Here is a 55990-nt window from a genome sequence, read left to right as displayed (position 1 = left end):
GCCGCCGGAAGGCCGACGGCACCGCCTGAGCCGCCCGAGCCGCCTCGGCGACTTCGGCCACAACGGCCACCTGATCACGCGGAAGGACCTGCGCTCGGAGGGGGGCGCAGGTCCTTACGTGTGTCCGGGAGCGGACGAGTGTCCCGGGGGGGGCTTACTTCTTCACGGGCACCGTCGGCATCCCCAAGAACGGCAGCTTCAGCGCGCCGAACGCGTCCGCCGGAACCGCCGGGGTCTTCGGTTCGACGGCCGCGAGCCGCACGTACCGCGCGCCCTGCGCCGGACGCGGGTCCTCCCCGCCCTTGTTGGGCCAGAAAGACATGGCGCGCTCGGCCTGCGCGGTGATCGTCAGGGACGGGTTCACGCCCAGGTTCGCGGAGACCGCGGCGCCGTCGACGACCGAGATGCCGGGGTGGCCGTAGAGCCGGTGGTACGGGTCGATGACGCCCGTCCGCGCGGAGTTGCCGATCGGGCAGCCGCCGAGGAAGTGCGCGGTCAGCGGGGTGCCCATGAGCTCGCCGACGTTCGATCCGGGGAAGCCGTTGATCTCCTCGGAGAGGAGCGACGCCGCACGGGTGGCCTCGGGGATCTGGTCGGGGTTGGGCGCTCCGTGGCCCTGCCGGGCGGTGAGCAGTCCCTTTCCGACGCCCTTCTCCTTGCGGTGCGTGGTCAGGGAGTTGTCGAGCGACTGCATGACCAGACCGATGATGGTCCGCTCCGACCAGTGCCGGTTGGAGAGTGAGCGGACCATCAGCCACGGGTGGCGTGCCACGTTGCCGAACCAGCCCGCGACGCGCGCCTTGCCGCCCCGCACGCTGTACGGGACCTGGAGCACCGTGAGGCTGCCCATGGCGTTGGACTTCTTGCCGTAGCGGACGGGTTCGATGTGGGTGGTGTCGTTGGGGTGGATCGACGAGGTGATCGCGACGCCCTTGGTGAAGTCGGCCTTCTCCGCTCCGTGCTTCTTGCGGTAGCGGCGGTCGGTGGTCTGAGCGCCCACGAGCGCCTCGGAGTTGGTGCGGGTGAGGCTGCCGAGCCGGGCGGAGATGTGGGGCAGCAGGCCGGTGTCCTTCATGCGGTGCAGGAGCGTCTGCGTACCGTACGTACCGGCGGCCACGACGACCTTGCGGGCCGTGAACGTACGCCCCTTGCCCTTGCGCTTCTTGTCGGTCGGCAGGGTCGCGACGGCGAAGCCGCCCCGGGAGTCCTCGGTGACGGCGACGACCGACGTCATGGGGTGGACGACCGCGCCGGCCTTCTCCGCCAGGTACAGGTAGTTCTCGTTCAGGGTGTTCTTCGCGCCGTGGCGGCAGCCGGTCATGCACTCGCCGCACTCGGTGCAGGCCCTGCGGGACGGGCCCGCGCCGCCGAAGTAGGGGTCGGGAACTTCCGCGCCGGGCTTGCACGTTGAAGAGCCATCCGCGTCCTTCTCGTCGCCGAAGAAGACGCCGACGGGTGCCATGTGGAAGCTGTCGCCGACCCCCAGCGCCTGGGCGGTGGCCTTCAGATGGACGTCCGACGGTGTCATCGTCGGGTTGAGCCGCACCCCGAGCATGCGTTTGGCCTGCTCGTAGTAGGGGCGCAGCTCGTCCTGCCAGTCAGTGATGTCCTTCCACTGCGCGTCCTTGAAGAACGGCTCGGGGGGTACGTAGAGGGTGTTGGCGTAGTTCAGCGAGCCGCCGCCGACCCCTGCGCCCGCGAGCACCATCACGTTGCCGAGCAGGTGGATGCGCTGGATGCCGAACAGGCCGAGCGTCGGCGCCCACAAGTAGTTCTTCAGGTCCCAGGAGTTCTTGGGCAGCGTCGCACGCGTGAAGCGGCGGCCCGCCTCCAGTACGCCGACGCGGTAGCCCTTCTCCGTCAGACGCAGCGCGGACACGGCCCCGCCGAAGCCGCTGCCTATGACGATGACGTCGTAGTCGTAGTCGTACTCCTGGGCGCTGCTCGGGTTTTGGGCAGAGCTCTCCTGTGACATTGACTCTCCTCGTTGAGAACTAGCGCATTTCCGACACAGGCTCTAACGCAGGCGAAGCGCCTTCATGACCTTCAGGCTGGTGCTCATGAACGCCGCGTACTTCTCGTCGTCCAGGCCGAACGACGGCGCCAGCGGCATGACCCGCTGGGTAGCGACGGTCTGCGCCTCGGTGTACTTGAGGATTCCCTCGGAGCCGTGCCGCCGGCCGAGGCCGGAGTCCTTCATGCCGCCCATCGGGGACTGCACGCTGCCGTAGGCGGGCGCGAAGCCCTCGTTGACGTTGACCGTGCCGGTGCGCAGCCGGGCGGCGACCTTGCGGCCGCGGCTGCCGTCCTTCGTCCAGACCGAGGAGTTCAGGCCGTACGGCGTGGCGTTGGCGAGCTCGACCGCCTCGTTCTCGTCCGTGAAGCGGTAGATGGAGACGACGGGGCCGAAGGTCTCCTCGTTGCAGACCGCCATCGGTGTCTCGACGCCGTCGAGGATGGTCGGCTCGTAGAAGTAGGGGCCGATGTCGGGGCGCGCGACGCCGCCCGCGACGAGCGTGGCGCCCTTGGCGACGGCCTCCTCGACATGCCGGGTCACGGTCTCCAGCTGCCGTTCGCCGACGAGGGAGCCCATGTCGGCGCCGTACGCGAGGGACTTGCCGAGCCGCATCGCCTTCGTGCGCTCCGCGAAGCGCGCCACGAACTCGTCCGCGATCGACTCGTGGACGTAGAGCCGCTCGATGGAGATGCAGAGCTGTCCCGCGGAGGAGAAGCAGGCGCGCACCGCGCCCGACGCGGCCTTGTCGACGTCGGCGTCGTGCAGCACGAGCATGGCGTTCTTGCCGCCGAGTTCGAGCGACACGCCGACCAGTCGGGCGGCGGCGCCCTGCGCGACCTCGCGGCCGGTGCGGGTGGAGCCGGTGAAGGAGACGTAGTCGGCGTGCTTGACGATCTCGGGGCCGACGACCGGGCCTTCGCCGAGGACGACCTGGAAGACCTCCGCGGGCAGACCCGCCTCGATGATCAGGTCGCGGGCCCAGAGCGCGGTCAGGCAGGTCTCCGTGTCGGGCTTCATGACCAGGGCGTTGCCCGCGACGAGGGCCGGCAGCGCGTCGCCGACGGAGAGTTCGAGCGGGTAGTTCCAGGGGGCTATCTGCCCGACGACGCCGCGCGGCTGACGGTTCTCGGTGACCTTGGTGAGGACGGGGACGACGCCGGTGTGCCGCTTCGACGCCAGATAGGAGGGGGCCTTGCGGCCGTAGTGCCGGGCGGCCACGACGACGGCCTGGACCTCCTCGTGCGCGTGCAGCCGGGACTTGCCGGTCTCCAGCTGGATCAGGTCGAGGACCTCGGCCTGGCGCTGCAGCACCAGGTCGTGGAAGCGCAGCAGGACGGCGGCGCGCTCCTTGGCGGGCGTCCTGGCCCAGGCGATCTGGGCGGTGCGGGCCCGCTGGAAGGCCGTGGTGACGTCCTCGGGGGTGGACTCGGGCAGGTCGGCCAGCTTCTCGCCGGTGAGCGGCGAGTGGTTGGCCGTCCGTCCCGACCCGATGACGTCACGGGTGAGCTGCGCGATCAGCTCGGGCGTGACCACGTCGGCGGCGGTGCGGGCGCCGTCGGGGGCCGGGGCGGTCGGGTTCGTTCCGAGGGGCGCTGCGGTGGCCTGCGAGTCCGTCATGCACGTGAGAGTAGGCCTACGCCAGGCTTTTGGGTACCCATCGGTAACGGGGGTTCACGGCCTCCGCACACGACGCCAGTGATTGCTGGCGACAAAGCCGCTGATCAGGCCGTTACCGCTGCGCGATACCGCCGCGCCGAGCGACTTCTCAGAGTTTGTGGAGCTCCAGGTCCGCGATGGCGGTCTCGGCGACCTCGCGGCCCCGCTCGGTGAAGTCGCCCTTGCCGGGATAGTCGATCCACAGCCGGTACATGTCCCCGGACTTGGTCCGGTAGTACAGGATCCTCGCCTCGTGCGGCAGCTCGGTGTCCGAGTCGGTGTACGTGACCGTGTTCTCGGCGGCGCCCCTGTCCTTGTGCTTCGTCTCCTTGGTCGTGGCGGCGGGAGCGGGATCGCTGGACATGTCGCTGATCGACGACTCGCCGCTCTCCTCGAACTTCTCCGCGTCGGCGTACGCCTGGGCCGCCGCGGTCCCCGCGATCTCCAGCGAGGTGTCCTTCTTCTCGGCGAGGTCGAGGGTGACGAAGACGGCGCCGCTGGGGTCGGTGTACCGGATCCAGGACTTGTCCGTGTCGGTGGCCTCCGGCTTGGCCTCCACGTACCCCTTCGGGACGGAGACGGTGGCGGAGACCGCCTTCGCCTCGTGCTTCTCCCAGCCCTCCGCGTCCGAGCCCTCGAAAGGATCCAGTGCCACGAGCACGCCCGCGGCCACCGCCGCGACGACCACTCCGGCGACGACGGCGAGCGCCTTGCGGCTCAGGAATATCCCCTTGCCGCGCCCCTGGTCGCCGCCGCCCGCGACGGTGACGTGCTGCGTCGGCACCGGCTGCGGAGGCTTCGCCGCCGCCTCCAGGAGGGCGCGGACCTGCGCGGCGTCCGGGCGCTGGGCGGGGTCCTTGGCCAGCAGGCGGTTGATCGCCTCGGCCAGCGGGCCCGATGCGGACGCGGGCGCGGCGGGCGTCGCGTTCAGGACGGACTGGAGCGTCGCGGGGATGTTGTTGCGGCGGAAGGGGGAGACGCCCTCGGTCGTCGCGTACAGGACGACGCCGAGCGACCAGAGGTCGGACGCCGGTCCCGGCCGCTGGCCGAGTACCCGCTCCGGGGCGATGAACTCCGGCGACCCGACGAAACCGCCGGTGTCCGTCAGGTTGGTCTCGCCCTCGATCCGGGCGATGCCGAAGTCGGTGAGGACGACGCGGTCGTGCCGGCCGAGCAGCACGTTGTCGGGCTTCACGTCGCGGTGCAGGATGCCCGCCTGGTGCGCGGCGTCCAGGGCGTTCAGGACGTCGAGACCGATCCGCGCGGCCTCGCGTGCGCCCAGCGTGCCCTCCTGGAGCGCGGCACCGAGGGAACGTCCCTGGACGAGCTCCATCACGATCCACGGCTGGCCGTCCTCGACCGCCACGTCATGGACGTTGACCACGGCCGGGTGGTCCAGGCGGGCGGCGGCGCGGGCCTCACGGCGCATCCGCTCGAAGGCGTTGGCCCGCTCGCGCTCCGGCAGGTGGTCGGGGAGGCGGGGCTCCTTCACGGCGACCTCGCGGTCCACCGTCTCGTCCTTGGCGCGCCACACGGTGCCCATGCCGCCGTGGCCGAGCTTGGCGAGCAGCCGGTAGCGGTGCGCGATCAGCCGACCCGTGCCGGGCTCGGGTTCCCCGGCGGGCGCGGGCGCCTGGTTCGGCACGACCTGGGTGGGCGGGGCGTACGGCTGCGCGTACGGGTTGTCGGGGTGAGCGGCACCGCCCTGGGCGGACTGTCCGGGTACGCCCGGCTGTTGTTGTGGTGGCCGCAGGCCGAAGCTGGTGGGTTTGTACGGCCCGTAGGAGGCTCCCCCGTCATTACTCATGGCTCATGACTACCGTGCGGGGCACCTCGGGTTCCAGCCGGGCCCCGCATTGTGACCGTGGTGATGCACGCATCAGGGCGTGACCAGCCCGCGTGAACGGCCACGGCCGGGCTCACCTGCGTACGAACGTATCGACCGCCGCGTCGAAGTACCGCCGTGCCTGCGCCGCCTCGCCGACCGGCGCCGACACCCACACGTCGAACCTCCGGCCGCCCTCCTCCCAGCACAGGTCGAGCGTGCGCCGACCGCCCTCCTCGTTGCGGAGCCCGTCCCAGGTGAACTCGAGCAGCGCGGCCGGCCTGCCGTTGCGCGTGGTCTCCGAGACCCTGCCGTCGCGGTAACCGGGGTTGTCCCGCGGGCCGTTCGCGGCGGCGCGGCGCTGCGCGCCGAACGGGCCGCCCCCGTCGGCCGCCGCTTCCTTGATGCCGATGCGGTACGTCCCGTCGGGCGACGCGTAGTAGACGCGGGACCCGTCCGCCTGGCGCCGGAAGCCCTCGGGGACGGCGAGCGCGAAGCCCCTGGGGTCCTTCGCGATGCGGTATCCCTGGGGCGCCTGCGGTGAGGACGGCCGCGCCGTGGGGGTCGTCACGGTCACCGTCGGCGTCGGCGAGCTCCGCGTCGCCGTGGCGGAGGGCGAGGGGCCCGGCGTGCCCCCGCCACCGTCGTCCCTGCTCAGCAGCAGCGCGGCGGAGACACCCGCGCCCGCGAGGGCCGCGACCAGCGCGGCGGCGATCATGAAGGTTCTGCCGTGCTTCTCCGGCTTCACGAGCCCCGCGGCGGCCTGCGCGGCGAGCAGCTCCCGCTCGGCCGGCGTGGAGGTGCCCCGGCCCGGCCACCCCGGAAGCCCCGGGAGTCCGGGCCACCCGGGAAGCCCCGGCAGCCCGGCCCCCGGTCTCTCCCGCGCCACCGCGGGCATCCGCCCCGTCTCGACGTACACCCGCAACAGCCCCTCCGCCTCCGCCGCGTCCATCCGCCGCTGCGGATCGCGGTCGAGGAGTCCGAGCACCACGGGCAGCAGCGGGTCGACGGCCGCGGATGGCCGGATCTCGTCGAAGACGACCGCGTGCAGGACACCGCCGATGGAGTCACGGCGGAACGGCGACTCACCGGCGAGCGCGGTGACCAGCAGCGCGCCGAGCGACCACAGGTCGGACTCGGGCCCCGTCCGCTCCCCCGCCATCCGCTCCGGCGCGGTGTACTCGGGCGAGCCCACGAACGACCCGACCTCCGTGAGCGTCGTCGCGCCCGAGAGCTGCGCGATGCCGAAGTCGGTGAGCACGACACGGTCGGTCGACCGCTCCAGGAGTACGTTGGCGGGCTTGAGGTCACGGTGCAGGATGCCCGCCTCGTGCGCGGTGCTCAGGGCGCCCAGCAGGTCGATGCCCATCCGCGCCACGGCGTGCGCGTCCAGCGGCCCGCCCCGCGCGATGCGCCCGGCCAGCGAACCGCCCTCGATCAACTCCATGACGATGTACGGCTGCTCGTCCTGCACCACGACGTCGTGGACGACGATGACGTGCGGATGCCGCAGCTGCGCCACGGCCCGCGCCTCGCGCAGGGTCCGCTCGCGCCGCTGCTCCGCCTCGGCGTCGGAGAGGGTCTCGTCGCGCGCGAGTTCCTTGACGGCGACCCGGCGGCCGAGCAGCAGATCGGTGGCGCGCCACACGACCCCCATGCCGCCCCGGCCGAGCGGCGCCTCCAGGCGGTAACGGCCCGCGATCACCCGGGCGTTGCCTCCACCTGCCGCGTCGGCGTGGTCTCCCAGGCTCCCCATGCGGCCATCATGCCCCACACGTGTGCGAACGGAATGGGTCTCGCCGTGCGGCGGCTGGTTCCGGCCGTCACCCCCGCGCGCCCCGCCCGTACGACGGGGCGCTCCAGGCCCGTATCAGCCCTCCCGCCAGCCCCGGAGCATCGAGTCGAACTGCTGTCGGGTCTTGTCCCAGCCCTCGGCGGGGGCCGAGAGATAGATGGCGTACTCGACGCCGTCTTTGCTCACGTAGGTCTGCTCGATGGCCCGGCGCGGCCCTCTGGTCCTGTCGTTCGTCCCGGACGTCCAGCTGAATTCCCAGAGCGCTCCGTGCTGGCCCCGGAACGTGTTCGAGTCCAGGTGCAGCCGCTTGTAGTCCTTGTAGTTCAGCAGGCCCTTCTCCAGCTGCAGCTGATGCGCGTACGGCGACTCGGCCTGCGGGGACTTGTCGACGCCGATCCGCAGGAAGCTCCGGCCGTCGTCCGGCGTGTAGTCCACCTGCGTGCCGTTCGCCCGGCGCTCCCAGCCCTTGGGCAGCATGAGGCTGAAGCCGTCGGGGTCGTACACGCGCTTCCAGTCGGCGGGGATGCCGCGCGGGGACTTCCCGTCGTCCTGACTCGTACTCTGCTCCTGACCGCCACTGTCACCGGTGAGGCGCAGGAAGCCGAAGACACCGGCGCCGCCGAGCAGGGCGGCCGCGACCACGAGGGCGGCGACGGCGAGCACGCGACGGCGCCGCCTGGTCGGGGCGGGTGCCGGTGTGTGGGCGTAGGTGTCGTGGCCCCCCTGAACCGCCGTGTTGGAGCCGCGGCCGTACGGGGTGGCGTGGTTGTACGGGGTGGCGTGGTTGTACGGGGCGGCCTGGTTGTACGGACCCGCCTGGTTGTGCGGGGTGCTCTGGTCGTACGGGGCGGGCGTCTGGTTGTACGGGGTGCCCTGGTCGTACTGGGCGGACGTCTGGTCGTACGCGGGCGTCCTGCCGTACGAGGTGGTCGGGCCCTGCTGTGCGCCGGAGCCCTGCGTCGTGTTCCCGTGGGTCGGCGCATGCGTCCGCGTCGTGCTCGGCCGACGCCCCTCCGCCGCCTCGGCCAGCATCGACTCGGCCTCCGCCGCGGTCGGCCGGGTCGCCGGGTCCTTCCGCAGGAGCGCCTCGATGATGGGGGCGAGGAGCCCCGCGTGCTGCGGCGGCTCGGGCTCCTCGGTCACCACGGCCTGCATCGTGCCGAGCGGCGATGTCCGGCGGAACGGCGAGTTCCCCTCGACCGCCGTGTACAGCGTCGCTCCGAGTGCCCACAGGTCGGAGGCGGGCCCGGGGTTGGCGCCGCTCACGCGCTCGGGCGCCAAATAGTCCACGGAGCCGACGACTTCCCCGGTCCGCGTGACCGTGGAGTCCCCCTCGATCGCGGCGATCCCGAAGTCTGTGAGCAGGATCCGCCGGTCGTCGGAGAGCAGGACGTTGCCGGGTTTCACGTCGCGGTGCAGCACCCCGGCGGCGTGCGCGGCGCGCAGCGCCTTCAGGGTCCACAGTCCGATGCGGGCGGCCTCGACGGGTTCGACACGGCCGTCGTCCTTGACCGCGTCCGCCAGCGAACGGCCCTCGACGAGCTCCATCACGATCCAGGGGCGGTCGTCGTACTCGAGGACGTCGTGGACGGTGACGACGGCGGGGTGGTTGATGCGAGCGGCGGCGCGCGCCTCCGTCTGGGTACGCGTGAAGAGGACCGCGCGGTCGGCCTCCTGCACGTACTGCACCGCCGTCAGTTCCTTGACGGCGACGGCACGGTGCAGCACCTCGTCCTGTGCGCGCCACACCCGTCCCATGCCACCGCGGCCGATGGACTCAACGAGTCGGTAGCGGCCCGCGAGGACCAGGCCCTGCATCTGATTCACGTTTCCCCACAATGGTCTTGACAGGCCCAGGTTAAGGAGCGGGAGCCGTGCAGGGAACCGCAGGGGGGCCTAGGAGACCGCACTGTGACGCATGCCGTGCATGTCCCGATGGCCGGATTCGGCTCAGTCGGTGACCCGATAGGTGGCCGACGCCTGCTCGTAGAGCCGCGTCACCTCGTCCCGTTCGGCCTCCGGTCCCCGCACCTGGACCACGTGGAACCTGCCGCCGACGACCATCGCGAGATTGCGTACGAAGACCTCGCGGCCCGCGTCGTCCTGCCAGGTGAACTGACCCTCCGCCATGGCCCGTCCACCGACGTCTATGCGGCGCATGCCACTGGACGTCGCCCAGGAGGAGTCACGGAAGGGCTGCAGCTCACGCTCGTGCTCGCGCTGGTACTTCATGGGGTCGTCGCCGTAGCTGTCCGTGGTGTCGCGGCCCGGCACCAGCAGCAGTTCGAAGCCGCCGTGGGTGTAACGGACCTGTCCCCTGCCGTTCTTGGGCTGCCGGTCCCAACCGCCCGCCACGGCGACGTGGAAACCTTCGGGGTCCTTGCGGACGACGAATCCCTGCGGCACGTCGGGGCCGGAGGTCTGCGGCTTCTGCGAACTCGGGCTCCTGCCCGGCTCCCCCTTCTCGCTGCCCTTGTTCCTGTCCTTATCTTCGTCCTTCTCTTCGTCCTTGTTCCTGTCCTCTTCGGCCTTGCTGTCGCTCGGCTCCGGGAGCGAACTGACCTCGCCCGCGGTCCCCGCCCGGTCGCCTGAGCGGTCGTCGGACTTGGGCATGAAGACCATGGCGTACGCGATCGCCGCGGCGAGCCCGAGCAGGATGGCGATCAGCAGCAGCCGGCCCAGCGAACGGGGACGGGCGGGGCCGCGCGGGTGCGCCTCGCGGGGCGGGCGAGGGCCGCTGTGGCCCTGGAGGGGGGAGACGTCGGGTATCTCGTGTCCCGGCCTGACCTGCGCCTTGCCGCCTCTTCCCCGGTCGCGCTTGTGCCGTCCGTGCCCCTCCACGTTCTTCGAGGGGTTCCTTCCGGTGTCCTTCCCTGCGCTCTTCCCGGCGTTCCTTCCGGCGACCGCGCCGCCCCGCCGCCTGCGTACGACCTCGCCCCGACGGCGTACGACCGGCAGCCGGCCCGCGTCGTACGGCGGCACCGGCACGACGTGCGCCCCGGCCTCCGGCTCCGGCGCGGACCGCACCAGGGAACGCAGCCAGCCGCTGAGCTCCTCGAAGTCGAGCCGCTCGGTCGGGTCCTGACGGAGCAGCGACTCGACGACGGGCCGCAACGGTCCGCACTCCTCGGCGAAGGCGGGCGGCTCGGAGCACACGAGCTCCACTAATTCGGCGGTGGTGTCCTCCGGGTACGGCGCGTGTCCCTGCACGGCGCGGTAGAGCAGCGCGCCGAGAGCCCACAGGTCCGTGGCGGGGGCGATGGGCGCGGCTAGCTGCCAGTTCTCGTGCACGGGGCCGGCCTGCTCGGGAGCCCACCGCTCGGTGACGGCTCCGACCACCACCATGCGGGCGAGCCGGGCGCGTTCGGCGGCGAGGGCGGTGGCGGGGCCGCGCGAGGGGGCGGCTTCACCGTCGCCGTCGTCCCACCGGCCGCGTGCCGCCGCGTCACCGTCGTCCCACCGGCCGCGTGCCGCCGCGTCACCGTCGTCCCGCCCGCCGCGTGCCGCCGCGTCACCGTCGTCCCGCCCGCCGCCTGCCGCCGCGTCACCGTCATGCCACCCGCCGCGTGCCGCCGGAACCTCGCCCCGCGGCTCCGCCCCGTGCCACGGCTTCTTGTCCGCTACTCCGTAGGGATCCGATATCCGCCCGCCGGATTCGCCCTCGGCGGCCGCCGCGGCCTCCGGTGCGGGGTCGAGCGCCACATCCCCGGCCCCGTCCGCGTCGCCCCCGTGCCCCGTGCCGTACTCCGCGACATTGCCGACCGACCCCGCCGAGCCCGTCGCCTCTCCCGCCTCGACGGGCCGCGGATCGTACCCGCAGAGTGCCTCCTCGGCCGCGCCCGCCGCGAGGCCCGTCAGCATCACGCGGCCGTCGTCGCAGATCAGGACGGTCCGCGTGGTGATGTTCCGGTGCACCCAGCCGTACGCGTGCAGCACCCGCAGCGCCGCGAGGACGTCCGCCGCGACCTCGGCCGCGCGGTACGGACTCAGCGGCCGGTCCGCGAGGAGCGCCGCCAGCGGCCGTGCGGCGACCAACTCGCTGACTATCCACAGCGAGCCGTCCTCCGCGAACACGTCGAAGACCTGGTCGAGCCGCGGGTGGTCGGGTATCTGGGCGGCGGTCTGCGCCGCCTCGATGGCGCGCCGCACCGCCGGTTCCGTGGGCCTGCGCGTCGTCCTGGTCCCGGACCTCCCGGTTCCGGACCGCCGCACCCCGGGGCCGCCCGCGCCCGCCCGCGGCAGGAACCCTTCGGGCAGGTCATCCGCGTAGCCCTCGTCGCCCTCGTCGAGGACCTCCGCCTCGACGATCTCGGGCAGCGGCACCTGACGGACGAGGACTTCCTGCCCGCTGTACGTGTCGAAGGCGCGCGACTCGGCGAACTCGTACACGTCGGAGGGGGGCAGTGGCAGGCGGTAGCGGTCGGCGAGCACCCGTCCCGCGTAGTCGTCCACGATGCCTTCCCCGTCCGCCCGGTGGTCAAATCCGTTCGTCTTGCGGCGCGTTGCGGCTGCTTACGGTCCGCAAGCACTCACGATACGTGCCGTAGGTGAACCGTATTGAGGGGATACGAGATCCCGGCTCAGGACTTCGGCTCGAAGGTCTTCGTGAAGGTCCGCCACGTGGCGCGACGCTTCTCGCTGCCCCAGTCGTCCGCCTTGGCCGTGTACATCATTCCGTAGCCGAGGCCCCCGTTGACGACGAAGCCGCGGTCTATCGACCGGTACTTGGTCCCGCCGTCCACGTAGGTGAACTCCCAGTCGGCCGTGTTCCAGCCGCGGAAGCCGACCTTCTCTATACGGATCCGGTCGTACTGCGACCGGACCATGTACTTCTCCTGGTTCTTCCAGTCGCCGACCGGATTGCTCTTGGGCGTCGTCGTCCAGCCGAGCAGCAGCTTCTGCCCGTCGGGGCCGGTGAACCGCGCGCCCGCCCGGCCCGTGGACTGGAACTTCCAGCCCTTCGGAAGCCCGATCTTGAAGCCCTGGGAGTGCTTGTACGTCGACTCGGCGCCGTCCTCCGGCTTCTTGGCGTCGTCGTCCTTGCCCGGGTCGTCGCCCTCGCCCTTGTCCGGGTCGGCACTCCCGTCCTTGCCCGGGTCCTTGCCGTCGTCGCCGGTACCGGCACCGGTGCCCTGGTCGGCCCCCTTGCCGGAGTCCTTGTCCGTCTCCTCGTCCTTGCCCGGGTTGCCGCCGCCTGTCGCCCCGGCGGACGCGGCCTTGTCGCCGCCCTTGTTGTCCTTGCTGTCCGCGTTGTCGTCGCCGAGGGCGAGGGCGAGCACCGTGCCGAGCACGGCGAGCACGACCACCATGGTCACTATGACCAGCGTCCGGCGCGGCACCACATCGGTGAGCGACGCCTTCGCGGGCGCCCGCGGCGGCACACCAGCGGACCCGTTGGCCGCGGCTCCGTTCGCAGTGCCCTTCGTGGTGCTCTTCGTAGTGCTCTTCGTAGTGCTCTTCGCGGTGGCGGACGCGGCCGCCTTGCGCACGGACTGCAGAGCGCCCTTCAGCCGGTCGGCCGTCTCCCCGGCCTTGCGCCCCTCGGGACGCGCTGTCCCGTACGTCGTCGCCGTCCCGGCACTCCCGGCACTCCCGGCGGGAGCGGACGCCCCGACCGACCCGTGAGCCGCACCGGCCGCACCAGCAACACCGGCCGCACCGGCAGCGGCACCCGCACCGCCCTTCGACGCCTTCGTCAGCCTGCTCGGCCTCGGCACCCGCGACGCCTTCGGCGTCCTCGGCAGCTTGGGCGGGGCCGGAGGCAGCGGCACCACTTTGGTCGCCTCGACCGGTTCGGGCTCCGGCTTGGTCTCCGGGGCGTGGATGACGTCCATGAGGAGTGCGCGCGCCCCGGCGTCGTCGAGCCGCTGCTCCGGGTCCTTGGCGAGCAGGCCGTAGATGACCTTCTCCAACGGTCCGGCGTTGACGGGCTGTTCGACGTCCTCGGTCATCACCGCGGTGAGGGTCGCGATGGCCGACCCCTTGTCGTACGGGGGCACGCCCTCCACGGCCGCGTACAGCAGGCCGCCCAGCGACCACAGGTCGGCCGCGGGACCCGGCTTGTGCCCACGGGCGCGCTCCGGCGAGATGTACGACGGAGCGCCCACGAGCATGCCGGTCGACGTGATCGACGGGTCGCCCTCGACCTGCGCGATGCCGAAGTCCGTGAGGACGACCCGGCCGTCCTCGGCGATCAGCACGTTCGACGGCTTCACGTCGCGGTGCAGGATGCCCTCGCGGTGGGCGGAGCGCAGCACGTCGAGCACGGCGAGCCCGACCTCGGCCGCGCGCCGCGGCGTGAGGGTTCCGTCCTCGCGGATCGCCTCGGCGAGCGACTTGCCCTCGACGAGTTCCATCACGATCCACGGCCGGTCGTCCTCGTCGACCACGTCGTAGACCGTCACGGCGCTGGTGTTCCGAATCCGCGCGATCGCCTTGGCCTCACGCAAGGTGCGCGTGATGAGCCGCCGCTTCTCCTCCTCGTCGATGCTCGAGGGGAACCGCAGCTCCTTCACCGCGACCGTACGTCCAAGGGTTTCGTCCTTGGCTCGCCAGACGGTGCCCATGCCTCCGCGGCCGAGCACCTCTCCCAGCCGGTACCGGCCGGCGAGGAGACGTTCGCTCTTGTCCCGACGGGCGTCACCCGTCTGCTCCGCGTCCGACATGCGTCCCCTCTGCTGCTACCGCTGCTACCCGAGCAACCCGCCCTGACAGAGCCTTCATTGTCCCTTACCCGGGGACCGGTCGGCGCCCAGGGTCCACCGGCCCCCATCCCGTGCCCCATGATGGACCGCGCACGAGGAGGGACCCGCCTTGCCGACACCGCGCTCGATACCGGCCATCCTGCTGGCGGCGGCGCTCATCGGCCTGACGGCAGGCCACCCGCAACCCGCGGCACCGGCCACGGACGCCACTCTTCCGCTGCTCACCACCCGGGGCAAGGCCCCGGCCGCGGCACTCCTGAGTCGTACTCAGCCCGAACCGCCCCCGGGTGCACGCACCCTACGCCACCAGGCATCTCCCGTCTCCGTGCAACGCTCCGCACAACAGTCCCCGCCGTCACGCCCCGCGCGGCCGAACATCTCCGCCCCCGGCCCGCACCCCTCTCTACACTTCGCCCGAACCGGCCCATCCCTGTCCCGCGCCGACCACTTCAGGGTGGGCAGCATCACCAAGACATTCATCGCGACGGTCGTCCTCCAACTCGCCGCCGAACACCGTCTGTCCCTGTCCGACCCGGTCGCGCACCATCTGCCCGGACTCGTCCGCGGACCGGGCGTCGACGGCCGCACCATCACCCTGCGTGCCCTGCTCACCCACACCAGCGGTCTCGCCGACTTCACCGCCGTCACCAAAGGCACCGCCCCCCTCACTCCCGCCCTGGCCGTCCGCACCGCCCTCGCCCACCGGGCGCCCCTCAAGAGCCGCTGGACGTACTCCAACACGAACTACGTCGTCCTCGGCATGGTCATCGAACGGGTCACCGGCAACGCGTACGCCACCGAAGCCGAACGCCGCATCCTCCACCCCCTCCGTCTCACCGGCACCTCGTTCCCCGGCGCCCGCACCACGCTCCCCTCCCCGCACGGCCGTGCCTTCACGAGCGGCGGCCGGGACGTCACCGCGCTCGACCCGCGCGTGGCCGGTGCGGCGGGTGAGCTGATCTCCACCCTCGCCGACCTGAACCGCTTCTACGCCGCTCTGCTCGCCGGCCGGCTCCTGCCCGCGCCGCTGCTGCGCGAGATGCTCAACACCCGCACCGCACACGGCCACTACGGCATGGGCCTCTATCCGCGGACGCTTCCCTGCGGCACCACCGTCTGGGGCCACAACGGCCGCATCACCGGCAGCTACGTCCGCACCGCGGCCACCCGCGACGGCCGACGGGTCGTCACCTTCCGGGTCAACACGGACAAGCTGGCCGACCCGGCCCTGGAATCGGCCGTCCTCTCAGCCGAGTTCTGTCCCCGCGCCCCCTAGCGCCCGTTCGTCGAGTCCTCAGTTGAGCGGCACGATGTCGGGTGCGCCGAGACGTGCCGCGTCCGCCGTCAGGTCGTCCGGCTGCCGCTGCGACTCCCGCTCGGCCTCGACCCGCTTTTCGTAGTGCTGCACCTCCCGCTCGGTCTGGTCCTTGTCCCAGCCGAGGACCGGCGCCATCAGCTCCGCGCACTCCCGGGCGCTGCGCGTGCCCCGGTCGAACGTCTCGATGGAGATGCGGGTCCGCCGGGTCAGCACGTCGTCCAGGTGGCGTGCGCCCTCGTGCGAGGCCGCGTAGACCACCTCGGCCCGCAGGTAGTCGTCGGCCGCCTGCAAGGGGGCGCCGAGGGCCGGGTCCGCGGTGATGAGTTCGAGGACCTCTTCGGCCATCGAGCCGTACCGGTTCAACAGGTGCTCGACGCGCACCACATGAAGGCCCGTCCGGGCGGCGATCCTCGCCCGGGCGTTCCACAGCGCCTTGTACCCCTCGGCGCCGACGAGGGGGATGTCCTCCGTGACGCAGTCGGCGACACGCTGGTCCAGGGCGTGCACCGCCTCGTCGACGGCGTCCTTGGCCATCACTCGGTACGTCGTGTACTTGCCGCCCGCGACGACGACAAGGCCCGGGGCCGGGTGCGCGACCGTGTGCTCGCGGGAGAGCTTGCTCGTGGCGTCCGACTCACCGGCGAGGAGCGGCCGCAGGCCCGCGTACACCCCTTGCACGTCGTCCCGGGAGAGGGGCCTGGCGAGCACCGAGTTCACATGCTCCAGGAGATAGTCGATGTCGGCGCTGGAAGCGGCCGGGTGGGCCTTGTCGAGGTCCCAGTCCGTGTCGGTGGTGCCGACGATCCAGTGGCGTCCCCACGGGATGACGAAGAGGACGCTCTTCTCGGTGCGCAGGATCAGTCCGGTCGTCGCGTTGATGCGGTCCTTGGGCACGACCAGGTGGATGCCCTTGGACGCCCTGACGTGGAACTGGCCGCGCTCGCCGACCATCGCCTGGGTGTCGTCCGTCCACACGCCGGTCGCGTTCACGACCTGCTTGGCCCGGATCTCGTACTCCCCGCCGCCCTCGACGTCCTGCACCCGGGCGCCGACGACACGCTCGCCCTCGCGCAGGAAGCCGGTGACCTTGGCGCGGTTGGCGACCTTCGCGCCGTACGCCGAAGCGGTGCGGACCAACGTCGCCACGTAGCGCGCGTCGTCCATCTGGGCGTCGTAGTACTGCATCGCGCCGACCAGTGCGTCCTTCTTCAGGCACGGGGCGACGCGCAGGGCGTGGCGGCGGGTCAGATGGCGGTGCATGGGCAGACCTCTGCCGTGTCCGCGGGACATCGACATCGCGTCGTAGAGCGCGACGCCCGATCCCGCGTACAACCTCTCCCAGCCCTTGTGCTGCAAGGGGTAGAGGAACGGGACCGGTTTCACCAGGTGCGGGGCGAGGCGCTCCAGGAGCAGGCCGCGCTCCTTCAGCGCCTCCCGCACGAGGGCGAAGTCGAGCATCTCCAGATAGCGCAGGCCGCCGTGGATCAGCTTGCTCGACCGGCTCGACGTACCGGAGGCCCAGTCGCGGGCCTCGACGAGGCCGGTGGACAGGCCGCGTGTCACCGCGTCGAGTGCCGTGCCCGCGCCGACCACTCCCGCGCCCACGACCAGGATGTCCAGCTCCCGTTCGGCCATTCCCGCCAGTGACTCGGCGCGCTCCGCCGGCCCCAGTGTCGCTGTCCTCACCGCTGCCTCCCGCTGTGATCGGGTGTGGTCGGACTCACATCATGCCCAGATTTCTCCGTCGCCCGCTGAACTCGGCCCCAGCCTGTGGACAACACTCCGGAGTCCCGCGCGGTGCAATACCGCAAATCGGTCATATTTACTCCTAGTCTGACATTGCGCTGGTCCGCCTTGTCCACAGGGCTTGCGCGCTCGTCCCACTCCGGCTATTGGGAGGACGGCCCACCGCCATGCCCGCAGATCTCGCCGTCATCGGTCTCGGCCACCTCGGCCTGCCCCTCGCCCAGGCCGCCGTCGCACGCGGCATCGACACCATCGGCTACGACCCCGTCCGTGCCGCGGACCTGGCCGGCGGCCGACTGCCCTGCGACGGCGCCGAGGGCATTCTCACCGCCGCCGACGTCCGCCGGATGCTCTCGGGGGGCTTCCGGCCGACCGTCAACCCGGCCGAGCTCGGCCGGGTCCGCACCGCTGTCATCTGCGCCCCCACTCCGCCGGCGGCGGATCGCTCGCTCGACCTCAGCCAGGTGGCCGAAGCGGCCCGGGCGCTCGCCGCCCGCCTGCGTCCGCACACCACCGTGATCCTCGAATCCCCCGCGTACCCGGGGACCACCGAGGAATTCCTCCGTCCGATTCTCGAATCGGGCTCGGGCCTGCGGGCCGGGCGCGACTTCCACCTCGCGTACTCCCCCGGCCGCCTCGACCCCGGCAACCGTTCCCACGGCTACGCGGGCACCCCCAAGGTCATCGGCGGCCTCACCCCGGCCTGCACCGAGTCCGCCGCCACCTTCTACGGCCGCCTCACCGACAAGGTCGTCCGCGCCCGCGGCCCCCGCGAGGCGGAGACCGTGCACCTCCTGGAGACCAACTACCGGCACGTGAACATGGCCCTGGTCAACGAGATGGCGGTGCTCTGCCACGACCTCGGCATCGACCTGTGGGACGTCATCCGCTGCGCCGAGACCAAGCCCTTCGGCTTCCAGGCGTTCCGTCCCGGACCCGGCGTCGGCGGCCACGGCGTCCCCCTCGACGTCCCGAACCCCTCCCGGGGCGCCCGCCCCCTGCGCATGGTCGAGCTGGCCCAGCAGGTCAACGACCGCATGCCGCAGTACGTGATCCAGCGCTCGGCGACCCTGCTCAACGAGCACGGCAAGTCCGTCCGCGGCGCCCGCGTCCTGCTCCTCGGCGTCACCTACAAGCCCGACCTCGCCGACCAGCAGGGCGCCCCCGCCCAGGAGGTGGCGACCCGCCTCATGGAGCTCGGCGCCGCCGTCAGCTACCACGACCCGTACGTGCCCAACTGGAGCGTGCTCGGCCGCCCCGTCCCCCGCGCGGACACCCTCTACGAGGCCGCCGCCGACGCCGACCTGACGATCCTGCTCCAGCACCACCGCACGTACGACCTGCAAGGCCTCGCCGTGAAGGCCCAGCTGCTCCTGGACACCAGGGGCGCGACCCCGGCAGGCGCGGCACACCGCCTGTAACGACGAACAACGACGGACAAACGACGAACAACGACGAAAAGGCCCCGGTACGAAGTACCGGGGCCTTTCTGCGAACCGTGCGATCGACGCGTCAGCGCGCGTGCTGCGAGTCCGCGACCGTCACCTCGACGCGCTGGAACTCCTTGAGCTCGCTGTAGCCCGTGGTCGCCATGGCGCGACGCAGCGCTCCGAAGAAGTTCATCGAGCCGTCCGGGATGTGCGAAGGACCGGCGAGGATCTCCTCCGTGGTGCCGACCGTGCCCAGGTCGACCTTCTTGCCGCGCGGCACGTCCTCGTGGACGGCCTCCATGCCCCAGTGGTGGCCCTTGCCGGGCGCGTCCGTGGCGCGGGCCAGCGGGGAGCCCATCATCACGGAGTCGGCGCCGCACGCGATGGCCTTGGGCAGGTCGCCGGACCAGCCCACGCCGCCGTCGGCGATGACGTGGACGTAGCGACCGCCGGACTCGTCCATGTAGTCACGGCGGGCCGCCGCGACGTCGGCGACCGCGGTGGCCATCGGCACCTGGATGCCGAGGACGTTGCGCGTGGTGTGCGCGGCGCCGCCACCGAAGCCGACCAGGACACCCGCGGCGCCGGTGCGCATCAGGTGCAGCGCGGCCGTGTACGTGGCGCAGCCGCCGACGATGACCGGGACGTCCAGCTCGTAGATGAACTGCTTCAGGTTCAGCGGCTCGGCGGCGCCGGAGACGTGCTCGGCGGAGACGGTGGTGCCGCGGATCACGAAGATGTCCACGCCGGCGTCCACGACGGCCTTGGAGAACTCGGCGGTGCGCTGCGGGGAGAGCGCGGCGGCGGTGACCACACCGGCGTCGCGCACCTCCTTGATGCGCTGCCCGATGAGGTCGGCCTTGATGGGGGCCGCGTAGATCTCCTGGAGGCGCCGGGTCGCGGTCTCCGCGTCCAGCTCGGCGATCTCGTCGAGGAGGGGCTGCGGGTCCTCGTACCGCGTCCAGAGGCCTTCGAGGTTCAGGACGCCGAGGCCGCCGAGCTCACCGATGCGGATGGCGGTCTGCGGTGAGACCACGGAGTCCATCGGAGCGGCCAGGAAGGGCAGCTCGAAGCGGTAGGCGTCGATCTGCCACGCGATCGAGACCTCCTTCGGGTCGCGGGTGCGCCGGCTCGGTACGACGGCGATGTCGTCGAAGGCGTACGCGCGGCGGCCGCGCTTGCCGCGCCCGATCTCGATCTCAGTCACGTTGTGGGGCCTTTCCCTCTTGGTCTGCCTGTCCAGTATCCCCGACGCACACGGAAGGGGCGGTCCCGATGAACCGGGACCGCCCCTCCCAAGCGCGCGTGGCGCCGGAAGACTACTTGGTGCGGCTGTAGTTCGGTGCTTCGACCGTCATCTGGATGTCGTGCGGGTGGCTCTCCTTGAGACCCGCGGACGTGATGCGGACGAATCGGCCGTTGGCCTGGAGGTCGGGGACGGTGCGCCCGCCCACGTAGAACATCGACTGGCGCAGTCCGCCGATCAGCTGGTGGACGACCGCCGAGAGCGGGCCGCGGTAGGGAACCTGGCCCTCGATGCCCTCAGGAACCAGCTTCTCGTCGGAGGCGACGCCCTCCTGGAAGTACCGGTCCTTGGAGAAGGAGCGCTGGTCGCCGCGCGTCTGCATGGCGCCCAGCGAGCCCATGCCGCGGTACGACTTGAACTGCTTGCCGTTGATGAAGAGCAGCTCTCCGGGGGACTCCTCACAGCCCGCGAGCAGGGAGCCCAGCATGACCGTGTCGGCGCCGGCGACGAGCGCCTTGGCGATGTCTCCGGAGTACTGCAGGCCGCCGTCGCCGATGACCGGGACACCGGCCTCCTTGGCGGCGAGCGACGCTTCGTAGATAGCCGTTACCTGCGGTACGCCGATGCCGGCGACGACGCGGGTCGTGCAGATGGAGCCGGGGCCCACGCCGACCTTGATGCCGTCGACACCCGCGTCGATGAGCGCCTTGGCGCCCTCGCGCGTGGCGATGTTGCCACCGATGACGTCGACGCCGGGGGCGTCGGACTTGATCTTGGCGACCATGTCGCCGACCAGGCGGGAGTGGCCGTGCGCGGTGTCGACGACGATGAAGTCGACGCCCGCGGCGACGAGGGCCTGGGCGCGCTCGAACGCGTCGCCCGCGACACCCACGGCGGCACCCACCAGGAGGCGGCCTCCGGCGTCCTTGGACGCGTTCGGGTACTTCTCGGCCTTCACGAAGTCCTTGACCGTGATGAGGCCCTTGAGGATGCCCGCGTCGTCGACCAGCGGAAGCTTCTCGATCTTGTGGCGGCGCAGCAGTTCCATGGCGTCCACGCCGGAGATGCCGACCTTGCCGGTGACGAGCGGCATCGGCGTCATGACCTCGCGCACCTGGCGCGTGCGGTCCGACTCGAAGGCCATGTCGCGGTTGGTGACGATGCCGAGCAGCTTGCCGGCCGCGTCGGTGACCGGGACGCCGCTGATGCGGAACTTCGCGCAGATCGCGTCGGCCTCGCCGAGCGTCGCGTCCGGGTGCACCGTGATCGGGTCGGTGACCATGCCGGACTCGGAGCGCTTCACCAGGTCGACCTGGTTGGCCTGGTCCGCGATGGAGAGGTTGCGGTGCAGTACACCGACGCCGCCCTGCCGCGCCATGGCGATCGCCATGCGGGACTCGGTGACCTTGTCCATCGCCGCGGAGAGCAGCGGGACGTTCACCCTGACGTTCTTCGAGACGAGCGAGGAAGTGTCGATCTGGTCGGGCGCCATGTCCGACGCGCCCGGCAGCAGCAGCACGTCGTCGTAGGTCAGCCCGAGTGTCGCGAATTTCTCGGGCACCCCAGTCGAAGAACCGCCGTTTGCAGTCATGACACCTTCCCCAAATGGCCTTGATCGGTGCGGATGTCCATGCTAACGGGCTCCGAGGGTGTCTCATTCCACGATCAAGATCATCGGCAAGCTTTGTACGTTCACACGTACGACCCGTGCCCGTGGAAATCCGGGGTCACTGCTCCGCGAGCGCCCGCAGCCTGCTCAGCGCCCGGTGCTGTGCGACCCGCACCGCCCCCGGCGACATTCCGAGCATCTGCCCGGTCTCCTCGGCCGTGAGCCCGACGGCGATCCGCAGCAGCAGCAGCTCGCGCTGGTTGTCCGGGAGGTTGGCGAGGAGCTTCTTGGCCCACTCGGCGTCGCTGCTGAGCAGCGCGCGCTCCTCGGGGCCCAGCGAGTCGTCGGGCCGCTCGGGCATCTCGTCCGAGGGCACGGCGGTCGATCCGGGGTGCCGCATCGCCGCGCGCTGCAGGTCGGCCACCTTGTGCGCCGCGATCGCGAAGACGAACGCCTCGAAGGGACGCCCCGTGTCCTTGTAGCGCGGCAGGGCGAGGAGGACGGCGACGCAGACTTCCTGCGCCAGGTCCTCCACGAAGTGCCGTGCGTCACCGGGCAGCCGGGACAGACGGGTACGGCAGTAGCGCAGCGCCAGGGGGTGGACGTGGGCCAGGAGGTCGTGCGTGGCCTGCTCGTCGCCCTCCACAGCGCGTAGAACGAGGGCACCGATCACCGTCGTCTTGTCATCGCGCATCGGTCCATGGTGCCTTGGCGGCGACTGATCCGTGGCACCGCGTCCGTAGTTGTGCACTGAAGCGTTATGAGCAGGTGCGCCGGAACTCATCTCCTGCGCCCTCCCCTCCCGCTCGATCGACTCGTCCCCGAGGAACTCCACATCTCAAGGATGCGGCATCGGCGGCGAAACAAGCGTCGCCGGGCGTACGTCGCCCCGCCCACCGGATGGCGGGCGGGGGTCGCCGTGCCCCCGCGACGGCACATTCAGCGCACCAGACCCCAGCGGAAACCGAGTGCCACGGCGTGTGCGCGGTCCGAGGCGCCGAGCTTCTTGAAGAGCCGCCTGGCGTGCGTTTTCACGGTGTCCTCGGAGAGGAAGAGCTCCCGTCCGATCTCCGCGTTCGAGCGGCCGTGGCTCATGCCTTCGAGGACTTGGATCTCACGCGCGGTGAGGGTGGGGGCGGCGCCCATCTCCGCCGAGCGCAGTCTCCGCGGGGCGAGCCGCCACGTCGGGTCGGCGAGCGCCTGGGTGACGGTCGCGCGCAGTTCGGCACGCGAGGCGTCCTTGTGCAGATAGCCGCGGGCGCCGGCCGCGACCGCGAGTGCGACCCCGTCCAGATCCTCGGCGACGGTGAGCATGATGATGCGCGCACCGGGGTCGGCGGACAGCAGCCTGCGGACGGTCTCCACGCCGCCGAGACCGGGCATCCGTACGTCCATCAGAATCAGGTCCGAGCGGTCGGCGCCCCAGCGGCGGAGGACTTCCTCGCCGTTGGCCGCCGTGGTCACGCGCTCGACGCCGGGCACGGTCGCGACCGCGCGGCGGAGCGCCTCTCGGGCAAGCGGGGAGTCGTCGCAGACGAGGACCGATGTCATGACTGTCCTCCGCGGCTCTCACAGCTGCTGCGCGTCACCTTGAGCCTCCAGGCTGGTACTTATTCGTCACCTGTGCGGTTGACGCTCTCGGACACCCGCCCGAGCGCTTGTTCTTTCAACCGCCTCGCCCTCTCAACGACGGTCACCCGAAAGAGTTACGGGGCGGTCGGACACCTTCGGCACTCTACGTGAGGGCGCCAATACAGCGGAGAGCACACGGGACACCCTCAAGGTTTCATCACAACCTATGCCCCATTTAGCGCCTTTTCTTCCCTTTTCCTGGTGTCTATGGCTAGATTCGCAATGAGTCATATTTTCATCTCCTTAGACAGTAGATGTACGGTCGTGGGCACCATAACCGCGTCAGAACGGCACCAAGGGGACCAGCAATGGCAGATTTCTCCCGCCTTCCCGGACCGAACGCAGATCTCTGGGACTGGCAGCTCCTCGCGGCCTGCCGTGGGGTCGACAGCTCGCTCTTCTTCCACCCGGAGGGTGAGCGGGGAGCGGCGCGCAGCGCACGTGAGAACTCCGCCAAGGAGGTCTGCATGCGATGCCCGGTGCGGGCGGAGTGCGCCGCTCACGCACTCGCGGTGCGCGAGCCGTACGGCGTGTGGGGCGGTCTGACCGAGGACGAGCGCGAGGAGCTCATGGGCCGCGCGCGCAATCGCCTCGTCACGGCGGCCGCATCGGCGGGCAGCGCCGTGTCGCACAGCTGAAGGAACGTTTCTTCGAAACGCCACCCCGCCGCGTCGGGGATCAGCGGGCGGCGGCCCGCGCGAGGTGGTCCAGCGTGGCGGCGACGGCCGGTACCTGCGCCAGGTCCGGCAGCGTGAGCGCCACGATCTCCCGCCGCACGGCGGGCTCCACCGTCACGGTGCGGGCGCCCATCGGGCGTACCGACTCGATCGCGAGCTCGGGCAGCACCGCCACTCCCAGTCCGGCGCCGACCAGGCCGATCACCGCCGGATAGTCGTCGGTCGCGAAGTCGATCCGCGGCACGAAGCCCGCGCTCTCGCAGACCTCCACCAGTTGCCTGCGGCAGCGGGGGCACCCCGCGATCCACGACTCGTCGGCGAACTCGCCGATGGTGACCGAGTCCGCTCCGGCGAGCCGGTGCCCCTCGGGCACGAGGCCGACCAGCCGGTCCGCGAGCAGCGGGCGCACGACGAGGTCGCCCCACTCCTCGGCTGCCGTCGCCCCTTCGTACCGGAAGGCGAGCGCGACGTCGCAGTCGCCCTCGCGCAGCATCTCCACCGAGCGCGGCGGCTCGGCCTCGACGAGGGAGACGCGGGTGCCCGGGTGGGCCGCGCGCAGCGCCGCGAGGGCGCACGGGACGAGGGTGGAGCTGCCGCTGGGGAAGGAGACGAGCCGGACCCGGCCCGCGCGCAGGCCCGCGATGGCGGCGACCTCCTCCTCGGCCGCGGTGAGCCCGGCGAGGATGCCCGCGGCGTGCCGGACCAGGGCCTCGCCCGCCTGCGTGAGACGCATCTCTCGGCCGGTGCGGATCAGCAGCGGCGTGCCCGTCGAGGATTCGAGCGCCTTCATCTGCTGGCTGACGGCGGGCTGGGTGCAGCCGAGCTCGCGGGCCGCGGCGGAGAAGGAGCCGGTGGCGGCCACGGCGCGCAGGACACGGAGGTGACGGGCCTCGATCATGGTTCGAGCATAAGTGACGCTTGGGTCCATCGCGAAATAATGCGTCGCCTCTTTTAGAGGTGCTCGCCTAGCCTGCCTGCCATGGAGCTTCTTTCTGTGAACGTGGGCCGCCGCAAGGACGTCGCGTACACCAACTCGCCCTCGGGCAGTACCGGCATCGACAAGCGGCCGGTGGAGGGTCCGGTGCGGGTGGCGGCGCCGGGCGCGAAAGGCGTGGGCGGCAGCGGTCTGGCCGGGGACGAGATCTGCGACCTGCGGCATCACGGCGGCGACGACCAGGCGGTGTACGCGTACGCCCGAGAGGACCTCGACGCGTGGCAGGGCGCCCTCGGCCGCCCCCTGCCCGACGGCTCCTTCGGCGAGAACCTCACGACGTCGGGCGTCGACGTGAGCGGCGCGCGGATCGGCGAGCGCTGGCGGGTCGGCGCCGATCTGGTGCTCGAAGTGACGAGCGGGCGCATCCCCTGCCGTACGTTCCAGGGCCATCTCGACGAGAAGGGCTGGGTCAAGCGGTTCACGGAGGAGGGGGCTCCGGGTGCGTACCTGCGGGTCGTCGCACCGGGTGAGATCCGCGCCGGGGACCCCATCGAGATCGTGCACCGGCCGGAGCACGGTGTCACCGTCGCCCTGGAGTTCCGTGCCGTCACGACGGAGAAGGACCTGCTGCCCGGGCTGCTCGCGGCGGGTGCAGCCCTGCATCCCGAGACGGCGGAACGTGCGCGGAAGCACGTGGAGCGGCGGGGCGACGCGTCGGTCTCGCGATCTCACTAGCCTTGGGCCATGACTACGGCTCTGATTACGGGATCGACCGCCGGCATCGGCGCGGCCTTCGCGCGGCGCCTCGCGGGTGACGGGCACAACCTCGTGCTGGTGGCCCGCGACACGAAGCGGCTGCGGGAACAGGCGACCGAGCTGCACGACCGGCACGGCATCGAGGCGGAGGTGCTGACCGCGGACCTGGCGACGGACGACGGCATCGAGGCCGTCGAGAAGCGGCTCGCCGACCGCAGGGACGCGGTCGACCTGCTGATCAACAACGCGGGGTTCGGCAACAAGGGCCGCTATCTGGAGGTCTCGCTCGCCGACGAACTGACCATGCTCAAGGTGCACTGCGAGGCGGTGCTGCGGCTGACGTCCGCCGCGACGGAGGCGATGCGGGAGCGCGGCCGGGGCGGTGTCGTGAACGTCGCGTCGGTGGCGGCGTTCGTGCCGCGCGGGACGTACGGCGCGTCGAAGGCGTGGGTCGTGCAGTTCACCCAGGGCGCGGCGAAGGACCTGGCCGGGTCCGGGGTGCGGCTGATGGCGCTGTGCCCCGGTTTCGTACGGACGGAGTTCCACGAGCGGGCCGGGATGGGCACGTCCAACATCCCCAACTGGATGTGGCTCGACGCGGACAAGCTGGTCACGGTGGCTCTGGCGGACCTCGCCCGCGGCAAGACGGTGTCGGTCCCCGACCCGCGCTACAAGGCGCTGATGGGCGTGGTGAAGGTGACGCCGCGCGCGCTGCTGGGCGGCGTCACGTCCCGTACCGGCCGCAAGTACGGCCCGCAGTAGCCCCGCGACCCGCACCCGGCAACGGGAGGCAACCCTGCAAACGCGCCCCAAAAGACCCGAGGCCCGGCTCCCCGTACGGGGAGCCGGGCCTCGGGCAACTCAGGTCAGTGCGAGTGACCGTGGCCGTGGCCGTGACCGGCCTCCGCCTCTTCCTCGGCCGGCTTCTCGACGACGAGGGTCTCGGTCGTCAGGAGCAGCGAGGCGATCGACGCGGCGTTCTCCAGCGCGGAGCGCGTGACCTTGACCGGGTCGATGACGCCAGCCTTGACCAGGTCGCCGTACTCACCGGTCGCGGCGTTGAAGCCGAAGCCCTTGTCGAGCTCGGCGACCTTCGAGGTGATGACGTAGCCCTCGAGGCCGGCGTTCTCGGCGATCCAGCGCAGCGGCTCGACGGCGGCGCGGCGGACGACGGCCACACCGGTGGCCTCGTCGCCGTCCTTGCCGAGCGAGTCGCCGAGCACCTTGGCGGCGTGCACCAGAGCGGAGCCACCACCGGAGACGATGCCCTCCTCGACCGCGGCGCGGGTCGCGGAGATGGCGTCCTCCAGACGGTGCTTCTTCTCCTTGAGCTCCACCTCGGTGGCGGCGCCGACCTTGATGACGCACACGCCGCCGGCCAGCTTCGCGAGGCGCTCCTGGAGCTTCTCGCGGTCCCAGTCGGAGTCCGTGGCGTCGATCTCGGCCTTGATCTGGGCGACGCGGCCCTCGACGTCGGCCTTGTTGCCGCCGCCGTCGACGATCGTCGTGTCGTCCTTGGTGATGGTGACGCGGCGGGCGGTGCCGAGCACGTCGAGACCGACCTGGTCGATCTTGAGGCCGACCTCTTCGGCGATGACGGTGCCGCCGGTGAGGGTGGCGATGTCACCGAGCATGGCCTTGCGGCGGTCGCCGAAGCCGGGGGCCTTCACCGCGACGGCGTTGAAGGTGCCGCGGATCTTGTTCACGACCAGGGTCGACAGGGCCTCGCCCTCGACGTCCTCGGCGATGATCAGGAGCGGCTTCGAGGCGTTGGCCTGGATGACCTTCTCGAGCAGCGGCAGGAGGTCCTGGATGGAGGAGATCTTGCCCTGGTGGATCAGGATGTACGGGTCGTCGAGGACGGCCTCCATACGCTCCTGGTCGGAGACCATGTACGGCGACAGGTAGCCCTTGTCGAAGGCCATGCCCTCGGTGAAGTCGAGCTCGAGGCCGAAGGTGTTGGACTCCTCGACGGTGATGACACCGTCCTTGCCGACCTTGTCCATCGCCTCGGCGATGAGCTCGCCGACCTGCGGGTCCTGGGCCGACAGACCGGCGACGGCCGCGATGTCGGCCTTGTCGTCGATCGGGCGGGCGGTGGCGAGGAGCTCCTCGGAGACGGCCGCGACGGCGGCGTCGATGCCCTTCTTCAGGGCGGCCGGGGAGGCACCGGCGGCGACGTTGCGCAGGCCTTCCTTGACGAGGGCCTGGGCGAGCACGGTGGCGGTGGTGGTGCCGTCACCAGCGATGTCGTTGGTCTTGGTCGCCACCTCCTTCACCAGCTGGGCGCCGAGGTTCTCGTACGGGTCCTCGATCTCCACCTCACGGGCGATGGTGACGCCGTCGTTGGTGATGGTCGGGGCGCCGAACTTCTTGTCGATGACGACGTTGCGGCCGCGGGGGCCGATCGTCACCTTGACCGTGTCGGCAAGCTTGTTGACGCCGCGCTCAAGGGCGCGACGGGCGTCCTCGTCGAACTTCAGGATCTTCGCCATGGGAGCGATTCAGCCCTCTCGAAAACTCAGGGGGGTCCGGGGGAAACCCCCAGAACGTTCAGCAACGAACTGCGCCCCTCGCCGCCCGGCAATCAGCGGGGTGACCAGGGGCGCAGCTCAAAAGCAAATCTGCCGGTGAAGCAGGTGATGCGGGTGAAGCGGGTGAAGCGGGTGAAGCGGTGAAACTACTTCTCGACGATCGCGAGGACGTCGCGAGCCGAGAGGACGAGGTACTCGTCGCCGTTGTACTTCACCTCGGTGCCGCCGTACTTGCTGTACAGCACGACATCGCCGACCTTGACGTCGAGCGGCAGGCGCTCGCCGTTCTCGAAGCGGCCCGGGCCCACGGCGAGGACAGCACCCTCCTGGGGCTTCTCCTTCGCGGTGTCCGGAATGACCAGGCCGGAGGCCGTGGTCTGCTCGGCGTCGAGCGGCTGGACCACAATGCGGTCCTCGAGCGGCTTGATGGCAACCTTGGAGCTTGCGGTCGTCACGATCCGGTCTCCCCCTTCGGAGATCTCACGGGGTTAAGAGTCTGAGTGTGGCGACCAGGTGGATCCGTCGTCGCGGGTGCCGGACCTGCCCGTCGCTGTTGGCACTCTCCAGTGGTGAGTGCCAGAAGCGAGACTAGGACGGGGATTAGCACTCGGTCAAGCGGAGTGCCAATCCGCTGCGTCGGACTTCAGGGGGAAGGGGTGCGGAGCACCCCTTCGGGGCAACGCACGGCGGGTGGTTCCAGTTCCTTCCGCACGGGCCGAAGAGAGCGGAGCCAAGGAGGGCTCACTTCCCGCTCCCCGGCGCAGGCAACCGCCCCCGCCCTGCCGTTGCCCGGTGTGCGCGGCACTTTCTGCGCCGCCTTCCTGCCGAGCCTCTCGATCGGGTCGACCGATTCCGCGCACCCCGTGAGCGGCGCGGGCGCGAGCACTCCGCACAGCAGGGCCCCGGCGAGGAGGCGGCGGCGCGCTCGCGCCCGCGGGGTCACAGGTAGTCCTCAAGTCTGGCGACCGCGTACCCCTTGTCGGTGACCGTCTTCATGACCTTGCGGATCATGTCGGGCATGGTGCCCTTCCAGTCCTCGCGCCCCCGGAAGTGCGTGAGGATGATGTCGCCGGGGTGCAGGTCGCGGTCCCACTCGCGCCACTCCATGTGGTCGGCGAAGGCCTCCGACGCCCACAGGGGCACCGCCTTGACGCCGCAGGACTTGGCGGCGCGCAGCGTGTCGCGGTTGTAGTTGCCGTAGGGCGGGCGGAAGAGCTCGGGGCGCTTGCCGTAGTGCTTCTTGATGACGTCCTGCATGCCGCAGATCTCGCGGCGCTGCCCCTCGTACGAGAGTCCGGGCAGGTAGCGGTGGTTGAGCGTGTGGTTGTTCAGGGTGACGCCGCGGTCCTGCATCTTCTTGAAGTAGGTGTAGTCCTCGCTGACCAGGTAGTCGCTGAGGAACGCGGTGTACGGGAGCTTCAGTTCGCTCATCATCTTCAGCAGCGCCGGGTCCTTCTCGGCGCCGTCGTCGATGGTCAGGAAGACGACCTTCTCCTTGGTGGGGATCGTCGTGAAGACCGGCGGCAGGCTCTCCTGGCCCTTGACCTCGAACCCCTTGCGGGTGGTGATCCGGGGCTTGGCGGCGGGCGGCGGGGGCGCGGCGAGCGGGGGCTTGGCCAGGCCCCAGCGCTTGGCGGCCAGGGTGCGGGCGACCTGGGCCGTGGCGAGTTTCTGGGCGTAGGAGTCGAGGGCGCGGGCGGGCGGGGCGTTGAGCGGCTGCTGGCCGTGGGCGGGTTTCACGCCGTCGGAGTCGTCTCCGGAGGCGCAGCCGGAGGCGATCGCCGCGACGGAGAGGACGGCCACCAGGGCGCGCGTCTGGTTCTTCCGCCTTCTGGCGCATTCTTCCTTTTGTCGTACTAGTTGCATGGCGCCGGATCCTCGCAGCTCAAGGCCGTCCCGACGGCCCGACACCGCCGCCGGACGCGCACCATCCACCGACTGGCCCACAATGGGGCGGGTGAACGACCCGAACACGCCGAGCGCCCACGAGACCGACCTCGGCGACCCCCTCGCCGCCTTCGCCGCCCTCCGTACCGACGAGGGCCGGGCCCTGCTCGACGAGGTGCGGGACGTCGCACCGGCCGAGGAACTCGCCGCCGCCACCCGGCTGCGCCGCACCCACCCGGCGCCCCTGGTCTCCGCGGCGCTCGCCCAGGCGCGGCTGCGCACCCGGGCCGCGGCGAAGTTCGGCGCCGAGGACGCGGCCCGCATGTTCTTCACGCCGAACGGCGTCGAGCAGTCCACGCGCGCGTCCGTCGCCGCGCACCGCGCGGAGAGCTTCAAGGCCTTGGGCGTACGTTCGCTCGCCGACCTGTGCTGCGGCATCGGCGGCGACGCCATCGCCCTCGCGCGCGCCGGGATCTCCGTGCTCGCCGTCGACCGTGACCCGCTGACCTGCGCGGTCGCCCGCGCCAACGCCGAGGCGCTCGGGCTCGCCGACCTCATCGAGGTGCGCGAGGCGGACGTCACCGACGTGGACACGTCCGCGTACGACGCCGTCTTCGTGGACCCGGCGCGCCGGGGCGGCCGCGGGCGGATCTTCGACCCCGAGGCCTACTCCCCGCCCCTGTCCTGGGCGGTCGGAGCGGCCCTCGCGGCCCCGCTCGCCGCGCTGAAGATCGCCCCCGGCATCCCGCACGAGGCGATCCCCGCCGAGGCGGGGGCCGAGTGGATCTCGGACGGCGGCGACGTGAAGGAGGCCGTCCTGTGGTTCGGCACCGACACGCCCGCCTCGCACCGCGCCACGCTCCTGCCCGGCGGCGCCTCCCTGTGGACCCCGCTCGCCACGATGCTGCCCGACCCGGAGGTGCGTCCCGTCGGTCGCTACCTGTACGAGCCCGACGGCGCCGTCATCCGCGCCCACCTGGTCGCCGAGGTCGCCGCCCGGGTCGACGGCGGACTCGTCGACGAGACCATCGCGTACGTCACCTCCGACGCCCTGCACGCCACCCCGTACGCGACGGCGTACGAGATCACCGACCGGATCCCGTTCAACGTGAAGAAGCTCAAGGCCCTGCTGCGCGAGCGCGGGGTCGGCATCCTCACGGTGAAGAAGCGCGGCTCGGCCGTCGAGCCCGAGGAGCTGCGGCGCAAGGTGAAGCCGCAGGGCAGGAACGCGGCGACCGTCTTCCTGACGCGGGTGGCGGGCGCCCCGACGATGCTGATCGGCCACCCGGCGCCCCCGCCCGCCAAGCACTAGGCACCGCCCTTAGGGGGCGCTCTGCGCAGGCCGCGCCCCGCGCCCCGTCCCCGCCCAGCAGTCGGCGGCCCGCGCCAGGAGCAGTTCCCGTTCCCGTTCGTTGCGCGCCAGCGACGCCGCACGTTCGAACTCCGCGTGGGCCTCGTCGGTGCGTCCGAGCCGCTCCAGGAGGTCGCCCCGGACGCTGGGCAGCAGGTGGTAGTCCTTCAGGACGGGTTCGGCGGTCAGCGCGTCGACCAGGACGAGCCCGGCCTCCGTGCCCTGCGCCATGGCCACCGCGACCGCGCGGTTCAGCTCGACGACGGGAGACGGGGCACGGGCGGCGAGCAGGCCGTAGAGGGCGGCGATCTGCTGCCAGTCGGTCTCCTCGTAGCTGTGCGCGTGGGCGTGGCAGGCGGCGATCGCGGCCTGGAGTGCGTACGGGCCGAGGGCGCCCGCCGGTGAGGGGGACGTGGCCTGGGCCCGTGCGAGGGCGGCGAATCCACGCCGGACCAGCATCTGGTTCCAGTGCGCCCTGCTCTGGTCCTTGAGCAGCACCGGCTCGCCCGTCGGGCCCGTGCGGGTCGCCGTGCGCGAGGCCTGCAGTTCGAGGAGCGCGGCGAGGCCGTGCGCCTCGGACTCCTCGGGCATCAGGGCGGTGAGCACCCGGGCCAGGCGCAGCGCGTCCTCGCAGAGGGCGGGGCGCACCAGGTCGTCGCCCGTGGTGGCCGCGTACCCCTCGTTGAAGATCAGGTAGATGACTTCGAGGACCGAGCCGAGGCGGGCGTCGCGGTCGGGCCCGTAGGGGACCTCGAAGGCGACGGCGCGGGCGGCGAGGGTGCGTTTGGCGCGCACGATGCGCTGCGCCACGGTCGGTTCGGGGGCCAGCATCGCGCGGGCGATCTCCGCGGTGGACAGGCCGCCGAGGAGGCGCAGCGTGAGGGCCACGCGGGCCTCGGTGGAGAGCACCGGGTGGCAGGCGATGAAGACGAGGCGCAGGAGATCGTCGTCGATGGCGTCGGGGTCCGCGGGTTCGAGGGGGCCCGCGTGCGCCGGGGCGGCCTCCAGGTCGCGGCCGACCTCGGCGAGCTTGCGTGCGTAGCGCTCGCGGCGGCGCACCAGGTCGACGGCGCGGTTCCTGGCGGTGGCCATGAGCCAGGCGCCCGGGTTGTCGGGGACGCCCTGCGCGGGCCACTGTTCGAGGGCCGCCACGAGGGCGTCCTGGGCCAGCTCCTCGGCGATGCCGACGTCTCGTACGATCCGCGTGACACCGGCGATGATGCGTGGCGACTCCATGCGGAAGACGGTTTCGATGGCCTGGCGGGGGTGCTCCGGGGGATGGCTCACGGCCATCCATCAGAGCACCCCCGCGCCACCGCCGCAAAGGCAACCGGGCTGTGGCTCAGCCCTCGATCTGCCGGACCTCCGCGGTGATCGTCCAGTAGTCCTCGTGGGTCTTGAGGAACCGCTTGGTCCACTCGACGGCTTCCGCCATGTCCTTGGCCTGGCAGATGGAGTAGCCGCCGATGACCTCCTTGGTCTCGGTGAACGGGCCGTCCGTCGTGGACAGTTCGCCCTTGTCCCAGGTCACGCGGGTGCCTTCGGAGGTCGGCCGCAGGCCCGCGGTGTCGAGCATGACCCCGGCCCTGGTGAGCTCCTCCAGGAGCGCGCCCATGCGCTCCTGGAGTTCGGGGCTCGGGCCGCTCTCGGGCGCGTTGTTCTCGTCGATGCGGATCATCGTCAGGTAGCGCGGCATGGTGGTCTCCCCTTCGGGTGGCGGCGGGGCTTCTCCTCGCCTCTCACCCCTGCGTCGAACGGGAGACGCCCGTTTCGACATCGTCGCCGAGATTTTTCGAAGTTTCTTCCCCGACGGACGTTTTCGCAGGTCGCGGCGGTGTGGCTGCCAAGGGTGCGGCAGGGATCGTACGACGACCGTGCAGGACGGCCGTCGCCAGGGCGGCCGCCACCAGGAGCCCCGCGGACACCGCGAAGGCGGCCGCGTACCCGTCGGCGAGGGCGCCCCGGCCCCGCCCGTCCCCCGTGGCGCTCGCCGCGACGGTGACAAGCACCGCGAGGCCGAGGGAGCCGCCGAGCTGGCGGGAGCTGTTGAGCAGCCCGGAGGCCATGCCGGTCTCCTCGGGGGCGACGCCACCGGTCGCGGCCGCGCCCAGCGGTACGAAGCACAGGCCGATACCGATGCTCGCGACCAGCGAGGGTCCGAGGATGGAGCCGAGGAACGTGCCGCCCGCCTCGACCGTCAGCGCGAACCACCCGAACCCGGCGGCCCCGAGCAGTCCGCCCGCCACGAGGAGCGTCCGCTCGCCGAGCCGCCCGACCGTCCGGGTCGCGACCGTCGACCCCACCACGACACCCGCGCAGAACGGCAGGAACGCGGCGCCGGCCGCCGTCGGCCCGTACTCCATCACCTGCTGGAGGTAGAGCGAGGTGAAGTAGAACGCGGCGAACTGTCCCGAGGACATCAGCAGGGCGAAGACGTTCGCGGAGAGCACGGGCCGGTGTGCCGTGCCGAGCAGGCCGAGCCGCAGCAAAGGCTCGCGCTTGCGGGCTTCCACGGCGACGAAGGCGGCAAGGAGCACGGCCGCCGCGCCGAGCGTGCCGAGGGTGGTGCCCGACGTCCAGCCGTGTATCTCCGTGCGCACGAGGCCGAGGACGAGCAGCGTCGCCCCGGCGGTGACGAGCAGGGCGCCGGTGACGTCGAGGCGGGGCGCGGGCCCCGTACGGCGGTCGGCGGGCACGCCGCGCCGGGCGGCGAGGAGCGCGGCGAGCACCACGGGGACGTTGATCAGCATCACGGAGCGCCAGCCCACCCAGTCGGTGAGCACGCCGCCCGCCATGATCCCGACGGCGCCGCCGAGCGCCCCGGAGACGCCCCACAGGCCGAGCGCGCGGGACCGTGCGGGCCCCGCCGCGTAGTTCACGGTGATCAGGGCGAGCGCGACGGGTGCGAGCGCCGCCGCGCCCGCGCCCTGCACCGCCCGTGCCGCGATGAGCTGCCCCGGCGCGAGGGCGAGCCCGCCCGCGAGGCTCGCCGCGCCGAAGACCGCGAAGCCCCACGTGAGGGTGCGCCGCCGGCCGACGAGGTCGGCGAGCCGCCCGCCGAGCATGAGCAGGCCGCCGAAGGCGAGTGCGTAGGCGTTGACGACCCACAGCAGCGAGTCGGGGGCGAAGCCGAGGTCGGCGCCCATGTCGGGCAGGGCGATGTTGACGACGGACATGTCGAGGGAGACGAGGAACTGCACGGTGAGCAGCACCGGCAGCAGCAGATGCCCGGGTGGCGCGTCCGGGCTCGGGTTCGGGTTCGGGTTCACCATGCGACGGACATTACTATACGCGTATAGAAATGGCGCAAGGGTTGCGGCGCCCCTCCCCCGGGCGGGCGGGACAATGAGCGGGTGGCAGCAGAAGACAACGAGCAGACGGCACCCGGCGCGACCCCCGGCGCTCCCGCCCCGGCGAAGAAGCGCGCCGTGGGCCGCCCACGCCGCATCGACCCGGAGACGATCGTCGCGACGGCCCGCCGGATCCTGGAGACGGAGGGCGTCGCGGCCCTGAGCATGCGCCGGGTCGCCAAGGAGGTCGGCACGACGCCGATGGCGCTCTACCACCACGTGCGCGACAAGGACGAGCTCCTGATGCTCACGCTCGCGGGCACGGCCGCCACGGTCCCGCGCCCCGAACTCCCCGCCGACCCGCGCGACCGTCTCCTCGCCGTCTCCCTGCACATGCACGGCACGCTGGCGCGGATGCCCTGGGTGGTCGAGGTGCTCAGCCTCGGCGACCTCACCGACGAGGGCGCCCTGTGGATGGTCGAGGAGATCGTCGCCTCCGGCATCGCGTGCGGGCTCACTCCGGAGGAGGCCGTACGCGCGTACCGGACGATCTGGCACTGCGTCTACGGAGACCTCGTCTTCCGCGGCGCGATGGAGCGCCGCGCCGCGGACCCGGGCCGCAAACGCCACTTCCCCGACCTGCTGGCCGACGCGGACGCGACCGAACTCCCCCACCTCGCGGCGCTCGCGGGCCGCTGGTCGGAGCTCACCGAGGACTACGACGTGACGGGCCAACTCGGCGCGGTCATCGACGGATTGCTGGGCAGGCCGGGAAGGTCGAGCTCCCCGTGATCGATCCGGCCCTTGTGCGAGGCTCCCCCGCATGCCCTTCGACCACAACGACCACTACCACCCCCTGCTCCTCCGGAACCTGCCGCCGGGCGGCCGCACCGCCCTCGACATCGGCTGCGGCACGGGCCGCTTCGCCCGCCGCCTCGCGGCCCGCGGCTACGAGGTCGACGCGCTGGACCCGTCGGCGGAGGTCATCGCCGAGGCGGAGGCCGCGGGCGGAGGCCCCCGCTACCGCCGGGCGGACGTGACGGAGGAAGACCTGCCCGCGGCCCACTACGACGTCATCACCTGCCTGGCGAGCCTGCACCACATGCCCTTCGACACGGTGACCCGCCTCCGCGCCGCCCTCGCCCCGGGCGGCACGCTGCTCGTCCTGGGCTGCTACGCGGGCGTGACCTGGTGGGACGTCGTGGCGTCCCCCGCGAACGCGGTGGCGCGGGCGACGGTCCACGCCGCCGAGCGCCTGCGCGGCGACCACACGCCCCCGCGCAAGCCCCCGGTGCACCAGCCGGACATGCGCCTGTCCGACATCCGCACGGAGGCGGCGCGCCTCCTGCCGGGCAGCAGCGTGCGCCAACTCCTCTTCTGGCGCTACCTGTTGACGTACGAGGAGGGCTAGGGCCGCTCCACCGACTCGAACCGCCACCGGTGCACCGCCCGCGTCACCAGATCCCCCGTCGGCTCCGGGAGTTCGGGCAGCTCCGCGTCGTACGCGGCGTCCCACCACGTGATGACGAGCACCCGGTCCTGCGGCGCGCGGAACGTCTCGCGGCGGACCGGGGTGCCGTCGAGCGTCCGGGACTTCGCCCAGGCGAGCAGTGCGTCGCCGCGCCCCTCGGCCGCCCGGGCCTCCCACATCAGCGCGACCGTCATGAGTACAGGTTCTCCTTGCTGACCTCATGCACGTGATCGTGGGAGTGGGAGTGGCCAGGTACGTGCGGTTCCGTGACCGGGAGCGACGAGTCCGCCGACAGGTCCCAGTCCGATGCCGACCGGTTGCGGGCCACCATCTCCGCGCCGAGGGCCGCGACCATCGCGCCGTTGTCCGTGCAGAGCTTGGGGCGCGGCACGCGCAGCCGGATGCCCGCCTTCTCGCACCGCTCCTGGGCGAGGGCGCGCAGGCGCGAGTTGGCCGCCACGCCGCCGCCGATCATGAGGTGGTCGACGCCCTCGTCCTTGCAGGCCCGCACGGCCTTGCGGGTCAGCACGTCGACGACCGCCTCCTGGAAGGACGCCGACACATCGCGTACCGGCACCTCCTCGCCCGCGGCCCGTTTCGCCTCGATCCAGCGGGCGACGGACGTCTTCAGGCCGGAGAAGGAGAAGTCGTACGCGGCGTCGCGGGGTCCGGTCAGGCCGCGCGGGAAGGCGATCGCGTTCGGGTCGCCCTCGCGCGCGTACCGGTCGATGACGGGGCCGCCGGGGAAGCCGAGGTTCAGCACCCGCGCGATCTTGTCGAAGGCCTCGCCCGCCGCGTCGTCGATGGTCGAGCCGAGCGGCCGGACGTCGGACGTGATGTCCTCGGACAGCAGCAGCGACGAGTGGCCGCCGGAGACCAGGAGCGCCATCGTCGGCTCGGGCAGCGGCCCGTGCTCCAGCTGGTCGACGCAGATGTGCGAGGCGAGGTGGTTGACGCCGTAGAGCGGCTTCCCGAGGGCGTACGCGTACGCCTTCGCGGCCGAGACGCCGACGAGCAGCGCGCCCGCGAGGCCGGGCCCCGCGGTCACCGAGATGCCGTCGAGGTCCTTCGCGCTCACCCCCGCTTCCTTCAGGGCGCGGTCGATGGTGGGCACCATCGCTTCGAGGTGGGCGCGGGAGGCCACCTCGGGCACGACGCCGCCGAAGCGTGCGTGCTCGTCGACGCTGGAGGCGATGGCGTCCGCGAGCAGCGTGGTGCCGCGGACGATGCCGACGCCGGTCTCGTCGCAGGAGGTCTCGATGCCGAGGACGAGGGGTTCGTCGCGCGTGCTAGCCATGGATCTCGGTTCCTTGTACGCCGGATGCGGGGGTGGAGGGATCGGTGCGGCGCATGACCAGGGCGTCCACGTTGCCGGGCTGGTAGTAGCCGCGCCGGAAGCCGATGGGCTCGAAGCCGAAGCGCTCGTACAGCTTCTGCGCCCGGGTGTTGTCGACCCGCACTTCCAGCATCACCTCGGCGCACTCGAAGGCGGTCGCGGCCTGGAGCAGGTCGGTGAGGAGCCGGGCGCCGAGGCCGGTGCCCCAGTGGTCGCGGGCCACCGCGATGGTCTGGACGTCGGCAAGGTCTCCGGAGGCGGCGAGTCCCGCGTACCCGACGAGGCGGTCGCCGTCCGTCGCGACCACATAGCGACGGGTGGCCAGCGGCCCGCGCGCGTGGGCGAGCTCGGACCAGAACATCCCGCGCGACCAGGCGTCGTCCGGGAAGAGCTCCTTCTCCAGGACGAACACCGCGTCGATGTCCCACCAGCGCATCTCGCGCAGTACGGCGGACTCCGTCACCTGGGTCACCTGGGTCACTTGGGGGTGACCACCTTGTAGTTCTTGGGGACCTGCGCGTCGGGGCGGCGCAGGTACAGCGGCCGGGGCTCGAGGAGTTCCTCGCCCGCGGCCAGCTTCTCGGCGGCCAGCGAGGCCAGCGCGGCCGCCGAGACGTGCTCGGGGGCGCGGGCGTCGGGGAACGTGTCGGGGTAGAGCAGCGCGCCCGCGCCGACGGCGGGCACTCCCTCGACCTCGGCGGCGATGTCCGCGGGCCGGTCGACGGCGGGCTCGCCCGCGCGCGTGCGCACGTCGTCGTAGCGGGCCCAGTAGACCTCCTTGCGGCGGGCGTCGGTGGCCACCACGAAGGGGCCGGTCTCGATGCCCGAGGCGTACGCGAGGCCGTCCAGCGTGCACACGCCGTGCACGGGGACGCCGAGCGCGAGGCCGAAGGTGTCGGCGGTCATCAGGCCGACGCGGAGGCCGGTGTAGGGGCCGGGGCCCACGCCGACGACGATGCCGGTCACGGCGTCGAGTTTCAGGCCGGCCTCGGCGAGCACACGGTCGACGGCCGGAAGCAGCAGTTCCCCGTGGCGGCGGGCGTCGACCTGGCTCGACTCCGAGACGACTGAGGAGCCGTCGTGGAGGGCGACGGTGACGGCGGGCGTTGCGGTATCCAGAGCGAGCAAGAGCACGCGAACAGCCTACGGCTCCCGGGCGCCCCGCACGGCCCGCCCGGGGATGAGGTGCGGCTGCCCGGGGATGGGGCGCGGCTGCTGCTACCGTCACTCCGTAGCCGTACGCAGTACGAAGAGGTGGGTGGCGCAAGGTGTCAAGGAGCAGCTCGGGATTCGTGGCCGGGCTCACCGCTGCCGCGCTCGCCGCGGTCGGGTTCCTCGCCTTCCAGGCATCGGCCAGCGCGCCGGACCACCCGGGCAAGGCCGACAAGTCGCCCTCCGCCTCCGCGCCGCGCGCCCCCAAGGACAAGAAGAACCCGGCGGCCCTGCCCGCGCAGTCCGGCACCGGTGAGCGCGTCGTGTACTCCCTGGAGGACGACCGCGTCTGGCTGGTCGAGGCGTCCGGCAAGGTCAAGCAGACCTTCAAGGTCACGCCGGGCACGGTCGACCCGGCCCCGGGCACGTACGCGGTCACGTCACGGACGGGCCGCGTCACCGGTACGGATGGCGCACCGATCGAGAACGTCGTGGTCTTCACGCTCACCGACGGGGTCGCGATCGGCTTCAGTGCCGCCGTCGACGGCTCGACGCCGAAGCCCGACCCGTCGAAGAAGACGGGCGGCATCCGTCAGTCGCGGGAGCAGGGCAAGGCGATGTGGGAGTTCGCGCTGCGCGACAAGAAGGTCGTCGTCGTTCCCTGATCTCGTCGTTCCCTGATCTCGTCGTTCCCTGTTCAGCGGGGCGGACGGGACCGCTCGGCAGGGGCGGAGGCGCCTTCCGCGGGCGCGGGGTCGCTCGGCGGCGTGGAGACGGCGCTCGCGGCGGCGCACGACGCGAGCAGATCGCTCATCGACAGGTTCGAGGGGTCCACGGCGGCCGAGGGTCCGGGCAGCCTGTTCCCGCGCGGCTGAGCGTAGGTGTCACGTTCTGTAGCCGACATGGATGCCTCCTGGGGGCTCCGGGGGCAGACGTGGTTAGGTAGACCTAACCAAGACTGGTATCCATGTGACCACGCCCGACGCACGCAACGCAACATTTTGCCGACGTCTTGTCGGAACGTTCGGTCGAACGTACGAGAAACGCCCCGGACCAGAGGCCCGGGGCGGGGGTGTGAGGACGGGCCGTAAGGCCTGTCAGGCGCCCAGCGACGCCAGATCCGCTTCGGCCCAGCGCGCGCCGAACCCGGTGATCGTCACCTCGCGCACCTCGTCGACCGCATCGACCGCTCCGGCCGCGTCGTCCGTCGCCTCGCCCACGGTGCGGTCGATGACGACCCGCAGCCGGTCGTCCGACAGCTCCTCGACCTTGCCGTCGCCCCACTCCACGACGATCACGGATTCGGGCAGCGAGACGTCGAGGTCCAGGTCCTCCATCTCGTCGAGCCCGCCGCCGAGGCGGTACGCGTCGACGTGGACCAGCGAGGGTCCTTCGCCGAGCGGCGGGTGCACGCGGGCGATGACGAAGGTCGGGGAGGTGACGGCGCCGCGCACGCCGAGGCCTTCGCCGAGGCCGCGGGTCAGCGTCGTCTTCCCGGCGCCGAGCTCGCCGGTGAGCATGACGAGGTCGCCCGGGCGCAGCAGCTTGGCCAGACGACGCCCCAACTCGCCCATGTGTTCGGGGGAGTTGACGGTGATCTTGAGTGTGACGGCCGGGGCCTGGTGGTGCGGTGCTTCCATACCGACCACGGTAGCGGCTGGGAACGCGCGCTCAGGCCCGCAGCGGGCCGGGGGAGCTTCCGCTCAGGCCCGCCGCCCGGCCCCCTGCACCGCGCCCGCCCGCAGCAGCAGGTCCGCGAGGCGGTCCATGACCAGCTCCGGGTGCTCCAGCATGACCAGGTGACCGGCGTCCGGGACCAGGACGAGCTCGGCGTCGGGCAGCAGGTGGGCGATGGCCTCGCTGTGCTCGCTCGGCGTGACCAGGTCCTCGTCCCCCGCGAGGACGAGGACCGGCAGCTCGGTGAAGTGCTTGAGGGCCGCCGCCTTGTCGTGCTCGGCGAAGGCCGGGTAGAACTCCGCGACCACGTCGATGGGCGTCGCCTCGATCATCCGCTCCGCGAACCGCGCGATCGCCGGATCCACGTCCTTGCGCGAGAACGAGTACCGCTTGATGACGCCCGCGAAGAGGTCCGCCGTGGCCCGCCGCCCCCGCTCCACCAGCTCCGCCTGCGAGCCGAGCGCCCGCAGCAGGCCGGGCAGCACCCGCCGGACCGCGTTCATCCCGGCGACCGGCAGGCCGAAGTTCACCTCACCGAGCTGCCCCGACGACGTGCCGATCAGGGCGACGCCCACCACACGCTCGCGGATCAGCTCGGGGAACTGGTCGGCGAGCGCCATGGTCGTCATGCCGCCCATGGAGTGCCCGACGAGGACGAGCGGCCCCTCGGGCGCGGCGGCGTCGATGACGGCCTTCAGGTCGCGTCCCAGCTGGTCGATGGAGACCGGCACGTCGTGCTCGACCTGGTCGACGCCGCGCGCCGAACGGGCGTGGCTGCGCTGGTCCCAGTAGACGGCACGGACGACACCGCGCAGGGCGGCCCGCTGGAAGTGCCAGGAGTCCTGGCTCAGGCAGTAGCCGTGGCTGAAGACGACGGTGACGGGCGCGGGGTCACGGCGCCCGAAGAGCCTGCGCCGCCGCGGAGCCTGGTCGCCGCTCCCGCCGCTGCCCGCCGCGTCGGCGGCCTCGGCCTCCTCGACCTCGTACGAGAGCTCCGTGCCGTCGTCCGCGTACGCCGTACCGGGCATGCCGCGCAGCGAGCCGTACGGCCCCGACGCGTCGAGTGCGAGCCGCGCCTTCTTGCGCATGCCGCGGCCGACGGTCAGCCGCTCGATGGCGACACCGGCGGCCGCCCCCGCGGCCAGGACGCCTATCGCCGCGCCGGCGACCCCTGCCCGGCGCCAGTTCCCGGCCGCGGCGGCGGCCTCCGACGCCGCTTCCACCGCGACCGCCCCCGTGCTGCTCTCGCTCACGTGCCGCTCCTCGTCAGTTCCCGGTCGGTTCCGGTCGCTTCCCGACCGATTCCCGGTCGGTGCCCGGTCAGTCCTCAGGCCGCTCGTTCACCAGGACGCGCGGGACACGCGATCCGATGCGGGTGACGATTTCGTACGCGATGGTGCCCGCGGCCTGCGCCCAGTCCTCGGCGGTCGGCTCCCCGCGGTCGCCGGGGCCGAACAGCACGGCCTCCGCGCCCACTTCGGGCTCGTCCCCGCCGAGGTCCACGACGAACTGGTCCATCGCGACGCGGCCCGCGACGGTCCGCAGCTTCCCGTCGACGAGGACCGGGGCCGTGCCGGAGGCGTGGCGCGGGATCCCGTCGCCGTACCCCGCGGGGACGAGGCCGAGGGTCGTCTCGCCGGGTGTGACGTAGTGGTGGCCGTAGCTCACGCCGTGGCCCGCCGGGGCGCGCTTCACGTGGGCGAGCGTCGCGGTCAGCGTCATGACGGGCCGCAGCCCGAAGTCCTGTGAGGTGCCCACCTCGGGGCTCGGCGAGATGCCGTACATCGCGATGCCCGGACGTACGAGGTCGAAGTGCGCCTCCGGAAGCGTCAGCGTCGCCGGGGAGTTGGCGATGTGCCGCACCTCGGGGCGGAGCCCCCGGTCCTCGGCGTACGCGACCATCTCGCGGAAGACGGTGAGCTGCGCGGCGACCGACGGGTGCCCCGGCTCGTCGGCGCACGCGAAGTGCGACCAGAGCCCGGTGACCGTGACAAGACCTTCCGCCTCGGCGCGCAGGGCCCGGTCGACGAGCTCGGGCCAGTCGGCGGGCATGCAGCCGTTCCGGCCGAGGCCCGTGTCGGCCTTGAGCTGGATACGCGCGGTCCGCCCCGCCTCACGCGCGGCGGCCGTCACCTCGTCCAGCGCCCACAGCGCGCTCACCGACATGTCCAGGTCGGCCTCGACGCCCTCGCGCCAGGGCCCGCCGGGCGTCCACAGCCAGCACATGATGCGGCCGGGCAGGCCCGCGGCGCGCAGGGCCAGGGCCTCCTCGGGGGTGGCGGTGCCGATCCAGGTGGCGCCCGCCTGGCGCGCGGCCCTGGCGCAGGGCACCATCCCGTGGCCGTAGCCCTCCGCTTTCACCACGGCCATGAACGCGGCGTCCGGCGCGTGGGCGCGCAGCGCGCGCACGTTGGCGCGGAGGGCGGCGAGGTCGATCTCGGCCCGGACACGGAAAGGTGCTGTCTCGTTCATCGCGGACAAGTGTCTCAGAGCCCGCCGACACCCCCTGCTCCCGCAGGTCTTGACCGCACGGGGACGGGAGCGGCGGAGGCAGGAGCCGCACGGGGACGGGGGCGGCGAAGGCAGGAGCCGCACGGGGACGGGAGCGGCGAAGGCAGGAGCCGCACGCGGACCCCGCGCCCCTCCCCGGACCTCACCCCCCGCCCCTCCCCACCTCCCGCCACACCGCCGGAATCGCGTTCGCCACGTCCTGCGCCCCCACCGGCGCCCCCTCCGAGGCGTGCCGCCCCGCGAGCCCGTGCAGGTACGCGCCCACCGACCCCGCGTCCCGCGCGTCGAGCCCCGCCGCGAGCAGCGACCCGGCGAGCCCGGACAGCACGTCACCGCTGCCCGCCGTGGCGAGCCAGGGCGTCCCGGTCGGGTTGACCCGCACCGGACCCTGCCCCGAGGCAACCAGGGTCGTCGACCCCTTCAGCAGCACCGTCGCCCCGTACCGCCGCGCCAGCTCCCGTACGGCGGACAGGCGCCCCGACTCGACCTCTTCCCTGGCCACGCCGAGCAGCGCCGCGGCTTCCCCGGCGTGCGGGGTGAGGAGCGTCGGAGCCCGCCGCTCCCGTACGTCCCGCTCCCCGGCGAGCCGCAGCCCGTCGGCGTCGATCAGGACGGGCACATCGGCGGCGAGCACTTCCCCCAGCCGTTCCGCGTCCTCGCCGAGTCCGGGCCCGACGACCCACGCCTGCACCCGCCCCGCCTTGGACGGCGGCCCCGCGGACACCAGGGTCTCGGGGAACCGCGCGATGACGGCGTCCGCGGCGGGACCCACGTACCGCACGGCCCCCGCGCCCCCGCGCAGCGCGCCCGCGACGGCGAGCACGGCGGCGCCGGGGTACCGCTCGGACCCGGCGACGATCCCCACGACGCCCCGCCGGTACTTGTCGCTCTCCCCGCCGGGCACCGGCAACAGCCGCTCGACGTCCGCGAACTGCAACGCCTCGGCCTCCCCCGGCCCCAGTTCCGCCGGATCGAGCCCGATGTCCACGAGCCGCACGGCACCCGCGTACTCCCGGCCCGGATCGATGAGCAGCCCCGGCTTGTACGCGCCGAACGTCACCGTCACATCGGCCCGCACCGCGTCCCCGTGCACCTCACCCGTATCGGCGTCGACCCCGCTGGGCAGGTCCACGGCGACGACCGCGGCGTCCCGCACCGCCGCCACGAGCCGCGCGGCATCCTCCCGCAGCCCGCCCCGGCCCCCGATCCCCACGATCCCGTCCACGACGAGCCGCGCCCGCGCGACCACGTCCTCGGCCCGCTCCTCGTCGGCGCCCACCACCACGCCCCCGGCGGCCCGCAGCGCGGCGAGCCCCCCGGAATGCGTGCGGTCGGGCGCGAGCAGCACGGCACTGACCCCGGCGCCACGCCGCGCGAGCCGGGCCCCGGCATACAGGGCGTCGCCCCCGTTGTCCCCGCTGCCCACGAGCAGCGTGACTCTCGCCCCGTACACCTTGCCGAGCAGCTGGGCGCACGCGGCGGCGAGCCCGGCCGCCGCACGCTGCATCAACACACCTTCGGGCCCCCGGGCCATGACGACCCGCTCGCCCGCCCTGACGCTCTCCACGCTGTACGCAGTACGCATACGCCCAGTCTGCCCCCGCCCCGGGCACCCCCGCCGAACGAAGGCCCTACCCCTCCGCCACCACCACCGCGGAAGCGACCCCCGCGTCATGGCTGAGCGACACGTGCCAGGACCGCACACCGAGCACCGAGGCCCGCTCGGCCACCGTCCCCTTCACCCGGACCCGGGGCTGCCCGCTCTCCTCGACGTACACCTCGGCGTCCGTCCACCGCAGCCCCGCCGGCGCCCCCAGCGCCTTGGCCAGCGCCTCCTTCGCCGCGAACCGCGCGGCCAGCGAGGCGATGCCCCGCCGCTCGCCGCCCGGCAGCAGCAACTCGCTCTCCACGAAGAGCCGCTCCGCCATCCCGGGCGTCCGCTCCATCGCGGCGCCGAACCGCTCGATCTCCGCGACATCGATGCCAACCCCAATAATCACCGGCTCAGCGTGACACACCCCACCCCCCACCCCACCCCCCGTCCTGTTCGTACAGCCGTAACAATGGACTGTGATCTCTTCGGTCTCCGTGCCCCCGACGGCACCCCGGAGCGCCCACCGGCCCAAGCCGGAGGCGACTCCCTACGTCGACCTCACCCGCACCGAGTGGAGCGCGCTTCGCGAGAAGACGCCGCTCCCCCTGACAGCGGAGGAGGTGGAGCAGCTCCGCGGCCTCGGCGACGTCATCGACCTGGACGAGGTCCGCGACATCTACCTGCCGCTCTCGCGCCTGCTGAACCTCTACGTAGGCGCGACGGACGGACTGCGCGGTGCCCTCAACACCTTCCTGGGCGAGAAGGGGTCCCAGTCCGGCACCCCCTTCGTCATAGGGGTCGCCGGTTCCGTGGCGGTGGGCAAGTCCACCGTCGCCCGGCTCCTCCAGGCGCTGCTCTCCCGCTGGCCGGAGCACCCACGCGTGGAGCGCGTCACGACGGACGGGTTCCTGCTGCCCACGCGGGAGCTCGAAGCCCGCGGTCTGATGTCCCGCAAGGGGTTCCCCGAGTCGTACGACCGGCGTGCGCTCACCCGTTTCGTCGCGGACATCAAGGCGGGCAAGGACGAGGTGACGGCGCCCGTCTACTCGCACCTGATCTACGACATCGTCCCTGACCAGCGCCTCACGGTCCGCCGCCCCGACATCCTCATCGTCGAGGGCCTGAACGTCCTGCAGCCCGCGCTCCCCGGCAAGGACGGCCGCACCCGCGTGGGCCTCGCGGACTACTTCGACTTCAGCGTGTACGTCGACGCCCGCGCGGACGACATCGAGCGCTGGTACCTGAACCGCTTCAAGAAGCTGCGCCAGACGGCGTTCCAGAACCCGTCGTCGTACTTCCGCAAGTACACGCAGGTGTCGGAGGAAGAGGCGCTCGACTACGCCCGCACCACCTGGCGGACCATCAACAAGCTGAACCTCGTGGAGAACGTGGCGCCCACCCGGAGCCGCGCCACCCTCGTCGTCCGCAAGGGCCCCGACCACAAGGTCCAACGCCTCAGCCTGCGCAAACTGTAGGAGAGCCGGTACGAACCGCGGGCGCCGCGGCCCGGCTAACCTGCGTCCATGCTGCACCTGCGCCTGATCACGCCCCCGGACAGAACCGACGACGTGGTCGACCTGATCGAGGGAACGGTCGGCACCGCCCACCTCGCGGTGCTCCCGGGCGCGGCCCGCAACCCCGCGGGCGACGTCGTCATGTGCGACGTGGCCCGTGAGGCGGGCGACGAACTGATCGGCGGCCTGCGCGGACTCGGCATCGACGAGTCGGGCTCGATCGCCGTGGAGACCATCGACCTGTCGCTGTCCCGGCGCGCGGAGGAAGCGGAGGACGACGCGCCCGGCGAGGGCGCGGACGCGGTCCTGTGGGAGCAGCTGGCCGACGCGACGCACGAGGAGTCGACGCTCTCGGTCACGTACGTCGCGTTCATCACGCTCGCCACGATGATCGCGGCGTGCGGTGTGGTCCTCGACAACGCGATCCTGATCGTGGGCGCGATGGCGGTGGGCCCGGAGTTCGGCCCGCTGGCCGGATTCTGCACGGCCCTGGTGCGACGCGCACCCCGGCTCGCCCTGCGCTCGCTGATCGCGCTGCTCGTCGGTTTCGCGGCGGCGATGGTGGTGACGGTCGGGTTCAGCTACTTCATGGACGCGATGGACCTGTTCACGTACGACGCCCTGAAAGCGGAACGCCCCAACACGAACTTCATCTACCGGCCCGACTGGTTCTCGTTCGTCGTGGCCGTCCTCGCGGGCGCCGCGGGCACGCTCTCCCTCACCTCGGCGAAGTCGGGCGCGCTGGTCGGCGTGGCGATCTCGGTGACGACGGTCCCCGCGGCCGCGAACGCCGCGGTCGCCTTCAGCTACGACGAGTACAAGCAGGCGTGGGGCTCCACGGAGCAGCTCCTGCTGAACCTGCTCGGCATCATCCTCGCGGGCACGCTCACGCTGCTCGCCCAGAAGTTCTTCTGGGCGCGGCAGCGCGAGCGCACCGCGAAGTCACCCAGCCCCTAGCCCAGGGCGGACTTCACCACGTCGGCGAGACGGCTGGCCACGGACCGGGCCTGCTCGATGTCCGCGGCCTCGACCATGACCCGCACCAGTGGCTCGGTCCCGGACGGACGCAGCAGCACGCGGCCGGTGGAGCCGAGCTCGCGCTCGGCCTCGACGACCGCGGCGCTCAGCTCGGCGGAGGTCCGCACGCGCGACTTGTCGACGTCGGGCACGTTGATGAGGACCTGCGGGAGGCGCTCCATGACGCTCGCGAGGTCCGCGAGCGAACGGCCCGTCTCGGCGACGCGCGCCGCGAGCAGCAGCCCGGTCAGCGTGCCGTCGCCGGTCGTCGCGTGGTCGAGGATGATCACGTGCCCGGACTGCTCGCCGCCGAGGGCGAAGCCGTGCTCCTTCATCGACTCCAGCACGTACCGGTCGCCGACGGAGGTCTGCACCGTGGCGAGCCCCTGGCCCTCCATGGCGAGCTTGAAGCCGAGGTTGGACATGACCGTGGCGACGACGGTGTCGTGGCGCAGCGTGCCGTGTTCCCGCATCGCGAGGGCGAGCACGGCGAGGATCTGGTCGCCGTCGACCTCGGCACCCGTGTGGTCCACGGCGAGGCACCGGTCGGCGTCCCCGTCGTGCGCGACACCGAAGTCGGCCTTGTGCTCGACGACGGCGGCCTTGAGCAGGTCCAGGTGCGTGGACCCGCACCCGTCGTTGATGTTCAGGCCGTCGGGCTGGGCGCCGATCGTGATGACCTCGGCACCGGCCCGCGCGAACGCCTCGGGCGAGACACGCGCGGCCGCGCCGTGCGCCTCGTCGAGGACGATCTTCAGCCCGTCGAGGCGGTTCGGGAGGACCCCGATGAGGTGGGCGACGTACTGGTCGAGCCCCTGGTCGTACGACTTCACGCGGCCGACGCCCGCACCGGTGGGCCGCTGCCACGGGGCACCGGTGCGGTGCTCCTCGTAGACGGACTCGATGCGGTCCTCCAGCTCGTCGGCGAGCTTGTGGCCGCCGCGGGCGAAGAACTTGATGCCGTTGTCGGGCATCGCGTTGTGGCTGGCGGAGAGCATCACACCGAGGTCGGCGCCCAGCGCACCGGTGAGATGCGCCACCGCGGGGGTGGGCAGCACACCGACGCGCAGGACGTCCACGCCCGCGCTCGCGAGACCCGCGACCACCGCGGCCTCCAGGAACTCCCCGGACGCCCGCGGATCACGCCCGACCACCGCGACCGCGCGATGGCCTTCAAAGGTGCCCGCCTCGGCCAGTACGTGCGCCGCCGCGACGGAGAGGCCGAGCGCGAGCTCAGCCGTCAGATCCGCGTTGGCGACACCGCGCACGCCGTCCGTGCCGAAGAGTCGTCCCACTGCTGTCCTCCGAACGTTCCAGAAAAACGAATTGCCTCAGGGGTTCCTGAATGGTCCTGAATAGACGAACGCCCCGGCAGCACGGTGAGTGCCGCCGGGGCGAACGAGAAGTACGAGCAGGCAGCGATTAGCGCTTGCTGTACTGCGGGGCCTTGCGGGCCTTCTTGAGACCGGCCTTCTTGCGCTCGACCGCACGGTCGTCACGCTTGAGGTAACCGGCCTTCTTGAGGGCGCCGCGGTTGTTCTCGACGTCGGCCTCGTTCAGCGCACGGGCGACACCGAGACGGAGCGCACCGGCCTGACCGGAGACGCCGCCACCCGAGATGCGGGCGATGACGTCGTAGCGGCCGTCGAGCTCGAGCACCTTGAAGGGCTCGTTGACTTCCTGCTGGTGGACCTTGTTCGGGAAGTAGTCCTCGAGCGTGCGCCCGTTGACCTTCCACTTGCCGGTGCCCGGGACGATCCGGACGCGGGCGATGGCGTTCTTGCGACGGCCCAGGCCGGCGGCCGGCTGCGGGTCGCCGAAGCGCGCGGCGTTCGACTCCGAGGTGTACTCGCCCTCGACGGGCGCCTCGGACTCGGTGGTGTACTGCTCTACGTCAACAACCTCGGTCTCTTCGACCGGCTGCTCAACGGTGGTCTCGGCCACGATTCTCCTCAGATTTCTTTACGTCTTTGGGGGTGGCCGGAACTACTGCGCGACCTGGGTGATCTCGAACGGGACCGGCTGCTGAGCGCCGTGCGGGTGCTGGTCGCCCGCGTAGACCTTCAGCTTCGAGAGCATCTGACGGCCCAGGGTGTTCTTGGGGAGCATGCCCTTGACGGCCTTCTCGATGGCCTTCTCGGGGCTCTTGGCGAGCAGCTCGTCGTAACGGACGGAACGCAGACCACCCGGGTAACCGGAGTGGCGGTACGCCATCTTCTGGGTCTTCTTGTTGCCGGAGAGGTGCACCTTCTCCGCGTTGATGATGATGACGAAGTCACCGGTGTCAACGTGGGGGGCGTAGATCGCCTTGTGCTTGCCCCGCAGGAGGGTGGCGGCGGTGGTCGCCAGACGCCCCAGGACGATGTCCTGGGCGTCGATGACGTGCCACTGGCGGGTCACATCGCCGGGCTTGGGGCTGTACGTACGCACTTAGTAGCCTTCGCTTCTTCAGTGGATGGGGTCCAGACACACGGCACCCAGGAAGCGATCATGCAGCTGGGGCTCACAGTGCCGGGGACGCTGCCCGTATGCGAGCCACTGGTAACTGCTCCAGGGAACCTACGCAAGGGCCCTTTCGCGTGAGAACGAGGACGCCAATACGTATCAATGCCCGAGAGTACCCGCGTTGCCCCGTACCGGTCAAAACACGGCTCCGGAGACCGGCACCGGCGTCTCCCCCACCACAGGCGGATTTGCGTTCCCCAGCTTAACGGCCCGCACGCACGCCCACCCGACCGCGCCCGCGAGCACACACAGCGTCACCGCGTCCTTGAAGGCCCGCCGCGTCCCGGGCTCCAGCCACGGCCACGAGAACCCGGGCACCTGCGGCACCAGCGCCACCCAGAACCACGGACCGCGCGCCGCGGCCCCCGGCGTCAGCACCCCCGCGAGGAGCAGCGGGAGCACGACCAACAGATAGTGGTCGTACGACGGCCGGGAGACGAGGAAGGCCGAAAGCATCAGCATGACGGCACATTCCACGACCCTCCCCGGCGCCGCTTCCCCCTCCCCGGCCCGCCCCCACCGCCGCCACGCACACCACAGCCCGGCCAGGGCGGCAGCCCCGGCCAGCAGCGTGGCGCCCGACTCCGGCACCCCGAGCCGCGCGAGCACCGCAGCGGGAGAAGCCTCATAGAGGCGTACGAAGGTGTCCTCGCCGCGCAGCAGGAAGGGCAGCGTCCGCGTGAAGAAACCGGCGGGGTCCGGCATGGCGAGCGCCGCGAGCGCCGACAGCACCGCGGGCACGCCCACCGCGGCCGCGAGCGCCCGCCACCTGCCCGCGAACGCGAAGAGAAGAAGAACGGGCACGAGCAGCGGCTTCACCGCGACGGCCGCCCCGATGACGAGCCCGGCCGCGACCCACCGGCCGCGGCACACGAGGAGCAGCGCGCCCGGCAGCGCGAGCGCGGAGCCGACCGTCCAGTTGCCGAGCTGGACGAGGTGTCCGAAGGGCGCGAACCCGAGCGCGAGCCCGAGCAGCCCGTACCCGGCGAACCGGCTCCGCAGCGGCACCCCGTACACACGCAGCGCACACGCCCACCCCCCGACGAGCCCCGCGGTCACCCCCGCGGGCACCAGGAACCGCGCCACGTCCGCGGGCAGCAGCGCCTGCGGCGCGGCCGCGAGCACGGCGCCGGGGAGATAGAGGAAGTGCCGGTCGGCGTAGGGCGAGCGCCCGTCGAGCCAGGCCTCGGCGGCCCGCACCACGATGGCGTTGTCCATCCCGCCCTGTGGAGTGGCGAGCCCCACCCGGACGACCGCGGCGACGAGCACCACCCCGAGCACCCACCGGACGTACGACTCGGCCGGCCGCACCAGCCACCCACAAACCGCCGAATTGCCGGAATTCATACGCTTCAGGCTAGAGCTCGCACCCCGCACAACCCCCGCTCAACATCCCGGGAAGCCCGTCTAAGATGCGCCCCATGAGCTTTGGGCAAGGGGGACCTCAGTGGGGTCCGGGCGGAACGGGCGGACCCGGCGGCGGACCCACGCCCGACTGGGCGGCGCTCGCCGAAGCGTCCGAGTCGCGCACCCGGCGCCGCAAGTGGCTGCTGATCGGCGGCGGAGTCTTCGCGACGGTCGGCATCGCGGCCGCCGTCGCCATCACCGTCGTCACCGCGAACAGCGACGAACCCTCCGCGTCGAACAAACCGGCCAGTGAGCTGCCGACGGCCGCGGACATCCCCGGCGCGAGCAAGGACGCGGGGCCGTCCTTCGAGGCGACCACGCCGCCGCCCCCGCCGGACCCCAAGGACTTCATCTCCAGCGCCAAAAAGGACAAGGCGCCGCTCACCCCCGAGGGCATGTTCCCCGGCAAGTCCTGGCGGACCGGCGAGCGCCTCTACAAGAAGGGCGCGACCGACAGCACCACCAAGTGCACGTCGGTCGCCCAGTCCGCCCTCGCCTCGGTCCTCGCCAAGAACAACTGCACGCGCCTGATCCGCGCCAGCTACCTGCGGGACGGCGTCGCGGTCACGATCGGCGTCGCCGTCTTCGACACCGCGGCCGACGCGACGAAGGTCAAGGAGCAGGCGGAGAAGGGCCTCGTGAACTCGCTGTCCGGCAAGGGCGTGCCCGCCTTCTGCCGCACGGGCGTGTGCCGCGGCACCTACAACGCCTACGGCCGCTACGCGTACTTCACCACCACCGGCTACACGAGCGGCAAGGACGTGACGACGGGCGACCGGAAGGCGTACGGCGTCGGCGACGACCTCTCACGCTTCGCCTTCCAGCGGATCAACCAGCGGGGCCAGGCCCAGGCTTCGGCCGCCGCCGAAGCCCCTCAGTAGCCGGGCCCGGCGGAACTCAGCAGCACCCGGCCCCGGGCAGCGTCCGCTTGTTGCGCGCCTCCTTGCTGCGCGCGGCGAGCAGGTCGTCGGCGGGGTAGCCGACCTCCTCGAGCGTCAGTCCGTGCGGCCGTACGACGTGCACGGCGGAGTCCCGCACGCCCGCGCGGAGCACCTTCTCGGGCCACTCCACGGGCCGGTGCCCGTCCCCCACGAACAGCATGGCGCCGACCAGCGACCGCACCATGTTGTGGCAGAACGCGTCCGCCCGCACGGTCGCCTCGTAGATCCCGTCGGGCCGCCGCTCCCAGCGCAGTTCCTGGAGCGTGCGGATGGTCGTGGCACCCTCACGCTTCTTGCAGTACGCGGCGAAGTCGTGCTCACCGACGAGCCGCTCGGCGGCGGCGTTCATCGCGTCCAGGTCCAGCGGCCAGTCGTGCCAGAGCACGTGCCCGCGCAGCAGCGGGTCGACGCCGCCGGGGTGGTCGGTCACGCGGTAGGCGTACCGCCGCCACACGGCCGCGAACCGGGCGTTGAACCCGGCGGGCGCCTCGGCGACCTTCCACACCCGCACGTCGTGCGGCAGCCGCCCGGCGAGCCTGCGCAGCAGCTTGTCGCTGTGCTCGGCCCACACGCTCTCCGGCAGGTCGACATGGGCGACCTGCCCCCTGGCGTGCACGCCGCTGTCGGTCCGCCCCGCGACGGTCAGCTCGTACGTCTCCTGCGACCGCGTCACCGTCCGCAGCGCGGCCTCGATCTCCCCCTGGACGGTCCGCTGCCCCTGCTTCTGCTTGGCCCAGCCGGAGAAGTCCCTGCCGTCGTACGAAAGATCCAACCGCACCCGGACGAAACCGGGCTCTACTTCATCGCTCACACCGCAATCCTCTCAGCGCCACGTACATGCGAAAGCGGGCCCGCCCCGAAGGGCGGACCCGCTCACTGCAAGGCAGAGCCTCAGGCGTCCTTGGACTCCTCGGCGGCCTCAACCGGCGCGTCCTCGGCGGGCGCGTCCTTCTTGAGGGTGTCTTCCTTGACGGCACGCTTGGTCGCGGCCTCGGCCTCACCGGTGGCCTCCTGGGCCACGGTCAGGGCCTCCACCAGCTCGATGATCGCCATGGGCGCGTTGTCGCCACGACGGTTACCGATCTTGGTGATGCGGGTGTAGCCACCCGGGCGGTTCTCGTAGCGCGGGCCGATCTCCGTGAAGAGCGTGTGCACGATGCTCTTGTCGGTGATGACGGACAGCACCTGGCGGCGGTTGTGAAGGTCACCCTTCTTCGCCTTGGTGACCAGACGCTCCGCGTACGGACGCAGACGACGGGCCTTCGCCTCGGTGGTGGTGATGCGGCCGTACTCGAAGAGCTGCTTGGCGAGGTTCGCCAGCAGAAGCTTCTCGTGCGCGGCGCTGCCGCCCAGACGGGCGCCCTTGGCAGGCTTCGGCATGGTGTTTCTCCTAGTGATCTGCCCCGGCCGTATCAGGTACCGGGGACAGGGCCCCGAGAGCGGACGCCCTCGGGCAGTTCATCAGTACTGCTCGGTCTCCACGAAGCCCGCGTCGGCGTCGTCGTCCGCGCCGAACGCGTCAGCCGCGGCGGTCGGGTCGAAGCCGGGAGGCGAGTCCTTCAGCGCAAGGCCCATGCCGTTGAGCTTCATCTTGACCTCGTCGATCGACTTCGCACCGAAGTTGCGGATGTCGAGCAGGTCCGCCTCGGAGCGGGCCACGAGCTCACCCACGGAGTGGATGCCCTCGCGCTTGAGGCAGTTGTACGACCGAACGGTGAGCTCGAGCTCCTCGATCGGCAGCGCCAGATCGGCGGCGAGGGCGGCGTCCGTGGGGGACGGGCCCATGTCGATGCCCTCGGCGTCGATGTTCAGCTCGCGGGCGAGACCGAACAGCTCGACCAGGGTCTTACCGGCGGACGCCATGGCGTCACGCGGGCGCATGGCCTGCTTGGTCTCGACGTCGACGATCAGCTTGTCGAAGTCGGTGCGCTGCTCGACACGGGTCGCCTCGACCTTGTACGTGACCTTGAGGACCGGCGAGTAGATGGAGTCGACCGGGATACGGCCGATCTCCTGGCCGACCTGCTTGTTCTGCACCGCGGAGACGTAGCCGCGACCGCGCTCGACGGTCAGCTCCATCTCCAGCTTGCCCTTGCCGTTGAGCGTGGCGAGGACCAGGTCGGGGTTGTGCACCTCGACACCGGCCGGCGGGGCGATGTCAGCGGCGGTCACGAGGCCCGGGCCCTGCTTGCGCAGGTACATCACGACGGGCTCGTCGTGCTCGCTGGACACGACCAGCTGCTTGATGTTGAGGATGAGGTCGGTGACGTCCTCCTTGACACCCGGCACGGTGGTGAACTCGTGCAGGACACCGTCGATGCGGATGCTGGTGACAGCAGCGCCGGGGATCGACGAGAGCAGGGTGCGGCGGAGCGAGTTGCCGAGGGTGTAGCCGAAGCCCGGCTCCAGCGGCTCGATCACGAACCGGGAGCGGAACTCGTCGACGACCTCTTCGGTCAGCGACGGGCGCTGTGCAATAAGCATGAAGGAATCCTTCAGTCAGGGGCACCCACTATTTGATGCCCTGATTCATGACAAGGGTACGGGCGATACGACCCGTAAGAGCCGTACCGCCCGAACCCTCAGATCAAGCAGCGGCCTGCGTCAGACGCGGCGGCGCTTGGGCGGACGGCAGCCGTTGTGCGGCGTGGGCGTCACGTCCTGGATGGAGCCGACCTCGAGACCGGTCGCCTGAAGCGAACGGATGGCCGTCTCGCGACCCGAACCCGGGCCCTTGACGAACACGTCGACCTTGCGCATGCCGTGCTCCTGGGCGCGACGGGCAGCCGACTCGGCAGCCATCTGCGCGGCGAACGGCGTGGACTTGCGCGAGCCCTTGAAGCCGACGTGGCCGGCGGAGGCCCACGAGATCACGTTGCCGGTCGGGTCCGTGATGGACACGATCGTGTTGTTGAACGTGCTCTTGATGTGAGCGTGCCCGTGGGCGACGTTCTTCTTTTCCTTGCGGCGCACCTTCTTGGCAGCGCCCTGACGACCCTTGGGGGGCATCTATAACTCCTACGGGAGGTGGTCGGTCCTGCAGCGTCAGCTGTCGATAGACCGCTGAGCGAGGACTACTTCTTGCCCGGCTTCTTCTTACCGGCGATGGCGCGACGCGGGCCCTTGCGGGTGCGGGCGTTCGTGCTGGTGCGCTGACCGCGGACGGGCAGACCACGACGGTGACGGAGACCCTGGTAGCAACCGATCTCGACCTTGCGGCGGATGTCGGCCTGGATCTCGCGACGGAGGTCACCCTCGGTCTTGATGTTGGCGTCCACGTACTCGCGGATCTTGACGAGGTCTTCCTCGGTCAGGTCGCGAACGCGGGTGTTGCGGTCCACCTCGGTGGCGTCCAGCGTCTGCTGGGCCAGCGTGCGGCCGATGCCGAACACGTAGGTGAGGGCGACCTCAATGCGCTTTTCGCGCGGGAGGTCAACGCCTTCAACGCGTGCCATTCATGGCTCCTGTTGATTCTTCGGAGGTCTTCAGCAGAACCACTCCCAGATGCCGTCCCCTCTTCGAGAAAAGGGTTGGTACATCCTGGGTCCCCGGCCTCCGACCGAGGGTGTCGCCCTCCACCACCAAAGGAACTGAAGAGGGACGGGTCCTGCGTATCTACTTACGTGCGTCGCGCGAAAATCTGCGAACTGCAGTCGTGCGTCAGCCCTGGCGCTGCTTGTGGCGCGGGTTGTCGCAAATGATCATGACCCGGCCGTGACGGCGGATCACCCTGCACTTGTCGCAGATCTTCTTGACGCTCGGCTTGACCTTCATTGGTGAGGTTCTCCGGGTCAGTGCCACCACCCCGCGCGAGCGGGATGCGGGCAAGATCTACTTGTACCGGTAGACGATCCGGCCACGCGTCAGGTCGTACGGAGACAGCTCCACCACGACCCGGTCGTCAGGGAGGATGCGGATGTAGTGCATGCGCATCTTGCCACTGATGTGTGCCAGGACCTGGTGGCCGTTCTGGAGCTCCACCTTGAACATGGCGTTCGGGAGAGACTCGACGACAGTGCCTTCGATCTCGATGGCACCTTGCTTCTTGGCCACGCTTCGCCCTTCGAATCGACTACCTTGATCGACTTCATGCTCCGTATGCAGACACACGGATGCACGAGAGCCGACGCGTCAGTCTACGTCAGAGCACTCGGAAAGACGAATCGAGAAAGTCTGCCCCACGACGAAGATCCTTAAAGCAGGAGGGTCCCCGCCTCAGCCCAGCGGGTCCGGTGCCGTGGTCACGCCGTACTCCGCGAGCTTCGCCTTTCCGCAGTCCGGAGCCGTCAGGACGATCGGGCCCTCCTCCGTCAGCGCGATGGAGTGCTCCCAGTGCGAGGACCAGGTGCCGTCCGTCGTGATGACCGTCCAGTCGTCCTCCAGGACCTCCGTGCGGGGGGTGCCGAGGGAGACCATGGGCTCGATGGCGAGGCAGAAGCCGGGGACCAGCTTGGGGCC

General features: G+C 71.5%; 54 protein-coding genes (2 of these 54 cut by a window edge). 13 read left to right on the top strand and 41 right to left on the bottom strand.

The window, feature by feature from the left end; translation table 11 throughout:
- On the top strand, positions 1–29 hold the final stretch of the coding sequence (locus tag NOO62_RS24520; protein ID WP_268773011.1) for an LPXTG cell wall anchor domain-containing protein. 1018 nt of this gene lie to the left of the window's left edge; the window shows 29 of its 1047 coding nt (coding positions 1019–1047); the start codon falls outside the window, past its left edge; its stop codon occupies positions 27–29.
- A gap of 125 nt (positions 30–154) precedes the next feature.
- Here the strand turns inward: NOO62_RS24520 and NOO62_RS24515 are convergent, their stop codons facing one another.
- From NOO62_RS24515 to NOO62_RS24485, 7 genes are all read right to left on the bottom strand, one after another.
- Positions 155–1975, bottom strand: a complete 1821-nt coding sequence (locus tag NOO62_RS24515; protein ID WP_268773010.1) for a GMC oxidoreductase — start codon at positions 1973–1975, stop codon at positions 155–157.
- Positions 1976–2017: 42 nt separating this feature from the next.
- Positions 2018–3634 carry a succinic semialdehyde dehydrogenase gene (locus NOO62_RS24510; protein WP_268773009.1) on the bottom strand — a complete coding sequence of 539 codons (1617 nt, stop codon included), beginning with the start codon at positions 3632–3634 and terminating at the stop codon, positions 2018–2020.
- Between the two features lie 148 nt (positions 3635–3782).
- Complete coding sequence (locus tag NOO62_RS24505; RefSeq protein WP_268773008.1) at positions 3783–5480, bottom strand: serine/threonine-protein kinase; 1698 nt, start codon at positions 5478–5480, stop codon at positions 3783–3785.
- Positions 5481–5592: 112 nt separating this feature from the next.
- On the bottom strand, positions 5593–7254 hold the full coding sequence (locus NOO62_RS24500) for a serine/threonine-protein kinase (protein ID WP_268773007.1): 1662 nt from the start codon (positions 7252–7254) through the stop codon (positions 5593–5595).
- Between the two features lie 114 nt (positions 7255–7368).
- A complete protein-coding gene (locus NOO62_RS24495) occupies positions 7369–9111 on the bottom strand; it encodes a serine/threonine-protein kinase (protein ID WP_268775750.1) in 1743 nt (580 codons plus the stop codon).
- 132 nt (positions 9112–9243) lie between these two features.
- Complete coding sequence (locus tag NOO62_RS24490; RefSeq protein WP_268773006.1) at positions 9244–11745, bottom strand: protein kinase; 2502 nt, start codon at positions 11743–11745, stop codon at positions 9244–9246.
- Between the two features lie 128 nt (positions 11746–11873).
- Complete coding sequence (locus tag NOO62_RS24485; protein ID WP_268773005.1) at positions 11874–13958, bottom strand: serine/threonine-protein kinase; 2085 nt, start codon at positions 13956–13958, stop codon at positions 11874–11876.
- 181 nt (positions 13959–14139) lie between these two features.
- Here NOO62_RS24485 and NOO62_RS24480 point away from each other — a divergent pair, with 181 nt between their 5' ends.
- Positions 14140–15273, top strand: a complete 1134-nt coding sequence (locus NOO62_RS24480) for a serine hydrolase domain-containing protein (RefSeq protein ID WP_414931008.1) — start codon at positions 14140–14142, stop codon at positions 15271–15273.
- A gap of 18 nt (positions 15274–15291) precedes the next feature.
- Here NOO62_RS24480 and NOO62_RS24475 read toward each other — a convergent pair whose 3' ends face one another.
- Entirely contained in the window at positions 15292–17001 is a 1710-nt protein-coding gene (locus NOO62_RS24475; protein ID WP_268773003.1) for a glycerol-3-phosphate dehydrogenase/oxidase, read from the bottom strand.
- 227 nt (positions 17002–17228) lie between these two features.
- Between NOO62_RS24475 and NOO62_RS24470 the strand changes: the two genes are divergently transcribed.
- The gene (locus NOO62_RS24470; protein WP_268773002.1) at positions 17229–18482 is read left to right on the top strand and encodes a nucleotide sugar dehydrogenase; all 1254 of its coding nucleotides are present in this window, start codon (positions 17229–17231) and stop codon (positions 18480–18482) included.
- A gap of 91 nt (positions 18483–18573) precedes the next feature.
- Here NOO62_RS24470 and NOO62_RS24465 read toward each other — a convergent pair whose 3' ends face one another.
- From NOO62_RS24465 to NOO62_RS24450, 4 genes are all read right to left on the bottom strand, one after another.
- Entirely contained in the window at positions 18574–19698 is a 1125-nt protein-coding gene (locus NOO62_RS24465) for a GuaB3 family IMP dehydrogenase-related protein (protein WP_268773001.1), read from the bottom strand.
- A gap of 112 nt (positions 19699–19810) precedes the next feature.
- Positions 19811–21328, bottom strand: coding sequence for an IMP dehydrogenase (gene guaB / locus NOO62_RS24460; RefSeq protein WP_268773000.1), 1518 nt, complete (start codon positions 21326–21328; stop codon positions 19811–19813).
- A gap of 136 nt (positions 21329–21464) precedes the next feature.
- Positions 21465–22040 (bottom strand): sigma-70 family RNA polymerase sigma factor, encoded by a 576-nt coding sequence (locus NOO62_RS24455; RefSeq protein ID WP_055563244.1) that lies wholly within the window; start codon positions 22038–22040, stop codon positions 21465–21467.
- Positions 22041–22285: 245 nt separating this feature from the next.
- Entirely contained in the window at positions 22286–22897 is a 612-nt protein-coding gene (locus NOO62_RS24450; RefSeq protein ID WP_003948568.1) for a response regulator transcription factor, read from the bottom strand.
- Between the two features lie 389 nt (positions 22898–23286).
- On the opposite strand from NOO62_RS24450, the gene NOO62_RS24445 reads away from it, so the two are divergent.
- On the top strand, positions 23287–23616 hold the full coding sequence (locus tag NOO62_RS24445) for a WhiB family transcriptional regulator (RefSeq protein ID WP_150171156.1): 330 nt from the start codon (positions 23287–23289) through the stop codon (positions 23614–23616).
- Between the two features lie 40 nt (positions 23617–23656).
- On the opposite strand, the gene NOO62_RS24440 is transcribed toward NOO62_RS24445, so the two are convergent.
- Positions 23657–24553 carry a LysR family transcriptional regulator gene (locus tag NOO62_RS24440; RefSeq protein WP_268772999.1) on the bottom strand — a complete coding sequence of 299 codons (897 nt, stop codon included), beginning with the start codon at positions 24551–24553 and terminating at the stop codon, positions 23657–23659.
- A gap of 81 nt (positions 24554–24634) precedes the next feature.
- On the opposite strand from NOO62_RS24440, the gene NOO62_RS24435 reads away from it, so the two are divergent.
- Both NOO62_RS24435 and NOO62_RS24430 read left to right on the top strand, forming a co-directional pair.
- Complete coding sequence (locus NOO62_RS24435; protein ID WP_268772998.1) at positions 24635–25324, top strand: MOSC domain-containing protein; 690 nt, start codon at positions 24635–24637, stop codon at positions 25322–25324.
- 9 nt (positions 25325–25333) lie between these two features.
- The gene (locus NOO62_RS24430; protein ID WP_268772997.1) at positions 25334–26107 is read left to right on the top strand and encodes an SDR family NAD(P)-dependent oxidoreductase; all 774 of its coding nucleotides are present in this window, start codon (positions 25334–25336) and stop codon (positions 26105–26107) included.
- A gap of 104 nt (positions 26108–26211) precedes the next feature.
- Here the strand turns inward: NOO62_RS24430 and groL are convergent, their stop codons facing one another.
- The 3 genes from groL to NOO62_RS24415 all read right to left on the bottom strand — a co-directional run bounded on the left by groL (position 26212) and on the right by NOO62_RS24415 (position 29745).
- Complete coding sequence (gene groL / locus NOO62_RS24425) at positions 26212–27840, bottom strand: chaperonin GroEL (protein WP_268772996.1); 1629 nt, start codon at positions 27838–27840, stop codon at positions 26212–26214.
- 185 nt (positions 27841–28025) lie between these two features.
- A complete protein-coding gene (gene groES / locus NOO62_RS24420) occupies positions 28026–28334 on the bottom strand; it encodes a co-chaperone GroES (protein ID WP_006347174.1) in 309 nt (102 codons plus the stop codon).
- A 484-nt stretch (positions 28335–28818) separates the two neighbouring features.
- Positions 28819–29745, bottom strand: a complete 927-nt coding sequence (locus tag NOO62_RS24415; RefSeq protein ID WP_268772995.1) for a polysaccharide deacetylase family protein — start codon at positions 29743–29745, stop codon at positions 28819–28821.
- Positions 29746–29827: 82 nt separating this feature from the next.
- Between NOO62_RS24415 and NOO62_RS24410 the strand changes: the two genes are divergently transcribed.
- Positions 29828–31078, top strand: a complete 1251-nt coding sequence (locus NOO62_RS24410) for a THUMP-like domain-containing protein (protein WP_268772994.1) — start codon at positions 29828–29830, stop codon at positions 31076–31078.
- A 9-nt stretch (positions 31079–31087) separates the two neighbouring features.
- Here NOO62_RS24410 and NOO62_RS24405 read toward each other — a convergent pair whose 3' ends face one another.
- The 3 genes from NOO62_RS24405 to NOO62_RS24395 are packed head-to-tail and all read right to left on the bottom strand — an operon-like array spanning position 31088 to position 34389.
- The gene (locus tag NOO62_RS24405) at positions 31088–32410 is read right to left on the bottom strand and encodes an RNA polymerase sigma factor (protein ID WP_268772993.1); all 1323 of its coding nucleotides are present in this window, start codon (positions 32408–32410) and stop codon (positions 31088–31090) included.
- 49 nt (positions 32411–32459) lie between these two features.
- Positions 32460–32813: a YciI family protein gene (locus NOO62_RS24400; protein ID WP_268772992.1), complete on the bottom strand. Its 354-nt coding sequence runs from the start codon at positions 32811–32813 to the stop codon at positions 32460–32462.
- 43 nt (positions 32814–32856) lie between these two features.
- On the bottom strand, positions 32857–34389 hold the full coding sequence (locus tag NOO62_RS24395; protein ID WP_268772991.1) for an MFS transporter: 1533 nt from the start codon (positions 34387–34389) through the stop codon (positions 32857–32859).
- A gap of 81 nt (positions 34390–34470) precedes the next feature.
- Here NOO62_RS24395 and NOO62_RS24390 point away from each other — a divergent pair, with 81 nt between their 5' ends.
- Positions 34471–35199, top strand: a complete 729-nt coding sequence (locus NOO62_RS24390) for a TetR/AcrR family transcriptional regulator (protein WP_414930874.1) — start codon at positions 34471–34473, stop codon at positions 35197–35199.
- Positions 35200–35230: 31 nt separating this feature from the next.
- Entirely contained in the window at positions 35231–35818 is a 588-nt protein-coding gene (locus NOO62_RS24385) for a class I SAM-dependent methyltransferase (RefSeq protein WP_268772990.1), read from the top strand.
- Here the strand turns inward: NOO62_RS24385 and NOO62_RS24380 are convergent.
- The 4 genes from NOO62_RS24380 to tsaB are packed head-to-tail and all read right to left on the bottom strand — an operon-like array spanning position 35815 to position 38348.
- Positions 35815–36072, bottom strand: coding sequence for a hypothetical protein (locus NOO62_RS24380; RefSeq protein WP_268772989.1), 258 nt, complete (start codon positions 36070–36072; stop codon positions 35815–35817). The genes NOO62_RS24385 and NOO62_RS24380 overlap by 4 nt on opposite strands.
- Entirely contained in the window at positions 36069–37175 is a 1107-nt protein-coding gene (tsaD, locus tag NOO62_RS24375) for a tRNA (adenosine(37)-N6)-threonylcarbamoyltransferase complex transferase subunit TsaD (RefSeq protein ID WP_268772988.1), read from the bottom strand. The genes NOO62_RS24380 and tsaD overlap by 4 nt, the downstream gene beginning before the upstream one ends.
- Positions 37168–37650, bottom strand: a complete 483-nt coding sequence (gene rimI / locus NOO62_RS24370) for a ribosomal protein S18-alanine N-acetyltransferase (RefSeq protein ID WP_268775748.1) — start codon at positions 37648–37650, stop codon at positions 37168–37170. Before rimI ends, tsaD begins: the two co-directional genes overlap by 8 nt.
- Positions 37651–37691: 41 nt before the next feature.
- The gene (gene tsaB, locus NOO62_RS24365) at positions 37692–38348 is read right to left on the bottom strand and encodes a tRNA (adenosine(37)-N6)-threonylcarbamoyltransferase complex dimerization subunit type 1 TsaB (RefSeq protein ID WP_268772987.1); all 657 of its coding nucleotides are present in this window, start codon (positions 38346–38348) and stop codon (positions 37692–37694) included.
- Between the two features lie 134 nt (positions 38349–38482).
- Between tsaB and NOO62_RS24360 the strand changes: the two genes are divergently transcribed.
- Complete coding sequence (locus NOO62_RS24360; RefSeq protein WP_268772986.1) at positions 38483–39031, top strand: hypothetical protein; 549 nt, start codon at positions 38483–38485, stop codon at positions 39029–39031.
- A 32-nt stretch (positions 39032–39063) separates the two neighbouring features.
- Here NOO62_RS24360 and NOO62_RS24355 read toward each other — a convergent pair whose 3' ends face one another.
- The 6 genes from NOO62_RS24355 to NOO62_RS24330 all read right to left on the bottom strand — a co-directional run bounded on the left by NOO62_RS24355 (position 39064) and on the right by NOO62_RS24330 (position 44554).
- The gene (locus NOO62_RS24355) at positions 39064–39270 is read right to left on the bottom strand and encodes a hypothetical protein (protein WP_268772985.1); all 207 of its coding nucleotides are present in this window, start codon (positions 39268–39270) and stop codon (positions 39064–39066) included.
- Between the two features lie 193 nt (positions 39271–39463).
- Positions 39464–40006 carry a tRNA (adenosine(37)-N6)-threonylcarbamoyltransferase complex ATPase subunit type 1 TsaE gene (tsaE, locus tag NOO62_RS24350; protein ID WP_268772984.1) on the bottom strand — a complete coding sequence of 181 codons (543 nt, stop codon included), beginning with the start codon at positions 40004–40006 and terminating at the stop codon, positions 39464–39466.
- A gap of 63 nt (positions 40007–40069) precedes the next feature.
- The gene (locus NOO62_RS24345) at positions 40070–41296 is read right to left on the bottom strand and encodes an alpha/beta fold hydrolase (protein ID WP_268772983.1); all 1227 of its coding nucleotides are present in this window, start codon (positions 41294–41296) and stop codon (positions 40070–40072) included.
- 67 nt (positions 41297–41363) lie between these two features.
- Positions 41364–42515 (bottom strand): alanine racemase, encoded by a 1152-nt coding sequence (gene alr, locus NOO62_RS24340; RefSeq protein ID WP_268772982.1) that lies wholly within the window; start codon positions 42513–42515, stop codon positions 41364–41366.
- 181 nt (positions 42516–42696) lie between these two features.
- Complete coding sequence (locus tag NOO62_RS24335; protein WP_268772981.1) at positions 42697–44139, bottom strand: NAD(P)H-hydrate dehydratase; 1443 nt, start codon at positions 44137–44139, stop codon at positions 42697–42699.
- Positions 44140–44185: 46 nt separating this feature from the next.
- Positions 44186–44554: a holo-ACP synthase gene (locus NOO62_RS24330; protein ID WP_268772980.1), complete on the bottom strand. Its 369-nt coding sequence runs from the start codon at positions 44552–44554 to the stop codon at positions 44186–44188.
- 88 nt (positions 44555–44642) lie between these two features.
- On the opposite strand from NOO62_RS24330, the gene coaA reads away from it, so the two are divergent.
- Together coaA and NOO62_RS24320 are read left to right on the top strand one after the other, a co-directional pair.
- Entirely contained in the window at positions 44643–45623 is a 981-nt protein-coding gene (coaA, locus tag NOO62_RS24325; RefSeq protein ID WP_268775747.1) for a type I pantothenate kinase, read from the top strand.
- 48 nt (positions 45624–45671) lie between these two features.
- A complete protein-coding gene (locus NOO62_RS24320) occupies positions 45672–46619 on the top strand; it encodes a DUF389 domain-containing protein (protein ID WP_268772979.1) in 948 nt (315 codons plus the stop codon).
- Here NOO62_RS24320 and glmM read toward each other — a convergent pair.
- From glmM to NOO62_RS24300, 4 genes are all read right to left on the bottom strand, one after another.
- Positions 46616–47974 (bottom strand): phosphoglucosamine mutase, encoded by a 1359-nt coding sequence (gene glmM / locus NOO62_RS24315; RefSeq protein WP_268772978.1) that lies wholly within the window; start codon positions 47972–47974, stop codon positions 46616–46618. The two genes, NOO62_RS24320 and glmM, sit on opposite strands and share 4 nt — an antisense overlap.
- Positions 47975–48101: 127 nt before the next feature.
- Positions 48102–48623 carry a 30S ribosomal protein S9 gene (gene rpsI / locus NOO62_RS24310; RefSeq protein ID WP_055569477.1) on the bottom strand — a complete coding sequence of 174 codons (522 nt, stop codon included), beginning with the start codon at positions 48621–48623 and terminating at the stop codon, positions 48102–48104.
- Between the two features lie 42 nt (positions 48624–48665).
- Positions 48666–49109 carry a 50S ribosomal protein L13 gene (rplM, locus tag NOO62_RS24305; RefSeq protein WP_268772977.1) on the bottom strand — a complete coding sequence of 148 codons (444 nt, stop codon included), beginning with the start codon at positions 49107–49109 and terminating at the stop codon, positions 48666–48668.
- Between the two features lie 210 nt (positions 49110–49319).
- Positions 49320–50531: a glycosyltransferase 87 family protein gene (locus NOO62_RS24300; protein ID WP_268772976.1), complete on the bottom strand. Its 1212-nt coding sequence runs from the start codon at positions 50529–50531 to the stop codon at positions 49320–49322.
- A 74-nt stretch (positions 50532–50605) separates the two neighbouring features.
- On the opposite strand from NOO62_RS24300, the gene NOO62_RS24295 reads away from it, so the two are divergent.
- Positions 50606–51472 carry a hypothetical protein gene (locus NOO62_RS24295; protein ID WP_268772975.1) on the top strand — a complete coding sequence of 289 codons (867 nt, stop codon included), beginning with the start codon at positions 50606–50608 and terminating at the stop codon, positions 51470–51472.
- Positions 51473–51488: 16 nt separating this feature from the next.
- Here the strand turns inward: NOO62_RS24295 and truA are convergent, their stop codons facing one another.
- From truA to map, 8 genes are all read right to left on the bottom strand, one after another.
- Positions 51489–52343: a tRNA pseudouridine(38-40) synthase TruA gene (gene truA / locus NOO62_RS24290; protein ID WP_268772974.1), complete on the bottom strand. Its 855-nt coding sequence runs from the start codon at positions 52341–52343 to the stop codon at positions 51489–51491.
- An 80-nt stretch (positions 52344–52423) separates the two neighbouring features.
- Positions 52424–52912 (bottom strand): 50S ribosomal protein L17, encoded by a 489-nt coding sequence (gene rplQ / locus NOO62_RS24285; protein WP_268772973.1) that lies wholly within the window; start codon positions 52910–52912, stop codon positions 52424–52426.
- An 81-nt stretch (positions 52913–52993) separates the two neighbouring features.
- The gene (locus NOO62_RS24280) at positions 52994–54016 is read right to left on the bottom strand and encodes a DNA-directed RNA polymerase subunit alpha (protein WP_016645160.1); all 1023 of its coding nucleotides are present in this window, start codon (positions 54014–54016) and stop codon (positions 52994–52996) included.
- A 120-nt stretch (positions 54017–54136) separates the two neighbouring features.
- On the bottom strand, positions 54137–54541 hold the full coding sequence (gene rpsK, locus NOO62_RS24275) for a 30S ribosomal protein S11 (protein ID WP_003948617.1): 405 nt from the start codon (positions 54539–54541) through the stop codon (positions 54137–54139).
- Between the two features lie 65 nt (positions 54542–54606).
- Complete coding sequence (rpsM, locus tag NOO62_RS24270; RefSeq protein WP_030782528.1) at positions 54607–54987, bottom strand: 30S ribosomal protein S13; 381 nt, start codon at positions 54985–54987, stop codon at positions 54607–54609.
- A 205-nt stretch (positions 54988–55192) separates the two neighbouring features.
- Entirely contained in the window at positions 55193–55306 is a 114-nt protein-coding gene (gene rpmJ / locus NOO62_RS24265) for a 50S ribosomal protein L36 (RefSeq protein WP_003948619.1), read from the bottom strand.
- Between the two features lie 57 nt (positions 55307–55363).
- Positions 55364–55585, bottom strand: a complete 222-nt coding sequence (gene infA, locus NOO62_RS24260; RefSeq protein WP_003948620.1) for a translation initiation factor IF-1 — start codon at positions 55583–55585, stop codon at positions 55364–55366.
- Positions 55586–55747: 162 nt separating this feature from the next.
- Positions 55748–55990, bottom strand: the 3' end of a protein-coding gene (gene map, locus NOO62_RS24255) for a type I methionyl aminopeptidase (RefSeq protein ID WP_268772972.1). The gene runs 594 nt beyond the window's last position; only the last 243 of its 837 coding nucleotides appear in the window; the start codon falls outside the window, past its right edge; its stop codon occupies positions 55748–55750.

The sequence above is a fragment of the Streptomyces sp. Je 1-369 genome (assembly GCF_026810505.1).
GTDB lineage: Bacteria > Actinomycetota > Actinomycetes > Streptomycetales > Streptomycetaceae > Streptomyces.
The sequence above is the reverse complement of the archived record's forward strand: the minus strand, read 5'-3'. Positions and strand labels throughout refer to the sequence as shown.

What these genes read in the sequence shown, in the direction of transcription:
- NOO62_RS24515 (WP_268773010.1), bottom strand. Translation starts at nt 1,975, where the DNA reads ATGTCACAGGAGAGCTCTGCCCAAAACCCGAGCAGCGCCCAGGAGTAC.
- NOO62_RS24510 (WP_268773009.1), bottom strand. Translation starts at nt 3,634, where the DNA reads ATGACGGACTCGCAGGCCACCGCAGCGCCCCTCGGAACGAACCCGACC.
- NOO62_RS24505 (WP_268773008.1), bottom strand. Translation starts at nt 5,480, where the DNA reads ATGAGTAATGACGGGGGAGCCTCCTACGGGCCGTACAAACCCACCAGC.
- NOO62_RS24500 (WP_268773007.1), bottom strand. Translation starts at nt 7,254, where the DNA reads ATGGGGAGCCTGGGAGACCACGCCGACGCGGCAGGTGGAGGCAACGCC.
- NOO62_RS24495 (WP_268775750.1), bottom strand. Translation starts at nt 9,111, where the DNA reads ATGCAGGGCCTGGTCCTCGCGGGCCGCTACCGACTCGTTGAGTCCATC.
- NOO62_RS24485 (WP_268773005.1), bottom strand. Translation starts at nt 13,958, where the DNA reads ATGTCGGACGCGGAGCAGACGGGTGACGCCCGTCGGGACAAGAGCGAA.
- NOO62_RS24470 (WP_268773002.1), top strand. Translation starts at nt 17,229, where the DNA reads ATGCCCGCAGATCTCGCCGTCATCGGTCTCGGCCACCTCGGCCTGCCC.
- guaB (WP_268773000.1), bottom strand. Translation starts at nt 21,328, where the DNA reads ATGACTGCAAACGGCGGTTCTTCGACTGGGGTGCCCGAGAAATTCGCG.
- NOO62_RS24455 (WP_055563244.1), bottom strand. Translation starts at nt 22,040, where the DNA reads ATGCGCGATGACAAGACGACGGTGATCGGTGCCCTCGTTCTACGCGCT.
- NOO62_RS24450 (WP_003948568.1), bottom strand. Translation starts at nt 22,897, where the DNA reads ATGACATCGGTCCTCGTCTGCGACGACTCCCCGCTTGCCCGAGAGGCG.
- NOO62_RS24445 (WP_150171156.1), top strand. Translation starts at nt 23,287, where the DNA reads ATGGCAGATTTCTCCCGCCTTCCCGGACCGAACGCAGATCTCTGGGAC.
- NOO62_RS24440 (WP_268772999.1), bottom strand. Translation starts at nt 24,553, where the DNA reads ATGATCGAGGCCCGTCACCTCCGTGTCCTGCGCGCCGTGGCCGCCACC.
- NOO62_RS24435 (WP_268772998.1), top strand. Translation starts at nt 24,635, where the DNA reads ATGGAGCTTCTTTCTGTGAACGTGGGCCGCCGCAAGGACGTCGCGTAC.
- NOO62_RS24430 (WP_268772997.1), top strand. Translation starts at nt 25,334, where the DNA reads ATGACTACGGCTCTGATTACGGGATCGACCGCCGGCATCGGCGCGGCC.
- groL (WP_268772996.1), bottom strand. Translation starts at nt 27,840, where the DNA reads ATGGCGAAGATCCTGAAGTTCGACGAGGACGCCCGTCGCGCCCTTGAG.
- NOO62_RS24415 (WP_268772995.1), bottom strand. Translation starts at nt 29,745, where the DNA reads ATGCAACTAGTACGACAAAAGGAAGAATGCGCCAGAAGGCGGAAGAAC.
- NOO62_RS24410 (WP_268772994.1), top strand. Translation starts at nt 29,828, where the DNA reads ATGGGGCGGGTGAACGACCCGAACACGCCGAGCGCCCACGAGACCGAC.
- NOO62_RS24405 (WP_268772993.1), bottom strand. Translation starts at nt 32,410, where the DNA reads ATGGCCGTGAGCCATCCCCCGGAGCACCCCCGCCAGGCCATCGAAACC.
- NOO62_RS24400 (WP_268772992.1), bottom strand. Translation starts at nt 32,813, where the DNA reads ATGCCGCGCTACCTGACGATGATCCGCATCGACGAGAACAACGCGCCC.
- NOO62_RS24395 (WP_268772991.1), bottom strand. Translation starts at nt 34,389, where the DNA reads ATGGTGAACCCGAACCCGAACCCGAGCCCGGACGCGCCACCCGGGCAT.
- NOO62_RS24385 (WP_268772990.1), top strand. Translation starts at nt 35,231, where the DNA reads ATGCCCTTCGACCACAACGACCACTACCACCCCCTGCTCCTCCGGAAC.
- NOO62_RS24380 (WP_268772989.1), bottom strand. Translation starts at nt 36,072, where the DNA reads ATGACGGTCGCGCTGATGTGGGAGGCCCGGGCGGCCGAGGGGCGCGGC.
- tsaD (WP_268772988.1), bottom strand. Translation starts at nt 37,175, where the DNA reads ATGGCTAGCACGCGCGACGAACCCCTCGTCCTCGGCATCGAGACCTCC.
- rimI (WP_268775748.1), bottom strand. Translation starts at nt 37,650, where the DNA reads ATGCGCTGGTGGGACATCGACGCGGTGTTCGTCCTGGAGAAGGAGCTC.
- NOO62_RS24355 (WP_268772985.1), bottom strand. Translation starts at nt 39,270, where the DNA reads ATGTCGGCTACAGAACGTGACACCTACGCTCAGCCGCGCGGGAACAGG.
- tsaE (WP_268772984.1), bottom strand. Translation starts at nt 40,006, where the DNA reads ATGGAAGCACCGCACCACCAGGCCCCGGCCGTCACACTCAAGATCACC.
- alr (WP_268772982.1), bottom strand. Translation starts at nt 42,515, where the DNA reads ATGAACGAGACAGCACCTTTCCGTGTCCGGGCCGAGATCGACCTCGCC.
- NOO62_RS24335 (WP_268772981.1), bottom strand. Translation starts at nt 44,139, where the DNA reads ATGCGTACTGCGTACAGCGTGGAGAGCGTCAGGGCGGGCGAGCGGGTC.
- NOO62_RS24320 (WP_268772979.1), top strand. Translation starts at nt 45,672, where the DNA reads ATGCTGCACCTGCGCCTGATCACGCCCCCGGACAGAACCGACGACGTG.
- NOO62_RS24300 (WP_268772976.1), bottom strand. Translation starts at nt 50,531, where the DNA reads ATGAATTCCGGCAATTCGGCGGTTTGTGGGTGGCTGGTGCGGCCGGCC.
- NOO62_RS24295 (WP_268772975.1), top strand. Translation starts at nt 50,606, where the DNA reads ATGAGCTTTGGGCAAGGGGGACCTCAGTGGGGTCCGGGCGGAACGGGC.
- rplQ (WP_268772973.1), bottom strand. Translation starts at nt 52,912, where the DNA reads ATGCCGAAGCCTGCCAAGGGCGCCCGTCTGGGCGGCAGCGCCGCGCAC.
- NOO62_RS24280 (WP_016645160.1), bottom strand. Translation starts at nt 54,016, where the DNA reads ATGCTTATTGCACAGCGCCCGTCGCTGACCGAAGAGGTCGTCGACGAG.
- rpsK (WP_003948617.1), bottom strand. Translation starts at nt 54,541, where the DNA reads ATGCCCCCCAAGGGTCGTCAGGGCGCTGCCAAGAAGGTGCGCCGCAAG.
- rpsM (WP_030782528.1), bottom strand. Translation starts at nt 54,987, where the DNA reads ATGGCACGCGTTGAAGGCGTTGACCTCCCGCGCGAAAAGCGCATTGAG.
- rpmJ (WP_003948619.1), bottom strand. Translation starts at nt 55,306, where the DNA reads ATGAAGGTCAAGCCGAGCGTCAAGAAGATCTGCGACAAGTGCAGGGTG.